Source organism: Sphingobium sp. FG58, assembly GCF_057809055.1.
This window is the reverse complement of the sequence record NZ_JBMDJF010000003.1, coordinates 279742-333431: the sequence shown is the minus strand read 5'-3', so window position 1 is coordinate 333431 and position 53690 is coordinate 279742. Positions and strand designations below refer to the sequence as shown.

The following is a 53690-nucleotide window of genomic DNA, read 5'->3' as shown; positions in this document are numbered from 1 at the left end:
CAGCCGCGCCCCGGCGGCGGAAACAGGTGCCGTGCGGGTCATCGCCGACATGCCGGTCACACCCGCCGTGCCGGTGCGCGACATGGTGGCGCAGGACGCCGACGACGCCCTGCGCGCAGCGCTCGGTGCATTGCGCAGCATGGCTGGCCGGGGGCGCTAACCCCCTACCAGTCCTCGATCGTCAGCGCGGACAGCTCCAGCCAGATTTCATCCTCGCCCTCCCGCGTGTCGTCGATCGTGATGTCGGCGACGAAATGGCCAGGCAGCTGCCATTCCGCGCTCTCTATGCCTTCGACAAAATCGCAGAGTCGCGTCGCGACCTTCGCGCCCGACAGGCGCAGCGCGATGACATGGCGACGCCCCTCGAACAGGGCGCTGGCCCAGGGGCGGCTGACCGCCCGCTCGATCGTCGTCGGCGCGCCAGCGCGCTTGAGTAGTTGCTCCAGCAGACGCGGCAACGGGTCGCGCTGGGTTTTTCCTATCGGTTTGTTTCGGACCAGATTTTCAGGCCGAAATCCATGATGCACGCTTGTCATTGGCTGATGCTCCTGCGATATGTGTTCATGAAATGTTCTATTCGTCTCCTCACGCGGTCCCCTGGCTCGCGCCCTTGGCGCAGGTCGAAAACCAGCCGTGGATCGCGCGTGCTGGCGCGACCGAAGGTGGTTGGCGGCATGTCATATTGGCGAAGGAATCGTTCGATCGCATGCAACAGCATCGGCTTCTTTCTCCCCTGTTGGTCCGACTCGCCCGCTGCAAGCCGATAGGTATATTCCTATCTCTTAGCCAATTTCCTACTTGTCTAGGAAAATTCCTATCATTATGGACTGGATATGGATGAATCGCAGAACGCCCGGATCGCGCTGGATCGGCTGATTGCCGAACGGGGGGAAAATTATGCCGATCTGTCCCGGCTGATCGGCCGCAACCCCGCCTATATCCAGCAGTTCATCAAACGCGGCACCCCGCGCAAACTGGATGAGGCGGACCGGCATGTGCTGGCCCGCTATTTTGGCGTGGCCGAACAGATGCTGGGGGGCAGCGCCGCGCCGGTGGCTATCCCCTCTCGCACGCGGGGGATGCCCGCGGTGGTGGCGGTGCCGCGCCTGGCGCTGGGCGCGTCGGCGGGCGGCGGCACGCTGGACGATGATGAGCGCGCCGCCGGGGTGATGGCGTTCGACGCCCATTGGCTGCGCCATCTGGGAGTGCGACCGCAGCGCGTCTCGATCATCCGGGTCGACGGCGAATCGATGGCCCCGACGCTCAGCGATGGCGACGACATCATGGTCGATCATGACGATGACGCGACCCGGCTGCGCGACGGCGTCTATGTATTGCGGCTCGACGGAGTCTTGATGGTCAAGCGGATCGCGATGGGCCCCTTGCGCGGGCGCTTCAGCGTCGTCAGCGACAATCTCCATTATCCCGACTGGACCGATATCGACCCGGCGCTGGTGGATATTGTCGGGCGGGTCGTCTGGACTGGCAGGCGTCTGGTCTAGCGGGGTAGGCCTTCCTATCTGTGCGTCGAAGGAGTCCCGGTTTGAACGATAATGGCGCGGTGATTCGCAAGGCTGTGGAGTGGCGCGGCGCAAGGCTGGCGCTGGCGACGGTGGTGTCGACCTGGGGGTCCGCCCCGCGCCCGCGCGGCAGCCATATGATCGTGCATCAGGACGGGCGCTTTGAAGGTAGCATTTCGGGCGGCTGCGTCGAAAGCGACGTGCTGCATCGCGCTGCCGAGGTGATCGCAGGGCGCGCCGCGCATGTCGCCACTTATGGCGTGGCCGATGGCGATGCGTGGGAAGTCGGCCTACCCTGCGGCGGGGAAATCGCCGTCCTTGTCCAGCCGGTGGGGGAGAGCGGCTTTGCGCCCGACCTGTTCGACCGGATCGAGGCGGCGAGTGCGCGGGGCCGGGCGCTGACGCTGGCAACCGACCTTGTCAGCGGGATCACCCGCGCACAGGCGGGCGAGGGCGATTTCCTCAACCGCTATGATCCGCCACGCCGCCTGCTTATCGTCGGCGCGGTGCAGATCGCCCAGTCGCTCGTCCCGCTGGCACAGGCGATCGGCGTGACCCCGGTGGTGATCGACCCGCGCGGTCGGTTCCTGACCGCGGAACGCTTCCCCGGCGTTGAACTGGACGATCGTTGGCCCGACGAAGCGATCGCCGCGCGCTTTCCCGGCGAATCGACGGCGGTGGTGACGCTCAGCCATGATATCAAGATTGACGATCCGGCGCTGGAGGCCGCACTGCGTGCGCCCACCGGCTATGTCGCCGCGCTTGGATCGCGCAAGAGCCATGCCGCGCGGCTGGAGCGGCTGGCCGCGCAGGGCTTCGGAGCGGATGATCTCGCGCGAATCGACGGTCCGGCAGGGCTGGATATCGGCGCGATCGGCGCGGCGGAAATCGCGCTGTCGATCACGGCGGGGATGGTGGCGGGGTTCAACGCCCGGCGCTGAAACAAACTGCCCCCTGCCGCAAGGGATGGGGCAGGGGACACATCCCTCACGCTGTCGGGCAAAAAGGACGCTGCCCCCTAGCAGGATGACCGCACAGATCAATCCTGTTTTGCACCCAGCCTGTAATTTTCTGTCCCAGATTGATATTTTACAGTAGTAATATTACTCGTTTCAGCAACATTTTCCGCCATTTTTGCCGCCATAGCGCGCTTCCTGCCGGTCGCGAAAAAATTGTGTCCGGTCCATGGCAGTCTGGTCGGGATGATGGGTCAGCATATGGCGCAGATAGGCGTCATAGTCGGGCATCCCGACCATCAGCCGCGCGGTCTGCCGCAGCATGGTCAGAAATCCGCTCATTCCGCCGGCACCAGTTGCGCCGGAATTTCCCGCGCTGTCGGCGCTGCGATTCGCCGTGCGGCGATGCAGGTGCGGATGGTAAAGACCAGCAGCGCCAGCACAACGGCCAGGAACAGCGCGACGAGTGCCGCGTCGACCCGGTCGTTGAAGATGATCCGCTCCATCTGCGCCATCGACTTTGCCGGGGCCAGCACCTCGCCCGCCTGCGCCGCCGCGCTGAATTTGGCGGCATGGGCCAGGAAACCGACCTTGGCATCAGCCGAAAACAGCTTCAGCCATCCCGCTGACAAAGTGCAGACCAGCAACCAGGCGGTCGGGATCATCGTGACCCAAGCATAGCGGTCGCGCTTCATGCGGAACAGCACCACCGTCCCCAGCATCAGCGCGATCGCCGCCAGCATCTGGTTGGAAATCCCGAACACCGGCCATAACGTATTCACCCCGCCCAGCGGATCGGTGACCCCCTGGTGCAGGAAAAAGCCCCAGGCCGCGACCGTCAGCGCCGTGGCGACGATGCCCGGCATATGGCCCTTGCTCTCCTTGAAGCTTGGCACCGCCAGCCCGATCAGATCCTGCAACATGAAGCGCCCGGCGCGCGTCCCTGCGTCCACGGCGGTCAGGATGAACAGCGCCTCGAACAGGATCGCGAAATGATACCAAAAAGCCTTCATCGCCGGGCCGCCGACGACATGGCTGAATATCTCCGCCATCGCGACCGCCAGCGTCGGCGCGCCGCCCGCGCGGCTGATGATGCTATGTTCGCCGACATCCTTCGCCGTCTGGGTGATGAGGTCGGGCGAGATCGGAAAGCCCATCGCAGTGACGGCTGCCGACGCGCTGGCCGCATCGGTGCCGATCAGTGCGGCGGGGCTGTTCATCGTGAAATAGATGCCGGGGTCCAGGATCGACGCACCGACCAGCGCCATGATCGCCACGAACGCCTCCATCAGCATCGCGCCATAGCCGATCACCGGGGCATGGGCCTCACTGGCGATCAGCTTGGGCGTGGTGCCGCTGGAAATCAGCGCATGGAAGCCCGACACCGCGCCGCAGGCGATGGTGATGAACAGGAAGGGAAACAGGCCGCCCGCCCATACCGGCCCGCCGCCATCCACAAACTGCGTCAGCGCAGGCATTTTCAGCGGCGGCGCCATGATGACGATGCCGACCGCCAGCGCCGCGATCGCCCCGATCTTGAGGAAGGTGGATAGATAATCGCGCGGCGCCAGTAGCAGCCACACCGGCAGCACGGACGCGACCGCACCATAGCCGATCAAGATCCAGCAGAGCGTCAGCGGCGTGAAGGTAAACACCGGTCCCCAGAAGGGCGACGCCGCCACCGCCTGCCCATAGACGATTGCGGCGAGCAAACCGACCAGCCCCAGCAATGACACTTCGCCAATCCGCCCCGGCCTGATCCAGCGGGTATAAGCCCCCATGACCATCGCCAGCGGCACGGTCGCGGCGACCGTGAACATGCCCCACGGACTCTCGGCCAGCGCCTTGACCACGATCAGCGCCAGCACCGCCAGGATGATGACCATGATCATGAACGCACCGAACAGGGCGATCGTCCCGGCCCATTGCCCCATTTCCATGCGGATCAGTTCGCCCAGCGACTTGCCGTCACGGCGCATGGAAATGAACAGGATCATGAAATCCTGCACCGCGCCCGCCAATACGACGCCGACGATGATCCACAATGTGCCGGGCAGATAGCCCATCTGTGCCGCCAGCACCGGCCCGACCAGCGGACCCGCGCCCGCAATCGCTGCGAAATGATGGCCGAACAGGACCGTGCGATCGGTCGCGACATAGTCCAGCCCATCGGCGCGGCGCAGCGCCGGGGTGGGCCGCGACGGATCGAGCCGCATCACTTGGCGCGCGATGAACAGCGCATAGTAGCGATAGGCGACCAGAAAGCAGCTGACCGCCGCGACGACGATCCACAGCGCATTGACCGCCTCGCCCCGCGACACCGCAACGACGCCCAGCGCCACTGCGCCGATGATCGCGACTGCTATCCAGGGAAGATGCCGGGTCATCATGCTCTCTCACACTCTTCAGTAGGAAAGGGCGCACAGTAGGGCGCTGAACCGGAAAGACAATCGCTGGCTAGTCCCGCCGGGTAAAGGGCCAGTCGATGACATGGGCCGCCCACAGCGCCCACCACATGATCACCGGCTGCAATGCTAGGCGCGGGCCATGATAGGACCAGCCCAGATGCACGCCGCCAATCGCTATATCATGGACAGCATGGTTGATATTGGCAGGCCACACGCACAGCGCATAGAGCGCCAGACCAAGGCCCGCTGCCTTGCGCAACCGCGGCACCATCAGCCCGACCGCCCCGGCGATCTCGGCCATCCCTGTCAGGAAAATCACCGTCGCAGGGTAGGGGACCCAGCCCGGCGTGATCGCGATGAAGCCGCCGGGCGACCGCAAATGCGCGACCCCCGCAACCAGATAGGCCAGCGCCAGCACCCACCGCGCGATCCTGCGGGCGCGGCTCTCGATCACCGCTTGCGCACAAATTCGGCGCGCAACACCAGCCCCTTGATCCCGTCAAACTTGCAGTCGATTTCCTGCGCGTCCCCGGTCAGCCGGATCGATTTGATCAGCGTTCCGCGCTTCAGCGTCTGGCCCGCGCCCTTGACCGTCAGGTCCTTGATCAACGTCACCTGATCGCCATCGGCCAGCACATTGCCAACCGAATCGCGCACTTCGACACTGTTCGGCTCACTGTCGGCCTGTGCCGCATCGGCGGCGCTGATCCACTCGCCGGTCGCTTCGTCATAGACATAATCGTCGTCGGCCATGGTCAATTCCTAAATGCAGTTCGATCGAGACTGTCCAGGCATCTCGCCGTTGTGAGCAGGGCTATCGAATATGAAACTGTCCCGTCCTTCATCGTCATCCTGAACTTGTTTCAGGATCCGTTTCTCGTCACGAACAGCCGCTTTTGGGGCATGATGGATGCTGAAACAAGTTCAGCATGACGTTTGTGGATAACGGAAAGCCATACGCAATAGCCCTGCCTCGCAGGAGAAAATTCTTCGCGTGGACCTTTTATCCGATCGTCACCGCTTCCAGCACCGCCGCGCGCAGTTCGGGCAGACCCATGCCCTTTTCGGCGGAGGTGGCGATGATGTCGGGATGGGCGGCGGGCCGCTTGCGGATGGCTAGTGCAGTCTGTTCGGTGACCGCCGCCAGTTCCGACGCCTTGATCTTGTCCGCCTTGGTCAGGATGATGCGATAGCTCACCGCTGCGCCGTCCAGCATGTCCAGCATGTCGGTATCGACCTCCTTGATGCCATGGCGGCTGTCGATCAGCACCAGCGCCCGCTTCAATGCCGCGCGCCCGCGCAGATAGTCGTTCACCAAGAACTTCCATTTGCGCACCACATCCTTGGGGGCCTTGGCATAGCCATAGCCGGGCATGTCGACCAGGCGAAAGCGCAGCGGCTCGCCCACGTCAAAGAAGTTCAGTTCCTGCGTCCGCCCCGGCGTGTTGGACGTGCGGGCCAGATTGTTGCGGTTGGTCAGCGCGTTGAGCAGCGATGATTTGCCGACATTGGACCGGCCCGCAAACGCCACTTCGTTCACCGCCATATCCGGCAGGAACTCCAGCGTCGGCGCGGATTTCAGGAAGGTGATCGGCCCGGAAAAGGTCTTGCGCGCTTCTTCCGTCAGGTCGGTATTGTCTTGTTCGGTCATATATATCTCCGTTCGCCCTGAGTAGCCGCTGAGCGCAGTCGAAGCGGCGTATCGAAGGGCCGAAGGCCGCGCGATGCTTCGATACGGGCCTTCGACTTCGCTCAGTCCCTACTCAGCACGAACGGGGACTTTAGATTTGGCCCTGTCTACTTCGCGACCGCCGTACTCAGCACGGGGTGGCGCCGATACAGCCACCATTGCTGCGCCATCGACAGGCAGTTGTTGGTGATCCAGTAGACCAGCAGGCCCGCCGCGAACGGCGCCATGATGAACATCATCATCCAGGGCATGATCGAGAAGATCTGCTGTTGCATCGGGTCCATCTGCGCGGGGTTCAGTTTGAACTGCAACCACATCGAAATGCCCAGCAGCACCGCCAGCACGCCGATCGCCAGGAAGGATGGCGGGGTGAAGGGCAGCAGGCCAAACAGGTTCAGGATATGCAGCGGATCGGGCGCGGACAGATCCTTGATCCACAGGATGAAGGGCTGGTGCCGCATTTCGATCGTCAGCATCAGCACCTTGTAGAGGGCGAAGAAGATCGGGATCTGGATGAAGATCGGCAGGCACCCGGCCAGCGGGTTGACCTTCTCCGTCTTGTACAGCGCCATCATCTCCTGCTGGAGCTTGGGCTTGTCGTCCTTATATTTTTCCTGCAGCGCCTTCATCTTGGGCTGCACCGCGCGCATCGCCGCCATGCTGGCGAACTGGCGCTGAGCGACCGGGAACATCAGGCCGCGCACCACGAAGGTCAGGCAGATGATCGCCACGCCGAAATTGCCCAGCGTCTCGAACAGCCAGTGCAGCAGCGCGAAAATCGGCTGCTCGAACCAGTAGAACCAGCCCCAGTCGATCGCGCGGTCGAACAGCTTGACGCCGTCACGCTCATAGGCCTGGAGCGTCTTGACCTCCTTGGCCCCGACGAACAGGCGCAGCGTTTGCGTGACTGCCTTGCCCGGCGCCAGCATCGTCGAATGGAGCGCGACATCGGCCTGATATTGGGTGCCAGCCCCTTTGCGGAACTGCGCCGCGACGTCGGCATCCTTGCCCGGCACCAGCGCCGACAACCAATATTTGTCGGTAAAGCCGATCCAGCCGCCCTTGGACTGGAAATCGCGGGTGGACGGACCTTCGTCCAGATCCTTGTAGTTCACATCATAATTGGCCGCATTGTTGAACACGCCCATCGGGCCGATATGGATGGTCCAGGTATCGGGGTCCTTGGGGATGCTGCTGCGGCTGATATAGCCATAGGGCTTCACACCCACCGCGCCGTTGCCGCTGTTCGACACTTTCTGCGCGGCGGAGATCATGTAATTTTCATCGACGCTCAGGCGAATCTCGAACGTCTGGCCAGCACCATTATTCCAGCTGAGCGTAACGGGACTCGTCGGGGTCAGTTCGCGGCCCTGCGCGGTCCAGACAGTATCCTTGTTGGGCGTTTTCAGCCCTTCGCCCTGCCAGCCGAAACCGGCGAAATAGGCGTCCTGCGTACCGGCAGGCGAATAGAGGCGCACCGCAGGCGAATCCTTGGCGATCGTCTCGCTATAGGTCGGCAGCACGATGTCATCGATGCGCGCGCCCTTCAGGTTGATCGACCCGTCCAGCTTGGGCGTGCGAATGGGGATGCGCGGGCTTTCCTTCAGCACCAGCGCGCGGTCGCGAATCGCGGTTACACTGTCGGCGGCCGGGTCCGCTGCGGGGTTGGCGACCGCTGTCGTCTTGCCACCTTCGATCTTCGTTGCGGGCGGATTGGCCGCCGGGAAGAAATAGGTCGAAACATAGGGCCAGCCGAACAGGATCGCCGCGGTCAGCAGCACCGCCAGAATAATATTCTTCTTGTCGTCCACGTTGTTCGGCTCCGCCGTCTTATATCTGTGTCAGGGGACCGGGTCATAGCCCGAACCGCCCCATGGGTGGCATCGCATTAGCCGCTTACCCGCCAGCCAGCTACCCTTGATCGCGCCATATTTGCGCACGGCCTGGATCGCATATTCCGAACAGGATGGGGCATAACGGCAGGAAGGGGGCAGGATGCGCGAAGGGCCGATCTGCCAGAAGCGCGCGATCAGGATCAGGATGCGGGCGATCATTTGCCGACTTTGCCCTTGCCCCGGCCATGACCGGCACGCGGCCCGTTGCGCGCTGGCGCATCGCCGGACAAGGGCGCGCGCGCAATCTTGCGCAGCGCCTTTTCCAGTTCGGTGCGCAGCAGGGCGAAATCGCGTTCCTTGCCACCGTCGCGGCCAATCAGCACATGATCGGCACCGGCATAGCCATGCAGCGGCAGCAATTCGCGTGCGAGAACGCGAAAGCGGCGCTTCATCCGGTTACGGATGACGGCGCCGCCAATCTTTTTCGTGACCGTGATGCCAAAGCGCATCGCCGGATCGCCATCGTCGCGTTCGCGCACCAGCAGGACGAATCCCGGCATGGGTGCGCGCTTGCCGCGATTGGCCGCCAGGAAATCGGCCCGCTTGCCCATGATGGCAGGCGCAGCCGAAGGCGGCCCTTCGATCAGGCGCTCAGGCTCTTGCGGCCGCGCGCACGACGGGCGCGGATGATGTTGCGGCCGCCGGGGGTCGCCATGCGGGCGCGATAACCGTGACGGCGCTTCCGAACCAGATTGCTCGGCTGAAAAGTGCGCTTCATCGTTCATTCCTCAAAAAACAACTAGAGAATCGGGCGTGACAAAAAAGGGCCGCCAAAGCAGCGGCCGCATGTTCAGGGGGCGTCCGATAGGCAAATGGGGGGGGGAAGTCAATGGTGGAGCGCGTCTCGTTCCGTCATGATAATTCCTCCCTTAAAGGGGAGGGGGACCGCCAGCGAAGCTGGTGGTGGAGGGGTGTCACCCTCTCGATGGCGCGACACCCCTCCGGCTGGCCTTCGGCCATCCACCTCCCCTTAAAGGGGAGGATGACTCATTTACTTCCCCCGCGCCGCCGCCACGCCGCCCTTTAGCGCGTCGAAGCCGACCGCGCCGTTCAGCACCTGGTCGCCGATCACGAAGGTCGGCGTGCCGCTCGCCTGCAATTTCTGGGCAAGCGCGATGTTGGACTGGATTTCGGCGTCATATTTGCTCGATGTGATCGCGGCTTCCGCGTCAGCCTTGCTGATCCCAGCCTTTGCCGCCGCCGCGACGATCGTATCGCGCGTCACCTTGCCCGCGCCATAGAGCGCCTTGTGATAGGCCATATATTGGCCCCGCTCGGCCGCCAACAGCGATACTTTGGCCGCGTCACTGCTTTCTTCAGACAGGATCGGCAGTTCGCGATACACGACCTTCACCTTCGTGTCCGACCCGACCAGCTTCGCAAGATCGGGCAGCGACGCGCGGCAATAGCCGCAGGCATAGTCGAAAAATTCGACCACGGTGACGTCGGCATTGGCCGCGCCTTCCCACGCCCCGGCATAGGGTTTTTCCAGCGCCGCGCGATTGTCGGAAATCGTCCCCGACATCCGCTTCGCCTGCAATTTCTCAATCGCCTGCGGGATGATTTCAGGATGTTCAAGAATATAGTCGCGGACGATTTTTTCGATCGCGCTCTTGTCCGTGGCAGTCACGCCAGCGGGAGCCTGCACGGCCAGTGCGGTCCCGGCGGCCGCCGCGATAAAGGCGAAAGCGCCAAGGGTCATCTGGATCATCCTGTTGGAAAGGGCCGTGCGGAATGTCGGCCGGTTTTGCTGCGTCATCTTATCGTTTCTTCCGCTGCTGCTCGATCGCGGCGCGCGATACCATGGCGATATCCTGCGCCCGCAGATAGTCAACTGTGCCGGGTTTCAGCCCCTGCATCGCCGCGTCGGCGCTGCGCAGCGCCATCGGATGTTCGCCGATCATGGCATAGCGTTCCGCCGTCGCCAGCGCCGCGCGGGGCGTGTCGCCGCGCCGTTCATAGACGACGCCCAACTGATACCAGGCGAAGGGATTTTCCCGGTCGCGCGCCACTGCCAGCCGCAACACCTGCTCGGCCTCGGCAAAATTCGCCTCATCCTCGGTCGCGATCAACGCATGGGCCAGCAGCACCGAAATCAGCGGCTGGTTGGTCAGCCGCACCGCCTCGCGCAGCGGCGCAACCGCATCCTTGGGGCGACCGCTTTCCAGCAATATCTGGCCCTTCAGTTCCAGAAAATAGGGATCGTCCGGGGCCGCCGCCAGCAGTGCATCAGCCTCATAGAGGGCGCGCTGCGGATAGGCGCTTTTATGCCAGGCATAGGCTCTGGCATAATGGGCCGGGATCGACTGGTCGCTTTCGGGATATTTTTGCAAGGTTTGCGTCGGTTCGGACACGAAGCCGACCAGCTTGGCCTTGATCCGCTCGAACCGCTGCTCCAGCCCCCGGTCGACCGGCTTGTCCCACGCGGGATCGACCGTATAGACCTCGCGCAGCACATTGATGCGTTCGCCGGACAGCGGATGGGTGCGGCCATAACTATTGTCCTGCGGGATCGCGAGGCGATATTCCTGATTTTGCAGCTTCTTGAAAAATTCCAGGCTGCCCCGGCCACTGAGGCCCGCCGCGCTCAGATAGCGCGCCCCCGCCAGATCGGCGGAGCTTTCCTGCCCGCGCGAAAAGGCCAGGAATTTGGTCATCGCCGCCTGCTGGCCCAGGCCCATAATGCCCATGCCCGCTTCCGCACCGCCAGCCGCGATGGCCGCGGCACCCAGCACCAGGCTGAGCAGCGTGACGCCGGTCGCCTCGCGAATCCCTTCGCCAAAACGGACGACATGGCCACCCTCTATATGCCCCAGTTCATGCGCCACCACGCCCTGCAACTGGTTCACATTGTCGGCCTGCGCGATCAGCCCGCTATGCACCCACACATATTGGCCGCCCGCGACGAAGGCGTTGATTTCGGGATCGTTGATCACCAGCACCTGGACATTGCGCGGGTCCATCCCCGCCGCCTTGACCAGTGGCCCGGACATGTCGGCCATGAAGGCTTCGGTCTCGGCATCGCGCAAGATGCTCTGCGCCAGCGCCGGGCGCGCCATCAGCATGAACGCGCCCAGCAGCAGGGCAAGCCATCGGAACAGTCGGACCATCACGCGCCGCCACTGCCATGCAGGCCATGAACCGCCGGTGAAGCGTCGGCCCGAACGAAAAACGCCCCTGCGCACCGGATATGACCGGACGAGCAGCGGCGTTTTTTCATGGGCTTACGCTCCGGCCTTATTGGCCAAAGGTGCGCTGCCACCAGCCGCGACGCGGCGAGCCGTCTTCATTGACGCCTTCGGCTTCGCTTTCCGCTGCCACTGTTTCGGCAGCCGGGGCTTCCTCGACAACGGCAGGAGCTTCGACGGCAGGTGCCGCTTCTGCTTCCACCGCGACGTCGGCCTTCTTGCGCCGGTTGCGCTTGGGCTTGGCAGGCGCTTCTTCTGCTACCGGCGCTTCGACGGTGACGGCTTCCGCCGCGGCGGCGTCAGCCTCGATCTGCGCCTTGGTGCGACGACCACGGCGGGGCTTGGTGGGTGCGGCCTCGGCCACGGTCTCGGCAGGGGCTTCGACTGCGACCTCAACCGGCGCTTCCTCGGCGATCGCTTCGGTCACGGGTGCTTCGGTCACCGGCGCGCTGTCGGCCTTGGGCTTGCGGGCGCGGGGACGACGGCGGGTCTTGGGGGCTTCCTCGGCGGGAGCCTCCTCAACAGTGGCATCCTCGACCACGGGCGCGTCCTCGATAACCGATTCAGCATCCACGGTTTCTGCACCCGCTTCGGCAGCATTTTCACCACCTTCGCGACGACGACGACCGCCACGGCGACCCCGACGGCCACGACGACGGGCAGCGCCCTCTTCCTCGGTTTCGGCGGTGGTTGCAGTGACTTCGGCCTCGCCTTCGCTGTCCTCCGCAGTGCCTTCTTCGGCATCCGTGGCTTCGGCACCAGCTTCGGCTTCTTCCCCGGCTTCACCCTCGACGCGATTGTCGTCGCGCTGGCCACCACGACGCCGACGACGGCGACGGCGTCGGCGATTGCCATCGCGATCCTCGCCCCGGTCGCCCTGTTCGCGGTCGCCACGCGGCTCACGCTCGGCAACGACCTCTTCCTCGTCCTCGGCCTGCGCCTCTTCTTCTTCCTCTTCCTCCTCGATCAGGTCGAGATCGTCGTCATCCTGATCCATCGGGGCGTAGGTCACGACACGTTCGGGACGCGGGCCGCTCGGCTCGACCGACATGCGCGCGCCTTCAACCTCGCCATCGGGCAGGACGACGATGCTGACGCCATAGCGCTGCTCGATTTCGTCCAGTTCGCGACGCTTGTTGTTGAGGACGTAGAAAGCCGCTTCCTGGCTGGCGCGCAGCGTGATGACGTTGCCGCGACCCCGCGCCGCTTCCTCTTCCAGCATCCGCAGCGCGGACAGGCCAGCCGAAGAAGCCGTGCGGACCAGACCTGTGCCTTCGCAATGCGGGCATTGGCGGGTCGATGCTTCCAGAACGCCGGTGCGCAGGCGCTGGCGGCTCATTTCCATCAGGCCAAAGCCCGAAATCCGGCCGACCTGGATGCGCGCGCGATCGTCCTTCAGCGCGTCCTTCATCGCCTTCTCGACCTTACGGATGTTGGAGTTCACCTCCATGTCGATAAAGTCGATGACGACAAGGCCCGCCATGTCGCGCAGGCGCAGCTGGCGTGCAATCTCGCGCGCCGCTTCCAGATTGGTCGCAACGGCGGTCTGCTCTATACCATGTTCGCGGGTCGAGCGGCCGGAGTTGATGTCGATCGACACCAAAGCCTCGGTCGGGTTGATGACCAGATAGCCGCCTGATTTCAGCTGCACCACCGGGTTGTACATGGCGGCCAGTTGATCCTCGACGCCCGCGCGCTGGAACAGCGACACCGCGTCGGCATAGCCCTTCACCTTGCGCGCGTGGCTGGGCATCAGCAGGCGCATAAAGTCCTTGGCGGCCTTGTAGCCATGCTCGCCCTCGACGATGACTTCCTCGATATCCTTATTGTAGATATCGCGGATCGCCCGCTTGATGAGGTCGCTGTCATTATGGATCAGCGCAGGCGCTGCCGACTTCATCGTATTTTCGCGAATCTCGTCCCACAGCCGGGCGAGATAGTCGAAGTCGCGCTTGATCTCGACCTTGGTGCGTTGCAGGCCGGCGGTACGCACGATGCAGCCCATGGACGAAGGCAGCGCCATGTCGGCGATGATCGACTTCAACCGCTTGCGGTCCGCCGCATTGCTGATCTTGCGGGAAATGCCGCCGCCATGCGACGTGTTTGGCATCAGCACGCAGTAACGACCGGCCAGCGACAAATAGCTGGTCAGCGCCGCGCCCTTGTTGCCGCGTTCTTCCTTGACGACCTGGACCAGCAGCACCTGGCGGCGCTTGATGACGTCCTGGATTTTGTAACGACGGCGCAGCGCCATGCGCTTGCGGCGCAGTTCGTCGGCGGCATCATCGCCACCCCGGCCACGGCCACGCCCGCGACCATTGCCGCGCCCGCCATTGCCTTCGGTCTCGCCGCCTTCGGGCTGCTCGCCGCCATCCTGCTCGTCATGGCCATCTTCATCATCATGATGATGGGTCGCCTCGACGGTCTCGACGCTGCCTTCGCCGTCCTCGTCATCCTCATCGTCGAAATCGGCGCGCAGCGCGGCCTCTTCCTCGGCATGGGCGCGTTCTTCGCGCAACAGCGCTTCGCGGTCCTCACGCGGGATCTGATAATAGTCGGGATGGATTTCGCTGAAAGCGAGGAAGCCGTGGCGGTTGCCGCCATAGTCGACGAAGGCGGCCTGCAACGAGGGTTCGACCCGCGTTACCTTGGCCAGATAGATATTGCCCTTGAGCTGCTTGTGCTCAGCGGACTCGAAGTCGAATTCCTCGATCCGGTTACCCTTGACGACCGCGACACGGGTTTCTTCCCGGTGGCGCGCATCGATCAGCATACGCATTGTCATGTAATGGTCTCCGGCGTGGACGGGCTGCGGCACTGGGCCGCGCCGCCACGCGATAGTGAAGGGACGACCACGCGCGCGCCGAAAGGGGCGCGGGTTGCGGCGTCGTCCAGGTTTGAAGGAAATGTTGCGTGTCTGCTGCGTCGGCAGGGCCGGACAAATCGCCGGGCCGGACCATCCACGCCGCATCGCCCGTTACCGGGGCAAGCGTGGAATGGAATTCATGCCTCATGCAGCGTCAACCTGTTACTGGCATCCTTTGGCGCGCAGAGTGCGCGCCGATGCCTCTCTTGATGCCCCGCATCGCCGCCATGAAACAGGCAAGTCTTGCGGGAATGTGAATGGGTAGCAGTCAAAGACCCACGGGGCAACGGCTGCCTGAAATATTATGCTTCGACTTTTGTGGACCGCACCAGCCCGCCCAATCAGGATATACTGTGGGAGGCCGGGTGGGGGAGTGGGCTGGTGCGGCACGAATGGGCGAAGCCCATTCCCACAACCACTCGTACTGAAAATCATATTAACCCTCTCATTTTACGGAGCCACAACAGGCTGTGCTTAATCCGGGGTTTAGCGTGGGGACGCTGAACGGATAAGCGCATGACATTTGGCTGGACGGTCCGCATCGATGCGATGCACAAACGGCGCATGTTGCAGAGCCTTGCCCTTGCAAGCACCCTGACGATGGCAGCGCCCGGCAGCGCTGGCGGCATCTATGCCGTCGACGTGCGCGATGATCGCGTCATCGTCCGCTTCGATGATCGGGTCGATGGCGCGTCCGCCTTCCTGCTCGACACGCCACGCCGGATCGCTCTCGACATTAGTGGCGCGCAGGTCGGTCGCGGCCAGTTTGCCCCCGGCAATGGCGCGATCGCCGCCGTGCGACAGGGTCAGTTGAGCGAAGGCACGGCCCGCGTAGTCCTAGACCTTTCCAGCCCCGCGACGCTGGGCGACGCCCAGATCGCGCCCGACGGCAAATCGCTGAGTTTCTCGCTCAAGGGCGCAACCGACAGCGCGTTTCGCACGGCGGTGGGCCGGGGTCGCACCAGCTTTGACGCGCCAGCCAATATGAGCGCCCGGCCGCAAAAGCGGCTCCATTCCATCACCGTGCCGATCCCGTCGATGGCGCGCGGCGTCGCGCTGCCGCCCGTCGAAGGTGCGCGCGACGGCGCCCGCCCGCTGATCGTGATCGATGCAGGCCATGGCGGCCATGATCCAGGTGCGATCAACAAGGAAAATGGTAAGCGCGAAAAGGACGTCACCCTCGCCATTGCCCAGGCGATCCGCGACCAGTTGGTCAAGTCCGGCCGCGTCCGCGTGGCGCTGACCCGCGACGATGACAAATATCTCGTGTTGCAGGAACGCTATGGCATCGCCCGCAAGCTGGGGGCGGACCTGTTCATCTCGGTCCATGCCGACGCGGCGGAAAATGCCGAAGCCCATGGCGCGACCGTCTATACCTTGTCCGAAACCGCCTCCGACCGCGAAGCGGCACGGCTGGCCGCGCGCGAAAACAAGGCCGACATCATCAATGGCGTGAACCTTGGCGGCCAGTCGGGCGACGTCTCCTCGATCCTCATCGACCTGACCCAGCGCGAATCGATGAACATCTCGGCCAGTTTCGCCCGCCTGCTCCAGCGCGAAGCATCGCCCTATGTCCCGTTCCGCAGCGCCTATCACCGCTTCGCCTCGCTGATGGTGTTGAAAGCGCCCGACACGCCCTCGGTCCTGTTCGAAACCGGCTATATCAGCAATGCCGACGACGCCGCCTTCCTCGCCTCGCGCGAAGGCCAGCAAAAAATCGCCCGCGGCGTGGCCCGCGCGATCGAGGTCCACTTCGCCCGCAAGCTTGCCATGCACGGGGGGACGACGGGGGGCTGATTGCTACCGCCACTAGGAGATATTCATTCACCCTCAACCCCGTTCGGGCTGAGCCTGTCGAAGCCTTGTCCTTCTTCTCTCTTCGCAGGAAGTACAGCCCTTCGACAAGCTCAGGGCGAACGGCGTTGGGTTAGGCGCATACATTCTATGACATCACGATCGACCGTTCGTTGATCACAGCACTGGCCTTAGTCGCAATTTGACCTTAGAGCCTGATCCGTCATGGAAGAGGCCCGTTCCAATCCGCCCGCATCGTCCTTCGCCTATCGCCTGCGCCGCGACGCTGGCGGCGTGCTGGACCGTCTGCGCCCGCTCTGGCAGCGCCGCCTGTTCCGCTGGGCGGCAATCCTGCTGGGCGGCTTCCTGCTCTTTTGCGCGCTATTCTGGCTGATCTTCGCGCGCGGCCTGCCGGACGCGGCGACCTTGCTGGAATATGAGCCGCCGTTGCCCACCATCGTGCGCGATATCAATGGCCAGCCGGTCCACAGCTATGCCCGCGAACGGCGCGTCCAGCTGCAATTCAGCGATTACCCCCCGCAATTGATCCACGCCTATCTGGCGGCGGAGGACAAGACTTTCTTCGACCATCATGGCGTCGATTTCCCCGGTTTTGCAGGGGCCGTGGTCGATTATGCCAGCAAGCTCGGCTCCGGCCAGCGCGCGCGTGGCGGCTCTACCATCACGCAACAGGTCGCCAAGAATCTGCTGATCGGCGACGAATATTCGCCCACGCGCAAGGTGAAGGAGATGATCCTGGCCTGGCGCATGGAAAATGTGCTGACCAAGCAGCAGATCCTCGAACTCTATCTCAACCAGATATTCCTCGGTCGTAACGCATATGGGGTGCAGGCCGCCGCCCGCGCCTATTTCGACAAGGATGTGGCCGACCTCCAACTCCACGAAATGGCCTATCTGTCGATCCTGCCCAAGGGTCCGGCCAATTACCGCCCCGAAAGCCCGACCGGCCATGCCCGCGCGATCGACCGGCGCAACTGGGCGCTCGGCGAAATGGTCAAGAGCAACTGGATCACGCCCGCCCAGCGTGACGCGGCGATGGCCCAGCCGCTTGGCACAGTCGCGATGCACGGCTCCGGCTTTGATGCGCGGGCGGGCGGCTATTATATGGAAGAGGTGCGCCGTCGCCTGATCGCCCTGTTTGGGGAAAAGGCGAGCGATGGTCCCAACAGCATCTATGCCGGTGGCCTGTGGGTGCGCAGCCCCTATGATCCGGTGGTGCAGGAGAGTACCCAGAATGCCCTGCGCGGCGGGCTGCTGCGCTTTGACGCCGGGCGCGGCTGGTCCGGTCCGGTCGGCCATATCAATATCGACAAGGGCTGGGAGCGGGAACTGGCCGCCAGCTATATCGACGTCGATTATGCGGAATGGCGCGTCGCCGTGGTCGTCAGCCGCACATCGACCGACGCCCAGCTTGGCTTTTCCGACGGCAGCACCGGCACGCTCCCCGCCAGCGCCGCGCAGACCCCCTATCGCAAGACCGGCGGTCCTGCCTTCTCCGCGATGAAGCCCGGCGACCTGATCGTGGTCGCGCGCAACGGGGGAAGCTGGGCGCTGCGTTCCATCCCCGAAGTATCGGGCGGCATGGTGGTGGAGGAAGTCCATTCGGGCCGCATCCGCGCGATGCAGGGCGGTTTCGATTCGCGCCTCTCCAGCTACAACCGTGCCACCCAGGCGCTGCGCCAGCCCGGCTCCACCATCAAGCCGTTCGTCTATGCAGCCGCGCTCGATGGCGGCATGACCCCGGCCTCGATCATCGTCGATGGTCCCCTGTGCGTCTATCAGGGCGCGGGCCTTGGTCAGAAATGCTTTCGCAACTTCTCCGGCGGCAGCGCCGGGCCGCAGACGATGCGCTGGGGCGTCGAACAATCGCGCAACCTGATGACCGTGCGCGCCGCCAGCCAGACCGGCATGGAACGGGTCGTCCGCACCATCAAGACCATGGGCATCGGCGATTATCAGCCCTATCTCTCCTTCGCACTGGGCGCTGGCGAAACCACGGTCGAACGCATGGTCAACGCCTATGCGACGCTCGCCAATCAGGGGCGGCAATTCCCATCGCGGGTGATGGACTATGTCCAGGACCGGCGCGGCAAGGTGATCTGGCCCGAACGCTGGCGCGCCTGCGATGGCTGCAACGCGGCCAATTGGGACGGAAAGCCGATGCCGCGCTTCGGTTTTGAAGGCAAGCAGGTGATGAACCCGATGACCGCCTATCAGGTCGTCCACATCACCGAAGGCGTGGTCCAGCGCGGCACCGCCACGGTGCTGGCCGACCTCAACCGCCCGCTCTTCGGCAAGACCGGCACCACCAACGGCCCGACCAATGTGTGGTTCGTCGGCGGATCGCCCGATCTCGTCGCGGGCGTCTATATCGGTTACGACCAACCGCGCAGCCTTGGCGGCTGGGCGCAGGGCGGCCGCATCGCCGCACCGATCTGGAAGGCGGCGATGGCCCCCATATTGGAAACCATGCCAAAGACGCCCTTCGTTGCCCCCGCGGGCATCCGCATGGTCGCGATCGACCGGCGTTCGGGCAAGCGCGTCTATGGCGCCTGGCCGACCAGCGAACCCAAGGCTGCGGTCATCTGGGAAGCCTTCAAACCCGAATCCGAACCCCGCCGCACCATCCGCAAGGAAGAAGCCGAGGAACAGGCCAAAGTCGCCGCCACCCGCGCCGCCGCCCGGACGAGGGCGCGCACCGACAGCGACTTCCTGTCCGATCAGGGCGGGATTTATTGAAATCAACCCCACACCGTTCGGGGAGGATTGTGAAATTGCACGCGTGCGACCAATTGAGTTCCTCCCCCTCAAGGGCAGGGCTTTCGCATGTGACTTTTCGTTATCTCTCAACGTCATCCTGAACTTGTTTCAGGATCCATCATGCGCCAAAAGCCGCCGCTCGTGACGAGAAATGGACCCTGAAACAAGTTCAGGGTGACGAGTTAGGTGGGTACGGGTTCATCTGCGATAGCCCTCACCAGTCAGGGGAGGATTGATCTTCCCAAATCCGCCGCCCTCGGATAGGGGCGGTCGCTTGATGCGTTGACACGCCAGCCAATACCCGGAGACCACCCATGCGCGCCGAAGCGCTGCAATATATTGATCGCATCGACGCCGCGCTGGCCCTGCTGCGCCAGTCGCTCGACTGGGACCGCGCGCTGCGTCGCCTCGACGAGCTGAACGCGCGCGTCGAGGACCCCACGCTGTGGGACAATGCGAAGCTGGCGCAGGAGGTTATGCGGGAGCGGACCCGGCTGGACAGCGCCATCGGCGCGACCCGCGCGATCGCCTCGGAAAAGTCCGACACCGCCGAACTGATCGAAATGGCCGAGGCCGAGGGCGACGAGGAGATGGTGGCCGAAGCCATTGCGGGCCTGAAGGCGCTGGCCGACCGCGCGGACGAGGACAAGATCAAGGCGCTGCTGTCGGGCGAAGCCGATGGCAGCGATACCTATCTGGAAATCCACGCCGGGGCTGGCGGCACGGAGAGCCAGGACTGGGCCGAAATCCTCAGCCGCATGTATCGCCGCTGGGCCGAACGGCGCGGCTATAAGGTCGAACTGGTCGATTATCAGGCGGGCGATCAGGCGGGCATCAAGTCCGCCACTTTCCTGATCAAGGGCGAAAATGCCTATGGCTATGCCAAGACCGAAAGCGGCGTCCACCGCCTGGTCCGCATCAGCCCTTATGACAGCGCCGCGCGCCGTCATACCAGCTTCTCGTCGGTCTGGGTCTATCCCGTGATCGACGACGACATCGACATAGAGGTCAAGGAAAGCGACCTCAAGATCGACACCTATCGCGCGTCCGGCGCGGGCGGGCAGCACGTCAACACGACCGATTCGGCCGTCCGCATCACCCACGTCCCCTCCGGCATCATCGTCGCGTCACAGAATGACCGATCGCAGCACAAGAACCGCGCCACCGCAATGAACATGCTCAAGGCCCGGTTATACGAAGCGGAACTGGCCAAGCGCGAAGCCGTGACCGCAGGCGAATATGCGGCCAAGACGGAGATTGGCTGGGGCCATCAGATCCGTTCCTATGTGCTGCAACCTTATCAGCTGGTGAAGGATCTGCGCACCGGCGTCACATCGACAGCGCCCGACGATGTGCTGGACGGCGCGCTCGATCCGTTCATGGCCGCTGCCTTGAGCCAGAAGGTCACCGGCGAAAGCATCGATGTCGAGGATGTCGACTGATGCCATGGCGGGTGGCTCTGGCGGGCGTCCTTGCCTTGCTGGCCGCCTGCGATCGCCTGTCGCCCGGCAACGAAACGGAACGCGCGCCCGCCGCCGCGCCTTTCCCGCTCGCGCACCGTCCGGTCGCCCCGATCGTATCGACCCGCTGGTCGAGCGAGGAGGCGCGCGACCGGGTGAATGAGGCGGAGGACATCATGGACCGCGCCGGCATCCGTCCCGGCATGACCGTGGCGGACATTGGCGCGGGCGAGGGCTATTATACCGTCCGCCTCGCCACCCGCGTCGGCAAAAGCGGGCGAGTATTGGCCGAAGATATCATGCCCGAAGTGATCGAGGCGCTATCGCGCCGCATCACGCGCGAAAAACTGGACAATGTCAGCGTCAAGCTGGGTGCGCCGGAAGATCCGCGCCTGCCGGTCAACAGTTTCGACCGCATATTGATGGTCCATATGTATCATGAGATTGCCGAGCCATACGCTTTCCTCTGGCATCTCAGCCCCGCACTCAAAAAGGATGGCGAGCTGATCGTGGTCGATGCCAACCGTCCTACGGAACAGCATGGCACGCCGCCGCGCCTGCTGGCCTGCGAACTGGCGGCCATGGGCTTCCGGCTGGAAGAGGTCATCCCAAAACCGACCGCAGGCGGCTATCTCGCCCGCTTCCGCCGTATTGCCGCACGGCCAGACCCGGCCAGCATCGTCCCCTGCACCTTCCGCAGTGAAAATCAGGGTTAATACCGCCCTGATCCTTTCTGGTGATTGGCTGTTGTTCGCTGTTGCAATATGAAGATGTCGGGGAGATTCCAATCATGACCGACCATGCTTCGCTCGCCCCGCTTGGGCAAAAGCCCCGCATCGCCGCGCGGCACAAGATGTTCGAGCCGGTGGTGCTGCGCCTGCGCGGTACGCCGCTGCGCGCGCATATATTGGACCTGTCAATAACGGGCGCGCTTGCCCATTGTGATCATCCCCCGCAAGCGGGTGATCGCGTCAGGATAGAGGCGGAAGGGATTGTCGCCATGGCCCATGTCGTGTGGGTCCGGGCCAAACGCTTTGGCCTGCATTTCGACATAGCCCTGTCCGACGCCATAGTGCAGCAGGTCGTGCGCGGGGGTTAACCCTTGCGCCGCCAGCGCCGGAACAGCGATACGCCCAGAACCCCGCCGCCGACCACCGCCGCGATCGCCCCGCCAGCAGACGCCAGCGCCCATGCGCCCGCCGCCAGCAGCCCGGTCAGGAAATCGACGATGATGAGGGTGAGGTGGATCATCCGGGAAGGATGGGGCTATTGCCCCAATTCCTTCGCCTCCTGATATTTCAGCTCCAAAAAGCGGTTCTGCGTCGCCAGCTTGTCCAGATCGCCACTGGCCAAATTCTCGCTCATCCGTCCGATTTCCGCGTCGATGACGGCCAGCCCCTCGACCAGCTGCTTTTCCGGCACCCGGCCATTGCGTTCTTCGCGCCGCAATGGCTGCGGGATCGACTGATAGCCGGTCACCAGTTCGGGCAGATGGTCGGCCAGCAGCTTGCGCACCTCCAGCGCGGCAGGGTCTTGCGGTCCCAGCCGCTCCAGTTGCGGAGCCAATATCTCCAGCTTGACGCCGATACTGTCCACCAGCGTCACCGCCGGGGCGGGCAGCGCCTTGCGCTGATTCTCCAGCCAGATTTCGGTCTGGAGCGGCAGGGCGGTGAGCGGCGTTTCCGCCAGCGCCTCGGTCCGCACGCGGGTTTCCGTCGGCAGCAGGCCGATCAGCAGCAAAGCCGCGATCATCACGCCCAGCGCGATCATGATGCCGGTCGTCCCCAGCGGCACGACAAAGCCCGCGACCGCGCTGCCCAATATCACCGCCAGCACCGCCCAGAAGGCATATTTGACCTTGCGGATCAGCCCGGCATTACGCCGCTGCCGCGCCCGCGCGGTCAGGCTCTGCCCGCGCTCGCTATGACGCCGCAGCACCGCCTCGGCATCGGCCAGCACACGATCGGAACGGCTCATTGGACCCCGTCCTCGTTCGGGCTGAGCGAAGTCGAAGCCTTCCACTGAGCGGAGCGAAGTAGCCTCCCTATCGGTCGGCCGACCCCTTCGACTTCGCTCAGGGTGAACGGGAGATGTTTCATCCTCACCCCTCGATCGCGCTCAGCAAGGGATTGTCCGCCCGCGCTTCCTTCGACGCCTGCGCCTGCCCTTCGGCCCGCGCGATATAGCCCTTGGACTTTTCGACCTCGTTCGACAGCGTCGTCACCGTGGTTTTCATATTCTCCAGCGCTTTCAGCTTGAAGCTGTCGATATTGTCCATCGTGTCGTAGATATTCTGGAACGCGCGCTGCAATGTCTCGATCGGGATCGTGCTGGACGCGGCCTGCTCGTGAATCTGCGCGGTCTGGCTTTTCAGCAATTCGCCCGTCGAATCGATCATGTTCGCAGTGGTGGTGTTGAGCGCGGTGATCTGCTCCAGTACCAGCCTTTGCCCGACCAGCGCCTGCGCCACCGTCACCGCGGTGCGCAGCGCCGCGACCGTGGTGGTGGAGGCGCGGTCCACGCCCTTGACCAGTTCGACATTATTCTTCTTCACCAGATCGAGCGCCAGATAGCCCTGCACCGTCACTGCCATCTGGGTCAGCAAATCCTGCGTGCGCTGGCGAATGTAGAATAGCGCGCTCTCGCGGATCGCCTTCGCCTTGGTCGGGTCGGTCGAATCCAGCTCCAGCGCCTTGGCCTCCAGCCGCGCGTCCATGGTCTTGCTGATATGGATCATCTGTTCCAGGCGACCCATCGTCGCCCACATATTCTGCCGCTCGACATCGATCGCGGCATTATCCTTGATCAGCGTATCCTTGCCGCTGGCCAGCGATCCCAGGATGGAATTGATGTGGCTCTGCGCACTCTTATAGCCGTCGAAATAGTCGCGCATCTTGTTGCCGAACGGGATGATCCCGAACAGCTTTTTGCGGCTGGTCAGGCTGCCGCGCTTGCCGGGGTCCAGATCCTCGACCGTGCGGCGCAGTTCGGCCAGGTCCGCGCCGACCTTGCTGTCGCTGTCCATCGCCCGCACGGGCCGGTCGAGGAAGCGGTTGGAGTGGCCCGCTGCCTCGGCAATTTCCTTACGCCCCATATTGGTGAGCTGATCGACCCGAGCGCCAAATGCCGGCGAATTGGCGTCCTGCGCCACCAGATCGTCGATAAAGGCATCGACCTTCTCGTCCAGCTTGGACTTTTTGCCCTCGTCGATCGGCACCAGCCCGGCGGCCCTCTCGGCGCTGACGACCGGCACCGGGTCGGGGGGCGTCAGGCTGAACGGATCGCCGGAGGATGTTGCGGTCGTGGTGGGCGCGGTGCTGGCCATGCTATCTCCTTGCGGCTGTTATATGCGACTATAACACTGCATCTTCAATGCGGAACAGGCCCGAAATATGGCGCGGCCCCGCGCCCGATGCAAATGGATCGGGACATCGGGACGGAAAAGCCACGTCAGCGCTCGATCGCGCTTGTTTCGCACCTCGTCGCTCACGGCGTTGGCTGGACGCATTTGCTGCAGGAAAAAATCCTGCACGGCCATGATCGGTTAACGCGCTGATTTGGCACCATCTTGACGATCAAAACGTCAACATGACCGACAATATTCGTTCAGTTAATTATGGTTAACGGAAATACAGTTATCATTAAAATTGATGGCATAGAGTCATACTGCTAATATTCGAGTCGCCGAGATACTGGCGGTGGTCGCTCCATAAAAAATCCAAAATCGTCATAACAGACTGATCTTCGCGTATATTCGTCGGGGAGGATAGGATTTTGTCAGAATATGAAGATTTGAGAGAATGGTCCGCCATTCTTGAGAAGGATGTTCTTGTCCTCAACACAACGATGACATGCCCTTTGTCATGCGATTTCTGTTGTTACGGCTGTCATCCCGGTCGTAGCGAACGGATGCCGATCGACCAGGCGTTAAGCCTGATCGACCAGGCCGCGGCCATTGAGCATTTTTCCTCGGTCGGCTTCACCGGCGGCGAACCCATGGTGCATCGCGACGATTTTCTGGCGATGATCGACCGCTGCGCGCTGCACGGCTTGCCCTTCACCGTGGCGAGTTCTGGCTACTGGGGCGAAAGCGGGGAGGAAGCACGGGATTTGGCGGCGCGCATGGCGGCGTGCGGCCTGCGCCGGATGAACATCAGTTGCGACCCGTCCCACGCCGAATTCGTCACACCGGACGCGGTGACGCGGGCTGCCCATGCCTGCGCGGCACACGACATTCCCGTTTACATCGTCGGCACATTTGACACGCCCGGCGGCACGTTGCGCGAATTCGTACCGGAATTGGTCGATGTCCCCAATGTCCATCTGATCGACAAGATCGTGGCCAAGACCGGCCGGGCAACCAAATGGGATGTCGATTATGCCGCGCTGACGGGGCCGAAGGTCAAAACCTGCTACCGGCGCGTCCATCATGACATTGTCATATTCTGGGATGGCAAGACCTATCCCTGCTGCTCGACCTTCAACCGGGCGACGCCGGGTCTGGTCATGGGCAATGCATTTACCGAGCCATTGGCGCTGATCCGGGCGCGAATCGAGGCGTCGCTTTTGCTGCGCGTGATCAAGCGGGAGGGATTTCCGCAATTTTACGACATCATCGAACGGCTCGATCCGGCGCTCCATGCCGACATGCCGAAATTCGAGGATTATCCCGGTGCGTGCAGCACGTGCCATGCAGTGCTTCGCAAACCGCACATCGCCGCCCGCGTGCAGGCCGTGTTCGAAACCTACCGCACGCAGGAAATCATCAAAACAATGGACCGGGTCGAAGGGGTTTTGGGGAAGGAACGCGCTGCAGCCTTCTTCGGAAACATGCTCGAACACTGCAGCTGAACAGAGAGGAATATGGATATGGGTACGGCAAGAGCTACTCTGACGACCAAGTTGCAAGCCAGTCCTGCGGCGCGCGTGCGCTTCATGAACAGCTTTCTGGGCTTGCTCAAGGAACAGGGCGTCGACATTGACGATGCCGCTGCGATCAAGGATCTGGGCCTGCATCTTGATCTGACGGACGGCAAGGCGTGGTTCGACGGCAGCGTTGCGTCGACGAACATCATCACCATCAATCATTGATCCGGCGCGGGAGCGGGACGGCCGCCCGCTCCCCGCATCACTTCCCCAACCCCAAACCCCCAAGCCTTGCCGCGGCGCATCAATTCCTGTAGGGGCGCGCCCGAAGCCTCTGTGTGACCTCGTGTCGGCCAGGGGAGCCCATATCCCAAAGGCAAGACATGTCCCTGCGTAATATCGCGATCATCGCGCACGTCGATCACGGCAAAACCACCCTCGTCGATCAGCTTTTCCGCCAGTCCGGCACCTTCCGCGACAATCAGCGCGTCGAAGAGCGCGCGATGGACAGCAACGACCTCGAAAAAGAGCGCGGCATCACCATCCTGGCCAAGCCGACCTCGGTCGAGTGGGAAGGCACCCGCATCAACATCGTCGACACGCCCGGTCACGCCGACTTTGGTGGCGAAGTCGAACGCATCCTCTCCATGGTCGACGGTGTCGTCCTGCTGGTCGATTCGTCGGAAGGCGCGATGCCGCAGACCAAGTTCGTGACCGGCAAGGCGCTGGCGCTGGGCCTGCGTCCGATCGTCGTCGTCAACAAGGTCGACCGTCCCGACGAGCGTATCCAGGAAGTGCTGGACGAAGTGTTCGACCTGTTCGTGTCGCTCGACGCGACCGATGAGCAGCTCGACTTCCCCGTCCTCTACGCGTCGGGCCGCAACGGCTATGCCAATGAAGATCCCACGCTGCGTTCGGGTACGTTGAAGCCGCTGTTCCAGAAGATCGTCGATCATGTGCCGGCGCCCGCCGTGGAAGTCGACGGCGTGCCTTTCACCTTCCTGGTGACGCTGCTTGACCGTGACAATTTCCTCGGCCGCATCCTCACCGGTCGCGTGACCAGCGGTTCGGTGAAGGTCAACCAGGCGATCCACGCGCTCGACATGGATGGCAAGGTGATCGAAACCGGCCGCGCGTCCAAGATCATGGCATTTCATGGCCTCGATCGCGTCCCCGTGGATGAAGCCAAGGCTGGCGACATCATCTCGCTCGCCGGTCTGGCGGTCGCGACCGTCGCCAACACCATCTGCGACACGTCGGTCACCGTGCCGATCCAGGCCCAGCCGATCGATCCGCCAACCCTCTCGATGCGCTTTGCCGTCAACGATTCGCCGATGGCTGGTCGTGAAGGCACCAAGGTAACGAGCCGCATGATCCGCGATCGTCTGGCCCGCGAAGCCGAATCGAACGTGGCGGTTAAAGTGACTGAGAGCGCCGACAAGGACAGCTTCGAGGTCGCCGGTCGCGGCGAGCTTCAGCTCGGCGTCCTTATCGAAACCATGCGCCGCGAAGGCTTTGAACTCTCGATCAGCCGCCCGCGCGTGCTGTTCGGCGAAGATGAAGATGGCGGCAAGACCGAGCCCTATGAAACCGTCATGATCGACGTCGATGACGAATTTTCCGGCACGGTTGTCGAGAAGATGAACCTGCGTAAGGCGGAAATGACCGACATGCGCCCGTCGGGCGGCGGCAAGACCCGCATCACCTTCTCCGCCCCCTCGCGCGGCCTGATCGGCTATCATGGCGAATTCCTGTCCGACACGCGCGGCACCGGCATCATGAACCGCCTGTTCGAGAAATACGGCCCCCACAAGGGCAAGATCGAAGGCCGCAAGAATGGCGTCCTGATCTCCAACGGCGCGGGCGAAGCCAATGCCTATGCGCTGGGTCCGCTCGAAGAACGCGGTATCCTGATGGTCGGCGTGGGCGAAGCGCTCTATGAAGGCATGATCATCGGCGAAAATGCCAAGCCCGACGATCTGGAAGTCAACCCGATGAAGTCCAAGGCGCTGACCAACTTCCGCGCCAGCGGCAAGGACGACGCTGTCCGCCTGACCCCGCCGTGGAAGCTGACGCTGGAACAGGCCATCGCCTATATCGATGACGATGAACTGGTCGAAGTCACGCCCAAGACGATTCGCCTGCGCAAGCGCTACCTCGACCCGAACGAGCGCAAGCGCATGAGCCGCTCGAAAGCGGCCTAAAATAATTCCTCCCCAGGCTTGCCTGGGGAGGGGGACCGCCGACATAGTCGGTGGTGGAGGGGCAGGGGCGTCACAACGCTCCCGCCCTTTTCCCATTCCAAGGACAGACCCATGGCCGACCTCTATCTCAAAGCCCTTACCTCCGAGCGTCGCGCCCTGTGGGCCGAATGTCGGCTCAAAGGGTTGGCCAAGGACACGGTCCAGCGCCAGCGCATAGTCGAGATCGACGCTTTGCTCGCGGCGCATAAGGCAAAACAGGACGGCAAGCCCACTGCCTGACAGTCGTGGCCACTACCTACGTAACTAAGTTGCATATCAACACCCTGTCGTGTCACTTTAGGACGTGACGCAAACCGAATCGCAACCTTGCTGGTGTGATATGCGTTGGCTGGGCCTTTTGATGCCTTTGGTTCGTTCATAGGCAAAAGCGTCCAAGCAAGAGGAGCGATGGAGTGGCGGACACCCTGCCAGCCTTGAGCGAGGGAGAAAAGCAGTGCCTGCGGCTGGTGTCGCAGGGCTTCAATTCTAAAGAAATCGCACGGCAGCTCCATGTCTCGGAGCATACGGTGGATCAGCGCGTCCGCACCAGTTTGCGCAAGTTCGGCGTGCCGTCCCGCAAGGAAGCCGCGCGCCTGTTCGTTTCGTTCGAGCAACCACAGCCCCAAAGTGGCACATATCAGCCTTTGATACATCAAACGCAGCGGCTTGCCTCCGATGCCTGTCCTGCGTCATCCATCGCTCAGCCGGACAGGCCGGATGAGCAGACGGAACGCAAAACGCTCCTGCGCCGCATCCTCGCCTTCGGCCCGCCGCTAGGGGGATCGATCAATGAACTGAGTATCGATGGCCGCATATTGGCGATGATCCGCGCCGCCGTACTGACCGGCGTTGGTGTCGTCACTCTGCTGCTGCTCATTGCCGGGGCCTTCAAGGCGCTGGCCTGATCCTTCCTACATTGCCACGCTGACAACGCACCGCCTGCATGGCGTCGTGCGAAGGAGATGACTTGTGCTTAATCTTGATCCCGCAAAGACCCAGGCCGTCGCCGATCAGACCAAGCAGGCTTTTGCCGCGCTGGACGTCGCGCTCGTCGACACCGCGCAGCTGACCACCGCCTTCCTCACCGCTGCCCAGGATTCCGGCCTCACCGCCGCTGAAAGCCAGCGCATCATCCTGCGCATCCATGAAAGCGCGACCAAGATTATCGAGGGGCGCAGCGACATGATCCGCGCGACAGCGCTGCTGACCCGCTGTATCGAACAAAGCCAACATGCCGTCACGGCTTTTGGATGCCCGTTGGGGATGGACGCGCCCGTGCAGGACGATGTGCAGCGCCACCTGACCCTGGTCGCCTGACCAGGTGGAGCCGTCGGCATTGGGTAAACGTTTGATTTCTCCCCCCTCTCAACCGGTGATCAAATGCTGGCGGCTTCTTTTTGGCTTCTGATGCTTCTGACCTGCGCTTTCGCGCTGGCGTTTGGCGGGCGGGACGGGCGACGCTTCGTCGTCATCTCGGTGGCAGCGGTGCTGTTCACCATTCCCGCCCAACTCGCCGGATCGTGGCAGGCGACGCAATATTGGCTGATGACGGTCGATTTGTTCACCTTTGCCGCGATGCTGTGGCTGATGCTGCAAAGCCACCGTTACTGGCCGGTCTGGGTCTCCGCCTGCCAGCTGATGACGGTGCTGTCCCATGTGGCGACGCTGCTGCTCCAGAGTTTTTCCGACCGCATCTACGAAGGGCTGAACACGGTCTGGATCATTCCCCTGATGCTCTTCACCATCATTGGCATCGAACTTGATCGAAAGTCGCTCCATGACCGCGCATATCCCGCCTGAGAGCATTGTCCCCAGCCAGGAAGCGGCCGACCTCATCGTCGCGCTGCAACGCTGTCTCAGCAATGTGCATGCGCGGCAGGAGGATGCGGCGGTTCTGGATGGCGATGGCGGTGGCCAGCTCGCCACGCTCGCGCGCTACATCGAAGCGCGGCGGGCGCGTGCCACCTTGCTGGGCCAAAATCTGTTCAGCGACCCTGCCTGGGACATGCTCCTCCTCCTCTATCAGGCGGGGCTGGAGGGACGGGCGCTGACGCTGGAGCAACTGAGCGAAAAATCGCGCCTGTCGATGAGCGTCGTTGTTGGCCAGGTCGGTGTGTTGGAACGGCGCGGCCTCCTGGACGAACATCAAACCTCACCCAACAGCCGCCGCCGCCGCGCGATCTGCCTGTCGCCGCTGGCGGTCGATGCCATGTCCTCCTGGTTCTCTCTCGCCTTTGTGACAAACGTCTGAGACTTGCCGGTCAGCCCCGCGCGAACGCCGGGCGGGGCAGGCTGGCCAGCGTCACACTGCTCCCGGCCATCAAAGCGATGGTCAGCCACAGAAACGGGCCATAGCCCCCGGTTGCATCGAACAATGCCGACGCCCCCAGCGGCCCGGTGGCGGTGCCGACCGAAAGCGCCATCAACAGCCCGCCATAAAGCCCGCCAAAGGTCTTGAGGCCGAAATGCTGGGTGGTCAGATAGACGATCACATCCACTTCTGCGCCGAGGGTTAGCCCGACCATCGCCGCCGCTGCCGCCTGCGCCATCCAGCTGTCGCCGCCCGTCAGCAGCAACAGGCATCCGATCGCGGGCAGCAGGAACACGGTCGCCCCCACCATCGACGCGCGAAACCGGTCGAGCAGCAGCCCGGTCGCCAGTCGCCCGATGACGGAAAACAGCCCGACCAGCGCAGCCACGCCCGCCGCCGCCATCCGGTCCGCGCCCCGGTCGGTCAGGATCGGCACGAAATGCACCACCAGCGCGATGATCGTGAAGGTGAAGAGCAGGCTGGCCAGCAGCAGCCGGTGATAGATGGACGATCGCAACCCTTCGCCCAATGTCACCCCGGTCAGCGCCGGCCGCGCCTCCACCGCCGCCTTGCCGCGCCGGTCATGCGCGCCGCGAAAAAAGAGGAAGATCATCGGGAAGGCGATCACCACCCAGATCGCCGCCTGGAGCGGCGCGGCTGTTTGCCAGCCATATCGTCCGATCAGCCAGCTACCCAGCAATGGAAACAGCGCCGCGGCCAGCGATGCGCCGCACAGGGTCACGGCAAAGGCCAGCCCGCGCGATGCGGCAAAGCGGGTCGCCACCGCACTCGTCCACACCGTCGCCTGCACCGGCAGCGTCGCCAGCGCCAGCAGGCTCCACAGCATCAGCCATTGCGTCTTGTCGCCGCTCGCCGTCCCCAGCATCGCAAAGGCGCCACAGGTCAGCAGCACCCCCACCAGCCCGAACAGACGCGGCCCCAGCCGGTCGACCATCAGCCCGATCGGCACGGAGAACAGCGCCTGCACCAATGTCGCCAGCGTCAGCCCGATAGTGGTCTGCGTCCGGGACCAGCCGAAAGACTGGCTGATCGGCTCGATATAGGGGCCAAGCCCGTAAATATGGATGACGCTGGTGGCATAGCCCAGCCCCGCCGCAATCGGCAGCACCGGCGACCGCCGCCATTCCGCCCCGGCCGTCAAAGCCCCCGCCTGCGTCATCCCGCTCTCCTCATCCGATTCTGTCTTGCGCCCAGACTAGCGCGTCCGATCAGAAAAGCGAGAGTATCTCATTTATATCGTGACAATGACCGGGCATATCACGCATCCCTAAACTCAGACTCGCCATGCCCGCACGCCGCTCATATAGTCGCGCCCACCATCCTTCCCCGTGAAAGCCCTTCATGCATCTTCTCATCGGTCTTGCGGGCATCTTGCTCATCCTTGCCATCGCCATTGCCCTGTCGTCCGACCGCCGCGCCATCCGGTTGCGGGTCGTGGGCGCGGCCTTCCTGTTGCAGGCGGGCATTGCCCTGCTGGTTCTCTATGTTCCCGCCGGACGCGCGGTCATTGCGGGCATGTCGAAGGGGGTGGCCAATCTGCTCGGCTATGCGCAGGCGGGCACCAATTTCATCTTCGGCCCGCTCGCCAGTCCCGAAATCGGCGGAGCGAGCTTTGCCATCGCCGCGCTGCCGGTCATCATCTTCTTCGCCAGCCTGGTGTCGATCCTCTATTATCTGGGCGTCATGCAGTTCATCGTCCGCTGGGTCGGCGGGGCGATCGAGGCGGTGACGGGCGTGTCGAAGGTCGAAAGCCTGTGCGCCGCCGCCAACATCTTCGTGGGGCAAAGCGAAAGCCCGCTCGTCATCCGCCCCTATCTGGCGGGTCTCACCCCGCCGCAGCTGTTCACCGTGATGACCAGTGGCATGGCCGGGGTCGCGGGCACCATCCTTGCCGCCTATGCCTCGATGGGGATCAAGATCGACTATCTCCTCGCCGCCAGCTTCATGGCCGCGCCCGGCGGGCTGCTGATGGCCAAGATCATGATGCCCGACACGCGCCTGCCGGTGCAGGGCGAATTGCCGCTGGGTGACGATCCCGACATTCACCTGCCCGAAGCGCGGATCAGCGGGGCGGGGCCAGCCGCGCTGTTGCCCGAAGGCACGCCGGGCGAACCCATGCCGGTCGCCAGCCATGACGAGGAAAAGCCCGCCAACATCATCATGGCCGCCGCGCAAGGCGCGCAGACCGGCGTGAAGCTCGCCGTCGCGGTCGGCGCGATGGTGCTGGCCTTCGTCGCGCTGGTCGCGCTGGCGAACGGCATATTGGGCGGCATTGGCGGCGTATTCGGTTATCCCACGCTCAGCTTCCAGCAACTGCTGGGCTATGTCTTTTCGCCGGTCATGTATCTGCTCAACATCCCATGGGAGGAGGCGCAGGTCGCCGGCGGCCTGTTCGGCACCAAGGTCGTGCTGAACGAATTTGTCGCCTATATCAATCTGGGGCAGGTGCAGGGGACGCTATCCCCCGCCAGCATTGCCATCGTCACCTTCGCGCTGTGCGGGTTTGCCAATTTCAGCTCGATCGCGATCCAGATGGCGGTGACCGGCAACCTGGCCCCCAACCAGCGCCCGATGATCGCCAAGCTCGGCCTGAAAGCGCTGGTCGCGGGCAGCCTCGCCAACCTCATGAGCGCCGCGCTGGCCGGCCTGATGCTCAGCCTGCGCTGAAACATTGCGTGTTCCCGCGCAGGCGGGAACCCAGTCCCGCCGTCGAACTGGATTCCCGCCTGCGTGGGAACACACTGTCTCCAAACGCCGGTGGACCGTCCAGCACGGACCCGTAACGAAACTCTATCCCTCCCCAAGCAAATCCATTATGGTTAACCACATGGGGGCAAACAGACTTTTCGCGGCCGCGCTGGTGGTCACGCTGGGATCGGCTACGGCCATGGCGCAGGCGCCAAAGCCGGGGGCGCTGGAGACCTATAAGGACTGGACCATCGGCTGCGACAATCGCAACCGCTGCGAAGCCGTCGCGCTGCTCCCCGAAGGCGGCGACCTGCCCGACATTCCGCTGATGATCGGCATCGCCCGCGCCGCCGGACCCGATGCCCAGGCCGAAGTCTGGATCAGCCGCGAGGGCAAGGGCCAGGCCGACATCACCCTGTCCGTCGATGGCCGCAAGATCGCCAGCGCCATCGCCCGCGACGGCGAAGCCATAATCCGCGGGCCACAGGCATCGGCCCTCGCCATCGCCATGGCGCGCGGCTCCACCATGGAAGTGCGCGCTGGTGCCAAGCTCTATGGTCGCCCCTCGCTTGCCGGGGCAGGTGCGGCGCTGCGCTATATGGATGCGCGGCAGGGCCGGGCAGGAACCACCACCGCTTTGGTCGCGACCGGCGCGCTTGGCCCCACGGCTGTGAAACCCGCACCGGCAACCCCCGCCATCCGCCGCGCACTCGTCCCCGCCGGTCCCGCGCCCGCCGCCCTGTGGCGTGAGGAACTGACCGCGCTCGGCAAATTTACCGGCTGCACCGACGAAATGCGCAGCGACCAGACCCTGGACCTGCAACGCCTCTCCAAAACCGAAACGCTCATCCTCGTCCCCTGCGGGTCGGGTGCCTATAATTTCTCCTCCGTGCCGGTCATCGCCACCGGCGTGCCGGGCCGCCGCGCCTTCCGCTTCGCCGCCTTCGATTTCAAGCCCGGCTGGAGCGAGGAAGCGGGCCACCCGATGCTGGTCAATGTCGGCTGGACCCCGGAAAAATCGCGCCTCGACAGTTTCGCCAAGAGGCGCGGGCTGGGCGATTGCGGCGGCAGCGAGGCCTATGTCTGGGACGGTCAGCGCTTCCGCCTGATCGAAGCGACCAGCATGGGTGAATGTCGCGGCGCCTGGCACTGGATCACCACCTGGACCGCCCGCGTCGTCGAGTAAGCAGGCGACAATCCTTCCATTACCATCGGAATTTCCCAAACCCGTTCGCCCTGAGCTTGTCCGAAGGGCTGTCCTTCTTCTGCGCAAGGCAGGACAAGGCTTCGACAGGCTCAGCCCGAACGGGTTTGGGGGGAGAGGGGGATAGCCTCTCCTCACACCATCTGCACCGCCGCCGCAGCACGACAAATCCGGTCGCGTCCCGATTGCTTGGCCTCATAGAGCGCCGTGTCCGCCGCAGCGATTGCGCCATCCACCGCGTCCCCGGTCCAGCGGCATACCCCGGCGGAAAAGCCGATCGGGCGACCATGAATCCGGCCGATCGGTTCCTGCCGCATCTGGCTGGCGATCCGCGCCAGCGACCAGCAGGCTTCGTCCTCCGCCGCGCCATGGAAGAAGATCACAAACTCCTCGCCACCCCAGCGCGCGACCTTGTCGACGCGGCGCAACTGCGCGGACAGGCGATCGGCAAAGGCGGCCAGCACCCGGTCGCCCTCATCATGGCCCAGCTGATCGTTCACCTGCTTGAAATGGTCGATGTCGATGATGGCGACACAACCCCGGCGTTGGTCCTTGGACAGGGTATCGATCTGCGCCAGAAAGCCGCGCCGGTTGGCAATGCCGGTCAGCGGATCTTCATGCGCTGCGACCTGTAGGTCATCGATCTGCGCGCGCGCCGTGCTGGCGGCGCGATGCACCCCGGCATAAAGCGTCTGGATCACATCGCCCATTTCGGGCAGCGCGGTCTCCGCCTTGCGATTCAGCGTCTCCGCCAGCGCATGAATGGGATTGAGCAGCGCGCCGATGCCAATGAGGGCGATTGCCGTGCCGAAGAGCGTCATCAGCGTCAGCAGGACAAATTCGGTCAGCGCGATCCGCCCGGTCGCCAGCCCCCAACTGCTATAGCCCAGCAGCGGCAAATGGGTGGCAATGAAGCAGAGCGTGAAAAGACGCAGGCGCAGCGAGCGCGGGAAGATGAAAGATGTCGCGAGATAGAAATGCATGGACAGCCCCGTAATTGCGAATGAGCCGCAAAGTCGGGGGGCGAGCTAAATGGATTCCAAAGAAACAGGGTTAATTTGGCCAAGCGGGACGAGCCGTGCCATAGCTGAGTCAGATGGCGGCGCGATCAGCGCGACGCGCCCGGCACCCATTTGACATCGCCCGCGCCATTATCATTCACCCGCCGCGCCAGCACGAACAGCAGGTCGGACAGCCGGTTGAGATAGGCGAGAGCCTGCGGGTTGAGCGCGACCTCGACCGCCGCAGCGGTCGCGCTGCGTTCCGCCCGCCGCGTAATCGCACGGGCCAGATGGATGGCGGCAGCGGCAGGCGATCCACCGGGCAGGATGAAGCTGTCGAGCGGGGCCAGATCGGCATTCATCGCGTCGATCTGATCCTCCAGACGCTTGACCTGACTGGCTATGATCCGCAGCGCCCATGGCTCGTCCGCCCCATCGGGGATCGGCGTCGCCAGATCCGCGCCCAGATCGAACAGATCATTCTGGATCGTCGTCAGCCATCCCGCTTCGGGCCTATCGCCCATTGCGATGATCGCCAGGCCAATCGCGCTGTTCGCCTCGTCGACATCGCCCACCGCCTGCATCCGCGGCGCGTGCTTGGGCAGGCGCGATCCATCGACAAGACCGGTCGTCCCCGCGTCGCCGGTGCGGGTGTAGATCTTGTTCAGCTTGACCATGGGGGTCAGCTATTGCCCTTGGCAAGCAGCATGATGGCAACGATGATGATCGCACCGGCCTGAAACAGCACGCGGTTCAGCATCATCTTGTTCTGCTTGAGCCGCGAGGGGCCGGGACCGCTGCCTTCGGGCGCGTTCAGTTCTTCCTTGGTGACCTGAAGGAAGCTGATGATGCCACGGATCAGCGCAAACAAGGTTGCGGCCATGGCAAGGGCAAGGGCGATGACAAGGACGGTATTCATAAGATGGCTCTAGGCGCTTGCCAGCCTGATGCCAACCGGAAAGCGCCTGTCCCTTAGGTCAGCGACCAGGCGCGCCGGGTCCATGCCCTGCGCCCGCAAATCCGCCAGCGCGATCGACCCGCTCCGCTTGGCCAGCCGCCTGCCATCCGCGTCCACCAGCAAGGGATGATGGATATAGACAGGGGAGGGGAGGTCCAGCAGCGCCTGCAACAGCCGATGCACGTCCGTCGCGCCCAGCAGATCGTCGCCGCGCAACACATGGCTCACCCCCATCGCCGCATCGTCCAGCGTGCAGGACAGATGATAGCTGGCGGGCGCATCCTTGCGCGCCAGCACCACGTCGCCATGGGCGAGGGGATGGGCAGTGTGCCAAATCACACTCAATTCGTCATCCCCGCGCAGGCGGGGATCCATCTCCCAACTTTGCGTCCATTCGATACCGTCGGAGATGGATTCCCGCCTGCGCGGGAATGACGGGGAGGAATAGGACGTCGCCCGCCATTCCACCACCCCGACCCGCGCCACCGCCTGCCCCATATCGATCCGCCAGGCATGAGCCTCCCCCGCGTCAATCCGCCGCGCCCGCTCATCCGCGCTCAAGCCCCGGCACGTCCCCGGATACACCGCCCCCTCCGGCCCATGCGGCGCGCTGGCGCTGGCGGCAATATCGGCCCGCGTGCAGAAACAGGGATAAAGCAGCCCCATGCCCCGCAACCGCTCCAGCGCCGCGTCATACTGCGCCAGCCGCTGCGACTGGAACATGACCTCGCCGTCCCAGCCTATCCCCAGCCAGCGCAAATCCTCCATGATCCCAGCAACATGCTCCGCGCGGCTGCGGGTGCCGTCGATATCCTCGATCCGCAGCCGGAACGCGCCGCCCGCCGCCCGCGCCATGTCATGCGCCAGCAGCGCCGACCAGGCGTGGCCGACATGCAGCCGCCCGGTGGGGCTGGGGGCAAAGCGGGTCACCATATGCTGTGGTGCGACGGATGATGTCATACAGGCTCTTGACGGGCGATATTGGTTGATGCTGTCATGCGGATGTCATGTTGCTGATGGATCAGCAGCGTCGGCAAGGGGGTAGAGGCTTTCTATGTACCATCCCGACCTTATACGGCACCCGGAGAATTGTCCGGCACTGGTTTTGAACGCTGATTACACGCCGCTCAGCTATTATCCGCTGAGCCTGTGGCCGTGGCAGACCGCGATCAAGGCGGTTTTTCTCGACCGGGTCGACATCATCGCCTCCTATGCGCGGCAGGTGCATAGCCCCAGCCTGGACATGAAAATCCCCTCGGTCATCGCGCTCAAACATTATGTGAAGCCGTCCGAGCATCCCGCCTTCACGCGCTTCAACCTGTTCCTGCGCGACAAGTTCAGCTGCCAATATTGCGGCAGCACCAGCGACCTGACCTTCGACCATGTCGTCCCGCGCCGCGCCGGTGGCCGCACCACATGGGAAAATGTCGCGACCGCCTGTTCACCCTGCAACCTCAAAAAGGGCGGGCGCACCCCCAAGCAGGCGGGGATGCAGCTCCACGTCCAGCCGATCCGCCCGACCAGCTGGCATTTGCAGGAGCATGGCCGCGCCTTCCCGCCCGGCTATCTGCACGAAAGCTGGCATGACTGGCTCTATTGGGACGTCGAGTTGCTGGCGTGAGGCTGGCGCTGGCGCTGCTGCTTCTGACGCCCGCACCCTTGGCCGCGCAGGAGGATCATTCCGGCCTCACCCGCGCCAAATATGTCCGCAACTGCCTGATGTGCCATAGCGCGGCCGCGCCGGAGGGGGTGTCGCCCGCCATATTGACCGGCCTCTATCCCAAACCCGGCCTTCAGCCCGCCGCCGCCATGCCCGGTGTCACCTGCTGGCGCCGCTGCACCCGCTGCTTCGCGCCCGATCGCCCACCGCCACAATCGCGCTAGGCATTGCAGAGAAAACATGTTCCGGCGCAGGCGGGAACCCAGTCCCAGCGCCGAACTGGGCCCCCGCCTGCGCGGCAGCACACAAGCGAACCTCAGCCTACCGGCAACCAGTCCAGATCCATATCCTTGTGCCGGTTGGTATAATGGCCGATCTCCTCCAGCCGCGCCATCTGGTGCAGCGTGATGCGGCCGTTGGAACGGCTGATCAGCCCCTCCTGCTCCATCTGGCGGATCATGCGGTTCACATGCACCGATGTCAGGCCGATCGAATCGCCAATCTCTTCTTGCGTCAGCTTCAGGTCGAAACTGTCGATGACGCCGTCGTCGGTCACCCGCAGCCGGTCGAACATGTCGAGCAGGAAGGACGCCACCCGCGCCTTGGCCGATGTGCGGCCCAGCGACGCCAGCCGGTCGGTCATCGCCACCCGCTCCGCATTGGACAGCAGGAACAGCAAAGCCGCAACCCGCGGATATTCCTCCAGCAAACGGCGCAGCGCGTGCTTGTCGAACGGACACACCACCACATCGGTCAGCGCGACCAGCGATTCGGGGGCCTTGCTGTAAATGGTGCTGGCCGACCCGATAAAGTCGCCGGGGAAATAGACGCGCAAGATCTGGCGGCTGCCATCGGGCAGGATGACAAAGCTCATCACCCGGCCTTCGCGCAGCACGAACAATTCGGTCACGGTATCATTGACCCGCTGGATCATTGCGCCACGCTTCACCTTGCGCGGATTTTCCTCCAGCCGGGCAAGGGCCGCCTTTTCCGCGTCGGACAGCGGCACATGCTTGGCCAGCCTTTCTGCGAAACAACTCGTTACCACCAATAAACCTCTTAAAAATTCTCGTTACGATGGCAAAACGCCCCACGCGCCTTTTGGCTGCATTTTGGTTGGCCGCACTAAACTCGATCAAGATCGCAGCATTTGTTTCGGCTGTTACAATCCGGCGCGACAAATCGCCCGCTGCCCGCCTTGCACGGCGCGCGTTTGCCGCTATTAACCCTGACCAATGGACCGCATCATCATCCGCGGCGGCAAAGCGCTCAATGGCCGCCTTCCCATCTCCGGCGCGAAAAATGCAGCGTTGACGCTGCTGCCCTGCGCCTTGCTGACTGACGAGCCGGTCACGCTGCGCAACCTGCCGCGCCTCGCCGACGTCGACAGTTTCGGTCATCTGCTCAACCAGCTGGGCGTATCGACCATGATCGAGGGGGCAAGGCCGGAGGATTTCGGCCGGGTCATGACGATGCGGGCCGGGCGCGTCACCTCGACCGAAGCCCCCTATGACATCGTGCGCAAGATGCGCGCCTCGATCCTGGTGCTTGGTCCCTTGCTGGCCCGCGCGGGTGAAGCGCGGGTGTCGCTGCCCGGCGGCTGCGCCATCGGCAACCGCCCGATCGACCTGCATTTGAAGGCGCTCGAAGCCTTTGGCGCGATTATCGAGATTGCCGCAGGCTATGTCCGCGCCAGCCTGCCCGATGGGGGCCTGCCCGGTGGGATCTACACCTTCCCGGTGGTGTCGGTCGGCGCGACCGAAAATGCGCTGATGGCCGCGGTTCTGGCCAAGGGCACCTGCATCCTGGAAAATGCCGCGCGCGAACCCGAAATCGTCGATCTGTGCAAATTGTTGCAGGCTATGGGTGCGGACATTGAAGGCGTCGGCACCGACAAGCTCATCATCCACGGCCGTGAACGCCTCCACGGCGCGACCTATCGCGTCATGCCCGACCGGATCGAGGCGGGCAGCTATGCCTGCGCTGCGGCCATCACCGGCGGGTCGCTCGACCTGATCGGCGCCAATGGCGAAGATATGCACGCGATCATCGCCGCGCTGCGCGACGCAGGGGTTCAGGTGGACGTCCACAAGGATGGCATCCGCGTGTCGTCTGATGGCAAATTGAAGCCGCTGACCCTCTCGACCGCGCCTTTCCCGGCCTTCCCGACCGACATGCAGGCACAATTCATGGCGATGCTGACCATGGCGGACGGCGCATCGGTGCTCACTGAAACAATCTTTGAAAATCGCTACATGCATGTGCCTGAACTGGCGCGCATGGGCGCGGACATCGCCGTCAACGGCCGCACCGCCGTCGTGCGCGGCGTCGACAAGCTGGTCGGCGCGCCGGTGATGGCGACCGACCTGCGCGCCTCGATGAGCCTCATCCTGGCGGGCCTGGCTGCCGAAGGCGAAACCCAGGTCAATCGCGTCTATCATCTCGATCGCGGTTACGAACGGCTGGAGGAAAAACTCTCCGCCGTCGGTGCCGATATCGAGCGGGCCAGTGATGGCTGACGGAATCGGTCTGGAAACGGATCGCAGGGCGCTTCTGGCGCTCTATGATCTGGATGCCGGTGGTTTTCGTCATCTGGACGAGATTACCGCCTTCGCCTCCACCCTGTGCGATGCGCCCATTGCCCTTGTCAGCATCGTCGAAGAGGCGCGCCAGCGCTTCCTTGCCCGCACTGGCCTTGATGCTGAAGAAACCCCGCGTGACGTGTCCTTCTGCGCGCTGGCGATGCTGGGCGGCGATATTTTCGTCGTGCCGGATGCGTGCAACGATCCGCGCTTTGCCGACAACCCCCTGGTCACCGGCCCGCCGCATATCCGCTTCTACGCCGGCGCGCCGCTGGTCGATGGCGCGGGCGTGCCGCTGGGCGCGCTGTGCGTCATCGATACGCAGCCGCGCGCCGACCTGACCCCGATGCAGCGGCAGGGGCTGACCCTGCTGGCGCGGCAGGTGATGGTCGAACTGGAGGGGCGTCGCCGCGATCGCGACGTCATCGCCCGCCAACGTCAGGACGCCGCCGCCATTGCCGACAGCGATCGCATGTTCCGCACGCTGGCCGACACCATGCCGCAAATGGTCTGGTCGACCCTGCCCGACGGCTATCATGATTATTATAACGCGCGCTGGTATGAATATACCGGCGTCCCGGCCGGATCGACCGATGGCGAGGGGTGGAACAACATGTTCCATCCCGACGATCAGGACCGCGCCTGGGGCCGCTGGCGTCGTTCGCTGGAAACCGGCGAGCCGTATGAAATCGAATATCGCCTGCGCCACCATAGCGGCGATTATCGCTGGACGCTGGGCCGCGCTCTGCCGATCCGCGACGGAGCCGGCAATATCCTGCGCTGGATCGGCACCTGCACCGAAATCCACGAACAGAAATTGATGATGGAAGAGCGCGAGATGATCGCGCATGAACTCTCCCACCGGATCAAGAATATTTTTTCGGTGATCGCAGGCCTCATCGGCCTGTCGGCGCGCCAGCACCCGGAAATCAGCGACGTCGCGGACGATCTGCGCGACCGCATCCTGGCGCTGGGCCGCGCCCATGATTTCGTGCGGCCCCACAGCGCGGAATCCGCAGCCCAGGTCGGGCATGGCCAGGGTGAGGGTCAGGGGCTGCTCTGGGGCATATTGGAACAGATTTTCGCCCCCTACAAAGCGCAGGACGGTTCGCGCATCGCGCTGTCGGGGGACAATGTCGCGATCGACGATCGCTCGGCGACGCCGCTGGCCTTGCTGTTCCACGAGCTTGCGACCAACGCGGCCAAATATGGCGCACTATCGACGCCGGAGGGCAGGATTGCCCTTCATATCACGCGCGAAGGACCAGACGTCCGCATCGATTGGCGTGAACAGGGCGGACCGGTGGTTCAACCGACCCATTCCGATGGCTTTGGCAGCCGTCTCATTACGCTCAGCGTAGAGCGGCAGCTGGGTGGACGGATCGTGAGGGACTGGTCCGCCGACGGACTGAAACTCAGCCTCTGGATTCCAGTCCGCTCGATGAGCCGTGCGGCAGGAAAGGAATAAAGCCCGCAATATCGGCGGCGTGCAATTCAGGTTCATCCTCCGCCGCCAGTTGCAGCGCGGCGGAAATGCTCTGCGCGCGAAACGGCTTGGTGATGACGCCCAGCGCCGCGACCGAAGCCGCGCCAATCTGCGAAGGGTTAGCGGTGACATAGATGACGCGGATGCCGTAGCGGCTGGCGAGTTCCATGCCGATCGTCGGCCCGGTCGGCCCGTCGCGCAGGTTCAGGTCGACCAGCGCAATGTCGCAGGATTCCGCGCAGGCCAGCGCAGCCTCTCGGTCAGCGGCAATCGCGCTGACGTCGAATCCCGTCTCCTCGACAATCTGTTCAATTTCCAGAGCGACGAAAATCTCGTCCTCGACTATCAATACTTTCTTGCTCATCCTTGGCCTGCTTGGTTCAGAGCAATGAAATGCCCGGTTGGCCGACCGGTTCCCGTGATCGCATAAGAATCCTTGGTCGATAGACCAAAATGCAGGGTCAATCCTGTACGCTGCTCCACACAGTCTCGAAATTCGTGGCGTCCTTCATCAACAGGACGGACGCGGGATAGCCGCCTTCGCTGGCCTTGCGCGCCGTGTCCGTCGCGCTCTCGACCGCTGCCGCCTGGGTATCGAACGGGCCATAATAGCTGTTGTTCAGATTGATCTTCCACACGCCCTCATGGGCCAGGACGATGTAGCGGGCGTGGGGCAGTGTAGCGGACATGGTTATAGAACCTCTGTGTTATAATGGTGCCACGCCATGATGGCCACGGCGCCGCGATGCGGACGCCAGGCTTCGGCCAACTGGCGGGTCGTTTTTTCGCTCGGCCGTTCGGGCAGGCCCAATATCCGGCCGACCTCGATCTGCACGGCCAGATCGCCCGCCGGCCAGATGTCGGGCCGCCCTTCGGCGAACAGCAGGTAGATTTCCGCCGACCAGCGGCCAATCCCCTTGATCTGGATGAGCTGCGCAATCGCCTCTTCATCATCGGCGGGCAGGGCGTTCAGGTCCAGCGCCCCGCTCAACACCATTTCGGCCAGGCTGCGGGCATAGCCCTGTTTCTGGCGCGACAGGCCGCACGCGCGCAGCGCGTCATGGTCGCGGCTCAGCAGCGCGTCGGGCGCGCAGCCCGCGCCCAGTTCCGCCTCCAGCTTGCGCCACACCGCCGCCGCCGCCGCGACGCTGACCTGCTGACCCACGATCGTGCGCAGCAGCGTCTCATAGCCCGGCTCCCGCAGGCGCGGCTCAGGATAGCCGACACGGGTCAGCGCTGCGCCAAATCCCGGCTCGATCGCGGCGATGGCGTCCAGGCTAGTGCGTATTGTTTCTGCGGTCGTGACCATAAGTTGTTTTCCGTCCGCCCTTGATTTCCCGACGTCTGTCCGTCAGAGCGGCGAAGAAAATTCTAGGGGACTGGATAGATGCCGAAACTGATCGTGGTCAACCGTGCGGGCGAAGAACAGGCTGTCGATGGCGACAATGGCCTGTCGGTGATGGAAGTCATCCGCGACAACGGCTTTGACGAGCTGCTCGCCCTGTGCGGCGGCTGCTGCTCCTGCGCCACCTGCCATATCTATGTCGACCCGGCCTTTGCCGATTCGCTTCCCGCGATGACCGAGGACGAAAACGACCTGCTCGACAGCTCCGACCATCGCAACGACACCAGCCGTCTGTCCTGCCAGGTCGTGCTGAACGACGCGCTGGACGGCCTGCGCGTCACCATCGCGCCGGAAGATTGATGCTATTTTGATTTAGGCCGCACCGGCCCACACCCGGCCTCCCACAGTATATCCTGAACGGGAGGCCGGGTGGGTTCAAACGAGGCGCGTGACTCGTTTGAAGGGCCGGTGCGGCTCCGTTCAGCGAAGCTGAACCAAAATTCAACGCTGCAACCGCAGCGTGGCGGCGGGCGCCTCACTCGTCAGCGGCGTGACCCGCCAGACGATACGCTTGCCATTGGCGACAGGCTGCGCGCCTTCCTCCTGATTCTGGCTGATAATCTCCGCATCGGTCGTCAGCGTGAAGCTGCCGTTCAGCGCCTTGGCAGCGTCCTCGCCCGGCCCGCCCGCGCCCAGCGTCGGCCCCTGGCTCTTGTCGAACCCATTGGCAAAGCCCGGCGCTTTCACCCGCACCCGGTCGTCCCCGCGCAATTCCACCGAGACGAAGGGCAGCACGATCTGCGCGTCGATGTTGAAGGGAAACAGGAAGGCATGGGTCAGCCGTCCGTTGATCGCATAGTCGATCTCGAATATGCGCTTTCCCAAGTAACGTACTGATCTAAAGCCTTTTTCTTTCGTAAAAGCATCAGCGATCGCGCGCATTTGCACGTCGTTACCATTGTCGGCTTCAGTGTCGAACTTCTCCGCGGCAATCTGCAACAGCTGCGCCGGCGCCGCCTCGCCATCCTCGCTTGCCGGTTCAGGGGTGCCCATCGCCCCCTTGCCGCTGTCCGATGCGATGATCTCGCCCTTATAGGCAAAGCTGAAACTGCGGTCGGCCCGAATGTCGAGCGAGGACTCGAACTTGCCCGGCGTCACCAGGCAAGCCGACAGCGCCATCACCCCCGGCAGGGCCAGCACCCAACGCAACAGACATTTCATGGCGACGTCCCCCGACTAGCCGCCCGGTCGGCTGCCTACCGGCTGGCGGCGGCGTACAGGGCGATGGCCGCGGCGTTGGACACGTTCAGGCTCTCCATCCGCGGACTGATCGGCAGTTTAGCCAAAATGTCGCAATGCGCCATGCTGTTGTGACGCAGCCCTTCGCCTTCGGCCCCCAGCACCAGAGCGACCCGCGATTCGCCGATCGCGTCGCCCAGATTGGTATCGGCCTCGCCATCCAGCCCGATCCGCCAGTAACCGGCCTCGGCAATCTCGTCCAAAGCCCGCGACAGGTTGACCACCCGCACCCATGGCATGATCTCCAGCGCGCCCGACGCCGCGCGCGCCAGCACCCCTGATTCGGGCGGGGCGTGCCGGTCCTGCGTGACGATGCACAGCGCGTCGAACGCGGCGGCGGACCGCAGGATCGCACCGACATTATGCGGGTCGGTCACCTGATCCAGCACCAGGATCGGCCGCTTGTCGTCGCGCCCTTCGTCCAGCACATCGCCCAGCCAGACATCGTCCAGCGGCTCGACTTCGGCGACGATGCCCTGATGCGGCGCGTCGGACGGGACCATCCGGCCCATATCGGCCACATCGGCATAGACGATCGGCAGCACCGGCGGCAGTTCCAGCGCACCCAGCGCTTCGCGGGTGCCCCATATCTTGCGCACGATGCGGTTGGGATTGGCCAGCGCCGCAATGACGGCGTGGCGACCATAGAAGCGCGGGAACGCGCCCTTGGGCTTGGCGGGACGATGACCTCTTTTCATGGAAGCGCTCTTTTCACATCCGACCATTGACAGGCAAGCCTCCTTTCGCCATTGAGCCGCCTCCAGCGCGGGAAAGAAGCTTTTTCCTGACCGCGGTAATGGACAGGTGGCCGAGTGGTTAAAGGCAGCAGACTGTAAATCTGCCGGGCTACGCCCTACGTTGGTTCGAACCCAACCCTGTCCACCACCCCCTTTTCGGGTGGTGCGGATCAAGTCGCTCCCCGCTATCTCTGATATTTCCAGTTCCGCCCCTTGCCCTGCGCGATCCATTCGACCGCTTGGGCCATGCGCTTGTCGCGGGTCGAATCGCTCTTCGCGTCATTGATCCATTCACAATAGTCGCGGACCTTGCCGGGCGAAAAGGCGGCCCACACCGCCGCCGCAGCCGGGTCAGCAGCAATCGCCTCTGCAAAAGCCGGATGGACCGGCAGCGGCGCGCGCGGCTCCTTTGAACCAGCGCGCGGCCGATCCCCCGCATCGATCAACGCCATCGCTTGGCGCAGCAGCGCGGCGATTTCCGCGTCGGGCGGCAGGTCGCTCAGGCGGGCGATCCTGCCGAACTGCCCCATCGCCCCCTGCCGGGCATCATCGCGCACAACCTTGTCATGCCAGAAGGCCAGCGCGGCATGACCTTTGAACGCGGCCATGCTGCACAGATTCTGGTCCTTATAGGTGAAGAAGGGCATCCCCCATTTTATCGCCTCGCCCGCCTCCGGCGCGGCATTATGGACCAGCGCGCGGATATGGATCAGGATCGGCCGGGCAAAATCCGCCTGCCGCGCAATATAGGCGTCGATGCGGGGATCGCCCGACATCGCGTCAGTCCCGCCGGTGCCGCACGGTCAGCAGATAATTGATCGCCTTGTTCGCCGACAGGGTGAAGCCGCGGCCCGGATCGAAGCTCAGCCCGCTACTGTCGGTCACGTCCAGCCCGGCCTGTTCCAGCAAGGCGGTCAGTTCTTCCGGCGTAATGAACTTGCCCCAGTCATGCGTCCCCTTGGGAATGCCGCCGATACTCTCGCCGATCGTGATCATCGCCAGGCGGGAGAGGGGGGTGCGGTTTGGCGTGGACAGGATCATGAGGCCGTCGGGAGCGAGTTTTGCCGCCAGCGCGCGGATGAAAGCGGCGGGATCGGCAACATGCTCGATCACCTCCATTGACGTGACCAGATCATATCCGTTGTCCGCCACGTTCTCCACCGGCGTCGCGCGATAGTCGATCGTCAGCCCTTGGCGGTCGGCATGGGCGCGCGCCGCCGCGATATTCTCCGGCGCGGCGTCCAGCCCCGTCACGCTTGCGCCCAGCCGTGCCAGCGGTTCGGCCAGCAACCCGGCACCGCACCCCACATCCAGCGCTCGCTTGCCGCCAAGCGGCTCGAAATCATGCGATTTGCCCGGCCAATGCGCGTCAATCGCCGCGCGAATATAGGCCAGCCGCACCGGGTTCAGCTTGTGCAGCATCGCGCTGGAGCCATTGGGGTCCCACCAGTCGGCCGCCATCGTGCCGAAATGGGCGGCCTCCTTCGGGTCGATCGTTGCTGTCGGGTTGCTTGCCATATCCGTATCCGCTGCTAAAGAAGCGCCGTTTCGCCCTTCTGGGACATTTTCTTTCTCACCAACAGGCAGGTTCGACAAGCAAATGGCGCGCATCGTGATGAAATTCGGCGGCACCTCCATGGCGGGGATGGAGCGAATTCGCAACGTGGCCGCGCGGGTCAAACATGTGGTGAGCCAGGGCCATGAAGTCGCCGTCGTCGTATCCGCCATGGCGGGCGAGACGGACCGGCTCGTCGGCTTCTGCAAGGAAGCCTCCGCTCTCTATGATCCGGCCGAATATGACGTGGTCGTGGCTGCCGGTGAGCAGATCACCAGCGGCCTGCTGGCGATGACCCTGAAGGCCATGGACGTGGACGCGCGCAGCTGGCTCGGCTGGCAGCTCCCCATCAAGACCGTCGAAGCCCATGCCAAGGCGCGGGTCAGCAGCATCGATACTGACGCGCTGCTCGCCGCGCTGGGCGCGGGTCAGGTCGCCGTGATTCCCGGTTTTCAGGGCATGATGGCTGATGGCCGCGTCTCCACGCTGGGCCGGGGCGGGTCGGATACCTCCGCCGTCGCCGTCGCCGCCGCGATCAAGGCCGATCGCTGCGACATCTATACCGACGTCGATGGCGTCTATACCACCGACCCGCGCATCGTAGCGCGCGCGCGCAAGCTCGACCTTGTCACCTATGAGGAAATGCTCGAACTCGCCTCGGTCGGGGCCAAGGTGCTGCAAACCCGCTCGGTCGGCCTCGCCATGAAGGAAGGCGTGGTCGTGCAGGTCTTGTCCTCCTTCGATGATCCCACCCAGACCGACCTGCCCGGCACGCTGATCGTCAGCGACGAGGAACTGGAAGCCAAGCTCAAGGAAAGCAAGATGGAACGTCAGCTCATCACCGGCATCGCCCATGACAAGAATGAGGCGAAGATCATCGTGACCCGCGTACCCGACAAGCCAGGCGCGGTCGCCAGCATCTTCACGCCGCTGGCGGACGCGGCGATCAACGTCGACATGATCATCCAGAATGACAGCAAGGATAATGAAGAGACCGACGTCACCTTCACCGTCCCGCGCGCGGACCTCGCCCGCAGCGTCGACATATTGGAAGCGAACAAGGACGCGATCGGCTTCCGCCGCATCATCACCGACACCGAAGTCGCCAAGATCAGCGTCGTGGGTGTGGGTATGCGCAGCCACGCCGGTGTCGCCGCGACCATGTTCAAGACGCTGGCCGACCGCGGCATCAATATCGAGGCGATCTCCACCAGCGAGATCAAGGTTTCGGTCCTGATCGACGAGGACGAAACCGAACTGGCCGTCCGCGTCCTGCACACCGCCTATGGTCTGGACGCGCCTGCAGCCTAGCCGCTCCGCTCTTTACTTCAATCGTCATCCCCGCGAAGGCGGGGATCCATCTCCCGGCCTCTCGACTGGCGGTGGCTTTTGCGCTTCTTGAGGTTCGACACATGACCAACGCCAAACTCACTGCCCTCATGGCCCGCGGCACGCAATTTCTCGGCTGCGAAACCGCGATCCTGTGCGGGGCGATGAGCTGGGTGTCGGAACGGCATCTGGTGGCGGCCATGTCTAACGCGGGCGGCTTTGGCGTCATAGCCTGCGGCGCGATGACGCCAGCCCTGCTCGACGCGGAAATCGCAGCGACCAAGGCGCTGACGGCCAAGCCCTTCGGCGTCAACCTCATCACCATGCACCCGCAACTGTTCGACCTGATCGACGTGTGCGCCAGTCATGACGTGACCCACATCGTGCTGGCCGGTGGCCTGCCGCCCAAGGGCAGTATCGAGGCGATCAAGGCCAAGGGCGCGAAACTGATCTGCTTCGCGCCCGCTCTGGCGCTGGCCAAGAAGCTGGCCCGCTCCGGCGTCGATGCGCTGATCGTCGAGGGCCATGAAGCAGGCGGCCATATCGGCCCGGTCGCCACCAGCGTGCTGGCGCAGGAAATCCTCCCCGAAATGAGCGAGCAACTGCCCGTGTTCGTCGCGGGCGGCATTGGCCGGGGCGAAGCGATCGCCGCCTATCTGGAAATGGGCGCGGCGGGCGTGCAGCTTGGCACCCGCTTTGCCTGCGCCACCGAAAGCATCGCCCACCCCGCCTTCAAAAAGGCCTTTTTCCGCGCCTCGGCCCGCGACGCCATCGCCAGCGTTCAGATCGACCCGCGCCTGCCAGTCATTCCCGTGCGCGCGCTCAAAAATGCGGGAATGGAAAATTTCACCGCCAAGCAGCGCGAAGTCGCCAATCTGCTCGACGCCGGTTCCGTCGACATGGGCGAGGCGCAGTTGCAGATCGAACATTTCTGGGCCGGTGCGCTGCGCCGCGCTGTGATCGACGGCGATGTCGATGGCGGGTCGCTGATGGCGGGCCAGTCGGTCGGCATGGTGACCAGGGAAGAACCGGTCGCCGACATCATCGCGCAACTGATGGCGGAGGCCGCGGTAGCGCTAGAGCGACGGGCTGCCTGAATCCTTGCGATGAACGGTTAATCAGGCATATTTCCTCCGACCAGAATGCCCGGCATGACGGTGCGCAGCCCATCGGAGAAATTGATGATCGTCCTGCGCCGTTTTTATGGCCGTTTTTCGCTTGTGTCGCTGGCCGTGCTGGCGGCCTGTTCGACCCCGGTAAAGAAGCCGGAGCCAACCCCGCCGCCGCCGCTGGTCGAAACGGTCAGGCCGCGCCCGCCCATGGGCGCGGTCGAAGATATGAGCATCCCGGAAATAGCGGATGGCAAATATCTGACCCCCAATCGGAAGGTCACGTCGAACACCGCTTTATGGCATGTCCGCATGGCGCTGAACGTTGCGGCCTTGTCCTGCCGCAGCACCGCCGATCTGGCGCGGCTGCAATATAACCGTCTGCTCCATGTCCACGGCCCTGTGCTGACGCAGGCCAATGAAGCGGTCGATCGCAACTATAAGGTCGCCTATGGCACCGCCGGCTTCGGCGCGCGCGAGAGGCTGAACACAACAGTCTATAATTTCTTTTCGCTGCCGCCCGTCACCAAAAGCTTCTGCCCCGTTGCCGAAGCCGTCGGGGCAAAACTGCTGACGATGCCGTCCAGCGCCCTGCTGGACTATGCCCCGACCGCGCTGGCGGATCTGGAAAAGCCGTTTCAGGATTTCTACGCCGCCTATGCCGATTATCTGCGGCGGCTGGCCGAATGGCAGTCGCGCTTCGGCGGTACTGTGACGGTATGGGCGGCTCCCACGCCGCTGCCACCCCCGCCCGTCCCGCCCGGCGAAGCACCGCGATCGGGCTTTGCGCCCAGCGTGACCAGCGCGATCCAGCAGAACCTGCCGCCGCCGCCCGATGCGGCGGCCCCATCACAGGCTGCCCGTCCGCCCGCCGTCGCGCCGACCCTGCCCGCCGCGCCGGGACCAAAGCTGATGGTCCAGCCACTGCCGACCAATACCGAATAAGCCACGCGCCGTTGCGCATTGGCGGGCGCGGCGGCATCATCGCTGGCGAGTCGCTTGGCGGCTCTGCCCGTCATGCCAACGCATGGCGGAGCCAAGGAGGAGAGAGACGATGGCCTATATGGACGGTTTCGTGATCCCGGTGCCCAAGGGCAACAAGCAGGCCTATATCGATATCGCGGCGAAAATGGCCCCGATCTTCATCGAATATGGCGCGACCCGCGTGGTCGAATGTTGGGGCGACGATATCAAACCAGGCAAGGTCAACGACTTCCGCACCGCCGTGATCGCCGAAGAGCAGGAAGAGGTCGTCTTTTCCTGGATCGAATGGCCCGACAAGGAAACCCGCGACGCAGGCTCTGCCAAGATGATGGCCGACGAGCGAATGAAGCCGGAGGAGGGGCAGGACATGCCGTTCAGCGGCGCCCGCCTCGTCTATGGCGGCTTCACCGTGCTGGTCGACCAAAAGGCCTGAGCTACCCGACGGGAGAGCGATGATGACTGACCGCAACGGGCAATTTTTCTGGGTCGAGCTGATGACCAGCGACCCCCAGGGCGCGCTCGCCTTCTACACCGATGTCGTGGGCTGGGACACGATGCCGTTCGGCGAGGATGGCGGTTATACGCTGGTCGTCGGCAGCGCCGGGCCGCTGGGCGGGGTGATGGCGATCCCGGACGAAGCGAAGGAATGCGGCATGACCCCTTGGTGGGGCGGCTATATCGCGTCGGCCGATGTCGATGCGGACGCCGCGCGGCTGGTCGCGGCCGGTGGCAGCATCCAGCGCCCGGCGGAGGATATAGACGGCGTCGGCCGCTTCGCCGTGATGGGCGATCCGGGCGGCGCCACTTTCATGCTGCTCAAAGGCTCCAGTCCCGACGGCATGGAAGCCCCGCCGCCCATGGCGATGGGCCATGTCGGCTGGCATGAACTCTACAGCGGCAATTTCGAGGCCGACATGGCCTTCTACACCGGTCAGTTCGGCTGGACCACGGGCGACGCCATGGATATGGGCGCAATGGGCATCTACCAGCTCGTGTCGCAGACCGGCGGCGGCGATTTTCCCAGCATGTCGGGCGGTATCATGCCGGTCCCCAAGGAAATGGCCGCGCCGCTCTGGCTCTTCTACTTCGTCGTTGGGGACATCGATGCGGCAGCGGCGCGGGTGATCGCAGGCGGCGGCACGATCCTCCACGGCCCGTCGGAAGTACCCGGCGGCAGCTGGATCGTCCAGCTGCTTGATCCGCAGGGCGCGATGTTCGCGCTGGTCGGCACCCGCGCCGTGGCAGGAGAGGCTGCATGAGCATCATCGCCCCATGCCTGTGGTTCGACGGGCAAGCGGAGGAGGCGGCGCATTTCTACGTCTCCGTCTTTGGCGGGTCGGTCGATCATATCAGTTACTATCCGCAGGAAAATCTCTCCCCCTCGCCAGCGGCGGGGGGCAGCGTCCTGCTGGTCGAGTTTACGCTGTTCGGGCAGCTCTATCAGGGGCTGAACGGCGGCCCGCAATTCCCCTTTACCGAAGCGGTCTCGCTATCGGTGGCGTGCAAGGATCAGGCGGAACTGGATCGTTACTATGACGCGCTGACCGCAGATGGCGGATCGCCGGGGCCGTGCGGCTGGCTCAAGGATAAATATGGCCTGTCCTGGCAACTGGTTACGCAGGGGATACTCGACAATTACCATAGCGGCGACCAGTCCGGGATCGACCGCATGATCAAGGTGATGATGACGATGCAGAAACTCGACACCGCCGCCATGCAGGCGGCTTTCGACGGCGAAACGGCATGAGCGAGGGCGCACATGACCTGTCCGTCACCTGCACGATCGCCGCCCCGCGCGCGACATGCTGGCGCGTGTGGACCGATCGCAAGAACGAATGGTTCTGCCCCAAACCCTGGCGCGCGGAAGTGATCGAGGAAGACCTCCGCCCCGGCGGCCGCAGCGCGGTGCAGATGTTCGGCCCCGATGGCGAGGAAACAGGCCCGATGGAGGGCGTTTTTCTGGAGGTCGTGCCGGGCGAGAGGATCGTCACCACCGACGCCTATGCCGCTGGCTGGGTTCCGCAAACTCCCTTCATGACCGCTATCTGGACCTTCGTCGAAGAGGGCGACGCCACCCGCTTCACCGCCACCGCCCGCCATTGGGACGCAGAGGCCAAGGCCCGGCATCTGGAGATGGGCTTCCACCCCGGCTGGGACCAGATGATGGCGCAATTCAAGGCGCTGTGCGAGGTTGCTGCGGGGTAGTCAGAAGCAACTTTCCCTTCTCCCTTGGGGGAGAAGGATAGGAAGCCTTGGCGGCGTGCCGCCTAGGCGAAGTTGGATGAGGGGGTTGGACGCTGATGTGGCGTGCATCCCCGATCCCGCTACACCCGCATGCCTCCCATCAACCCTTGCCCACCACACTGTCCCATAGCGGGGCAGGGCGGCGTTAACCCCGTTCCCGCCTTGGTCGCTACGCCGCGCGCGCCTATCCTTGCCGCCATGCGTATCCTGTCCACCAGCCTCCTCGTCTCCATCGCCATCGCCTCGACCGCGCTGGCACAGGGCAATCCCGCACCCTTCACCCTTGCCGAATCGGGTCGCGCCTTTGGCTCGCTGGCCGATGCGCTGGGCGCGATCGGCGACGGACGCGGAACGGTGGTGGTCGCCCCCGGCACCTATCATCAATGCGCCGTGCAGCAGGGCGGCGACGTCACCATTCGCGCCGCGACCCCCGGCACCGTCATCTTCGACGGCGTCCCGTGCGAGGGCAAGGGCGCGTTCGTGCTGCGCGGGCGGGCGAGCGTAGTGGACGGCATCATCTTTCAGAATATCCGCGTCCCCGACGGCAATGGCGCGGGCATCCGCCTGGAAAGCGGCACTCTGACCGTCCGCAACAGCCTGTTCCGCAACAGCGAGGAAGGCATATTGACCGGCGACTATGACGGCGGGCAGGTCAGCATCGACAAATCGACCTTCCGCCATCTCGGCCGGTGCGACCGCGATCTTGATTGCGCCCATGGCATCTATATCGGGCGGCTGGCGGCGCTCACCGTCACCAACAGCCGCTTTGACTTGGGCGATGGTGGCCATTATCTCAAAAGCCGCACCGCGCGCGTCACCATCACCGGCAACAGCTTCGATGACAGCGGCGGCAAGCTCACCAATTACATGATCGACCTGTCCAACGGCGCGAGCGGCATCATCAGCGGCAATGAAATGGTGCAGGGCAAGGACAAGGATAACTGGTCTGCCTTCATCACCATCGCCCCCGAAGGTCGCGAACATTCGAGCGCAGGCCTTGTGATCGAAGGCAACAGAGCTGGCTTCGTGCCGGGGGTGGAGCGCAATTCCACCTTCGTCGCCAACTTCACCGACGACGCGGTACGGATCGGCGCGAACGACCTCGCGCCAAGCATGAAGGTGAAGGACCGGCGGTAAAGAGACGTTCCCAACCTCCGTTCGGGCTGAGCCTGTCGAAGCCTTGTCCTTCTTGCGCAGGAGGACGACCCTTCGACAAGCTCAGGGTGAACGGGATATAGGGTTGTGTTGAGGATTGGGGCATCGGATACAGCCATCATGCGAACCACCTATGACAGCGCCACCGTCCGCCTCTATCATCTGGGCGACGATGGCGGCGCGACGACCCTGATGTACGGTCCCCTGAGCGAGGCGCTGCGCGTGGCCGATCAGCAGACGCAGGAAATGCAGGACGGCCTCTATCTGGCGACCGACAATGACGTCGTGGCCTATCTCGACCTGATCGACACCTAACCGTCCGCGAAACCAAACGGCGCGCGCGTCCGGCGAAAAT

The 53690-nt window shown here is 63.8% G+C and carries 63 protein-coding genes and 1 tRNA gene (2 of these 64 only partly in view); 34 read left to right on the top strand and 30 right to left on the bottom strand.

Features of this window, described 5'->3' with window-relative positions; translation table 11 throughout:
• Window positions 1–160, top strand: the 3' end of a protein-coding gene (locus ACODR8_RS06410) for a hypothetical protein (RefSeq protein ID WP_489006494.1). Its footprint begins 704 nt before the window's first position; only the last 160 of its 864 coding nucleotides appear in the window; the start codon falls outside the window, past its left edge; its stop codon occupies window positions 158–160.
• Window positions 161–164: 4 nt separating this feature from the next.
• Here the strand turns inward: ACODR8_RS06410 and ACODR8_RS06405 are convergent, their stop codons facing one another.
• The gene (locus tag ACODR8_RS06405; protein WP_489006443.1) at window positions 165–536 is read right to left on the bottom strand and encodes a hypothetical protein; all 372 of its coding nucleotides are present in this window, start codon (window positions 534–536) and stop codon (window positions 165–167) included.
• Between the two features lie 297 nt (window positions 537–833).
• Between ACODR8_RS06405 and ACODR8_RS06400 the strand changes: the two genes are divergently transcribed.
• Window positions 834–1502: a S24 family peptidase gene (locus ACODR8_RS06400; protein WP_489006442.1), complete on the top strand. Its 669-nt coding sequence runs from the start codon at window positions 834–836 to the stop codon at window positions 1500–1502.
• Between the two features lie 41 nt (window positions 1503–1543).
• The gene (locus tag ACODR8_RS06395; RefSeq protein ID WP_489006441.1) at window positions 1544–2461 is read left to right on the top strand and encodes an XdhC family protein; all 918 of its coding nucleotides are present in this window, start codon (window positions 1544–1546) and stop codon (window positions 2459–2461) included.
• Between the two features lie 171 nt (window positions 2462–2632).
• Here ACODR8_RS06395 and ACODR8_RS06390 read toward each other — a convergent pair whose 3' ends face one another.
• The 12 genes from ACODR8_RS06390 to ACODR8_RS06335 form a co-directional block, all read right to left on the bottom strand.
• Window positions 2633–2818: a YbdD/YjiX family protein gene (locus tag ACODR8_RS06390; RefSeq protein ID WP_489006440.1), complete on the bottom strand. Its 186-nt coding sequence runs from the start codon at window positions 2816–2818 to the stop codon at window positions 2633–2635.
• A complete protein-coding gene (locus ACODR8_RS06385) occupies window positions 2815–4863 on the bottom strand; it encodes a carbon starvation CstA family protein (RefSeq protein WP_489006493.1) in 2049 nt (682 codons plus the stop codon). Before ACODR8_RS06385 ends, ACODR8_RS06390 begins: the two co-directional genes overlap by 4 nt.
• A 70-nt stretch (window positions 4864–4933) precedes the next feature.
• Complete coding sequence (locus tag ACODR8_RS06380; RefSeq protein ID WP_489006439.1) at window positions 4934–5338, bottom strand: DoxX family protein; 405 nt, start codon at window positions 5336–5338, stop codon at window positions 4934–4936.
• On the bottom strand, window positions 5335–5637 hold the full coding sequence (locus ACODR8_RS06375) for an alkylphosphonate utilization protein (protein WP_489006438.1): 303 nt from the start codon (window positions 5635–5637) through the stop codon (window positions 5335–5337). Before ACODR8_RS06375 ends, ACODR8_RS06380 begins: the two co-directional genes overlap by 4 nt.
• 250 nt (window positions 5638–5887) lie before the next feature.
• Entirely contained in the window at window positions 5888–6535 is a 648-nt protein-coding gene (yihA, locus tag ACODR8_RS06370) for a ribosome biogenesis GTP-binding protein YihA/YsxC (protein WP_489006437.1), read from the bottom strand.
• 146 nt (window positions 6536–6681) lie between these two features.
• Window positions 6682–8385, bottom strand: coding sequence for a membrane protein insertase YidC (yidC, locus tag ACODR8_RS06365; protein WP_489006436.1), 1704 nt, complete (start codon window positions 8383–8385; stop codon window positions 6682–6684).
• Window positions 8386–8415: 30 nt separating this feature from the next.
• On the bottom strand, window positions 8416–8628 hold the full coding sequence (yidD, locus tag ACODR8_RS06360) for a membrane protein insertion efficiency factor YidD (protein WP_006959078.1): 213 nt from the start codon (window positions 8626–8628) through the stop codon (window positions 8416–8418).
• On the bottom strand, window positions 8625–9020 hold the full coding sequence (gene rnpA / locus ACODR8_RS06355) for a ribonuclease P protein component (protein ID WP_489006435.1): 396 nt from the start codon (window positions 9018–9020) through the stop codon (window positions 8625–8627). The genes yidD and rnpA overlap by 4 nt, the downstream gene beginning before the upstream one ends.
• Window positions 9021–9052: 32 nt before the next feature.
• Window positions 9053–9187 carry a 50S ribosomal protein L34 gene (gene rpmH, locus ACODR8_RS06350; RefSeq protein WP_006959075.1) on the bottom strand — a complete coding sequence of 45 codons (135 nt, stop codon included), beginning with the start codon at window positions 9185–9187 and terminating at the stop codon, window positions 9053–9055.
• Between the two features lie 273 nt (window positions 9188–9460).
• Window positions 9461–10228, bottom strand: coding sequence for a DsbA family protein (locus ACODR8_RS06345; protein ID WP_489006434.1), 768 nt, complete (start codon window positions 10226–10228; stop codon window positions 9461–9463).
• 1 nt (window position 10229) lies between these two features.
• Complete coding sequence (locus tag ACODR8_RS06340) at window positions 10230–11579, bottom strand: M48 family metalloprotease (protein ID WP_489006433.1); 1350 nt, start codon at window positions 11577–11579, stop codon at window positions 10230–10232.
• A 127-nt stretch (window positions 11580–11706) separates the two neighbouring features.
• Window positions 11707–14442 (bottom strand): Rne/Rng family ribonuclease, encoded by a 2736-nt coding sequence (locus tag ACODR8_RS06335; protein ID WP_489006432.1) that lies wholly within the window; start codon window positions 14440–14442, stop codon window positions 11707–11709.
• Between the two features lie 597 nt (window positions 14443–15039).
• Here ACODR8_RS06335 and ACODR8_RS06330 point away from each other — a divergent pair.
• The 5 genes from ACODR8_RS06330 to ACODR8_RS06310 all read left to right on the top strand — a co-directional run bounded on the left by ACODR8_RS06330 (window position 15040) and on the right by ACODR8_RS06310 (window position 21657).
• Window positions 15040–16320 carry an N-acetylmuramoyl-L-alanine amidase gene (locus ACODR8_RS06330; RefSeq protein WP_489006431.1) on the top strand — a complete coding sequence of 427 codons (1281 nt, stop codon included), beginning with the start codon at window positions 15040–15042 and terminating at the stop codon, window positions 16318–16320.
• Between the two features lie 222 nt (window positions 16321–16542).
• Window positions 16543–19077 carry a penicillin-binding protein 1A gene (locus tag ACODR8_RS06325; protein ID WP_489006430.1) on the top strand — a complete coding sequence of 845 codons (2535 nt, stop codon included), beginning with the start codon at window positions 16543–16545 and terminating at the stop codon, window positions 19075–19077.
• Window positions 19078–19412: 335 nt separating this feature from the next.
• Window positions 19413–20540, top strand: coding sequence for a peptide chain release factor 2 (gene prfB / locus ACODR8_RS06320; RefSeq protein ID WP_489006429.1), 1128 nt, complete (start codon window positions 19413–19415; stop codon window positions 20538–20540).
• Window positions 20540–21274, top strand: coding sequence for a class I SAM-dependent methyltransferase (locus ACODR8_RS06315; protein ID WP_489006428.1), 735 nt, complete (start codon window positions 20540–20542; stop codon window positions 21272–21274). The genes prfB and ACODR8_RS06315 overlap by 1 nt, the downstream gene beginning before the upstream one ends.
• Before the next feature lie 74 nt (window positions 21275–21348).
• On the top strand, window positions 21349–21657 hold the full coding sequence (locus tag ACODR8_RS06310; RefSeq protein WP_489006427.1) for a PilZ domain-containing protein: 309 nt from the start codon (window positions 21349–21351) through the stop codon (window positions 21655–21657).
• On the opposite strand, the gene ACODR8_RS06305 is transcribed toward ACODR8_RS06310, so the two are convergent.
• From ACODR8_RS06305 to ACODR8_RS06295, 3 genes are all read right to left on the bottom strand, one after another.
• Entirely contained in the window at window positions 21654–21809 is a 156-nt protein-coding gene (locus ACODR8_RS06305) for a hypothetical protein (RefSeq protein WP_006951571.1), read from the bottom strand. The genes ACODR8_RS06310 and ACODR8_RS06305 overlap by 4 nt on opposite strands.
• Window positions 21810–21824: 15 nt before the next feature.
• Window positions 21825–22535, bottom strand: coding sequence for a hypothetical protein (locus ACODR8_RS06300; protein WP_489006426.1), 711 nt, complete (start codon window positions 22533–22535; stop codon window positions 21825–21827).
• A gap of 124 nt (window positions 22536–22659) precedes the next feature.
• Complete coding sequence (locus ACODR8_RS06295; RefSeq protein WP_217675383.1) at window positions 22660–23883, bottom strand: toxic anion resistance protein; 1224 nt, start codon at window positions 23881–23883, stop codon at window positions 22660–22662.
• 93 nt (window positions 23884–23976) lie between these two features.
• Here ACODR8_RS06295 and ACODR8_RS06290 point away from each other — a divergent pair, with 93 nt between their 5' ends.
• From ACODR8_RS06290 to ACODR8_RS06250, 9 genes are all read left to right on the top strand, one after another.
• Complete coding sequence (locus tag ACODR8_RS06290; protein WP_489006425.1) at window positions 23977–24114, top strand: hypothetical protein; 138 nt, start codon at window positions 23977–23979, stop codon at window positions 24112–24114.
• A gap of 290 nt (window positions 24115–24404) precedes the next feature.
• Window positions 24405–25409, top strand: a complete 1005-nt coding sequence (locus ACODR8_RS06285) for a radical SAM/SPASM domain-containing protein (RefSeq protein WP_489006424.1) — start codon at window positions 24405–24407, stop codon at window positions 25407–25409.
• Window positions 25410–25427: 18 nt separating this feature from the next.
• On the top strand, window positions 25428–25649 hold the full coding sequence (locus ACODR8_RS06280) for a hypothetical protein (RefSeq protein WP_037488795.1): 222 nt from the start codon (window positions 25428–25430) through the stop codon (window positions 25647–25649).
• A 158-nt stretch (window positions 25650–25807) separates the two neighbouring features.
• Window positions 25808–27628, top strand: a complete 1821-nt coding sequence (gene typA / locus ACODR8_RS06275; protein ID WP_006951577.1) for a translational GTPase TypA — start codon at window positions 25808–25810, stop codon at window positions 27626–27628.
• Between the two features lie 111 nt (window positions 27629–27739).
• Window positions 27740–27907 (top strand): hypothetical protein, encoded by a 168-nt coding sequence (locus ACODR8_RS06270; RefSeq protein ID WP_294132965.1) that lies wholly within the window; start codon window positions 27740–27742, stop codon window positions 27905–27907.
• A 173-nt stretch (window positions 27908–28080) separates the two neighbouring features.
• The gene (locus ACODR8_RS06265) at window positions 28081–28572 is read left to right on the top strand and encodes a response regulator transcription factor (protein WP_489006423.1); all 492 of its coding nucleotides are present in this window, start codon (window positions 28081–28083) and stop codon (window positions 28570–28572) included.
• Window positions 28573–28636: 64 nt separating this feature from the next.
• On the top strand, window positions 28637–28984 hold the full coding sequence (locus tag ACODR8_RS06260; RefSeq protein ID WP_119744786.1) for a hypothetical protein: 348 nt from the start codon (window positions 28637–28639) through the stop codon (window positions 28982–28984).
• Window positions 28985–29074: 90 nt separating this feature from the next.
• Window positions 29075–29467 (top strand): hypothetical protein, encoded by a 393-nt coding sequence (locus ACODR8_RS06255; RefSeq protein ID WP_489006422.1) that lies wholly within the window; start codon window positions 29075–29077, stop codon window positions 29465–29467.
• Complete coding sequence (locus ACODR8_RS06250; RefSeq protein ID WP_489006421.1) at window positions 29445–29918, top strand: ArsR family transcriptional regulator; 474 nt, start codon at window positions 29445–29447, stop codon at window positions 29916–29918. The genes ACODR8_RS06255 and ACODR8_RS06250 overlap by 23 nt, the downstream gene beginning before the upstream one ends.
• A gap of 10 nt (window positions 29919–29928) precedes the next feature.
• Here ACODR8_RS06250 and ACODR8_RS06245 read toward each other — a convergent pair whose 3' ends face one another.
• Complete coding sequence (locus ACODR8_RS06245; protein ID WP_489006420.1) at window positions 29929–31158, bottom strand: MFS transporter; 1230 nt, start codon at window positions 31156–31158, stop codon at window positions 29929–29931.
• A 182-nt stretch (window positions 31159–31340) separates the two neighbouring features.
• Here ACODR8_RS06245 and ACODR8_RS06240 point away from each other — a divergent pair, with 182 nt between their 5' ends.
• Together ACODR8_RS06240 and ACODR8_RS06235 are read left to right on the top strand one after the other, a co-directional pair.
• Window positions 31341–32666 carry a NupC/NupG family nucleoside CNT transporter gene (locus tag ACODR8_RS06240; protein ID WP_489006419.1) on the top strand — a complete coding sequence of 442 codons (1326 nt, stop codon included), beginning with the start codon at window positions 31341–31343 and terminating at the stop codon, window positions 32664–32666.
• A 160-nt stretch (window positions 32667–32826) separates the two neighbouring features.
• On the top strand, window positions 32827–33873 hold the full coding sequence (locus tag ACODR8_RS06235) for a DUF1176 domain-containing protein (RefSeq protein ID WP_489006418.1): 1047 nt from the start codon (window positions 32827–32829) through the stop codon (window positions 33871–33873).
• 152 nt (window positions 33874–34025) lie between these two features.
• Here the strand turns inward: ACODR8_RS06235 and ACODR8_RS06230 are convergent, their stop codons facing one another.
• The 4 genes from ACODR8_RS06230 to gluQRS all read right to left on the bottom strand — a co-directional run bounded on the left by ACODR8_RS06230 (window position 34026) and on the right by gluQRS (window position 36810).
• On the bottom strand, window positions 34026–34874 hold the full coding sequence (locus ACODR8_RS06230) for a GGDEF domain-containing protein (protein ID WP_489006417.1): 849 nt from the start codon (window positions 34872–34874) through the stop codon (window positions 34026–34028).
• Window positions 34875–34999: 125 nt separating this feature from the next.
• Window positions 35000–35569, bottom strand: coding sequence for a cob(I)yrinic acid a,c-diamide adenosyltransferase (locus tag ACODR8_RS06225; protein ID WP_489006416.1), 570 nt, complete (start codon window positions 35567–35569; stop codon window positions 35000–35002).
• 5 nt (window positions 35570–35574) lie between these two features.
• Complete coding sequence (locus ACODR8_RS06220) at window positions 35575–35811, bottom strand: twin transmembrane helix small protein (protein WP_119744769.1); 237 nt, start codon at window positions 35809–35811, stop codon at window positions 35575–35577.
• A gap of 9 nt (window positions 35812–35820) precedes the next feature.
• Entirely contained in the window at window positions 35821–36810 is a 990-nt protein-coding gene (gene gluQRS, locus ACODR8_RS06215) for a tRNA glutamyl-Q(34) synthetase GluQRS (RefSeq protein WP_489006415.1), read from the bottom strand.
• 94 nt (window positions 36811–36904) lie between these two features.
• On the opposite strand from gluQRS, the gene ACODR8_RS06210 reads away from it, so the two are divergent.
• Both ACODR8_RS06210 and ACODR8_RS06205 read left to right on the top strand, forming a co-directional pair.
• Window positions 36905–37471: an HNH endonuclease gene (locus ACODR8_RS06210; protein ID WP_119744765.1), complete on the top strand. Its 567-nt coding sequence runs from the start codon at window positions 36905–36907 to the stop codon at window positions 37469–37471.
• Window positions 37468–37734 (top strand): hypothetical protein, encoded by a 267-nt coding sequence (locus ACODR8_RS06205; RefSeq protein ID WP_489006414.1) that lies wholly within the window; start codon window positions 37468–37470, stop codon window positions 37732–37734. The genes ACODR8_RS06210 and ACODR8_RS06205 overlap by 4 nt, the downstream gene beginning before the upstream one ends.
• A 92-nt stretch (window positions 37735–37826) precedes the next feature.
• Here the strand turns inward: ACODR8_RS06205 and ACODR8_RS06200 are convergent, their stop codons facing one another.
• The gene (locus ACODR8_RS06200) at window positions 37827–38561 is read right to left on the bottom strand and encodes a Crp/Fnr family transcriptional regulator (RefSeq protein ID WP_489006413.1); all 735 of its coding nucleotides are present in this window, start codon (window positions 38559–38561) and stop codon (window positions 37827–37829) included.
• Window positions 38562–38745: 184 nt separating this feature from the next.
• On the opposite strand from ACODR8_RS06200, the gene murA reads away from it, so the two are divergent.
• Complete coding sequence (gene murA / locus ACODR8_RS06195) at window positions 38746–40029, top strand: UDP-N-acetylglucosamine 1-carboxyvinyltransferase (protein WP_489006412.1); 1284 nt, start codon at window positions 38746–38748, stop codon at window positions 40027–40029.
• A complete protein-coding gene (locus tag ACODR8_RS06190) occupies window positions 40022–41560 on the top strand; it encodes a PAS domain-containing protein (RefSeq protein WP_489006411.1) in 1539 nt (512 codons plus the stop codon). The genes murA and ACODR8_RS06190 overlap by 8 nt, the downstream gene beginning before the upstream one ends.
• Here ACODR8_RS06190 and ACODR8_RS06185 read toward each other — a convergent pair.
• The 3 genes from ACODR8_RS06185 to ACODR8_RS06175 form a co-directional block, all read right to left on the bottom strand.
• On the bottom strand, window positions 41508–41942 hold the full coding sequence (locus ACODR8_RS06185; RefSeq protein ID WP_489006410.1) for a response regulator: 435 nt from the start codon (window positions 41940–41942) through the stop codon (window positions 41508–41510). The two genes, ACODR8_RS06190 and ACODR8_RS06185, sit on opposite strands and share 53 nt — an antisense overlap.
• Window positions 41943–42039: 97 nt before the next feature.
• Window positions 42040–42267, bottom strand: a complete 228-nt coding sequence (locus tag ACODR8_RS06180) for a DUF2188 domain-containing protein (RefSeq protein ID WP_489006409.1) — start codon at window positions 42265–42267, stop codon at window positions 42040–42042.
• A gap of 2 nt (window positions 42268–42269) precedes the next feature.
• The gene (locus tag ACODR8_RS06175) at window positions 42270–42887 is read right to left on the bottom strand and encodes a DNA-3-methyladenine glycosylase family protein (protein ID WP_489006408.1); all 618 of its coding nucleotides are present in this window, start codon (window positions 42885–42887) and stop codon (window positions 42270–42272) included.
• Window positions 42888–42965: 78 nt separating this feature from the next.
• Between ACODR8_RS06175 and ACODR8_RS06170 the strand changes: the two genes are divergently transcribed.
• A complete protein-coding gene (locus tag ACODR8_RS06170; protein ID WP_489006407.1) occupies window positions 42966–43283 on the top strand; it encodes a 2Fe-2S iron-sulfur cluster-binding protein in 318 nt (105 codons plus the stop codon).
• Between the two features lie 141 nt (window positions 43284–43424).
• On the opposite strand, the gene ACODR8_RS06165 is transcribed toward ACODR8_RS06170, so the two are convergent.
• Both ACODR8_RS06165 and ACODR8_RS06160 read right to left on the bottom strand, forming a co-directional pair.
• On the bottom strand, window positions 43425–44144 hold the full coding sequence (locus tag ACODR8_RS06165; RefSeq protein ID WP_489006406.1) for a hypothetical protein: 720 nt from the start codon (window positions 44142–44144) through the stop codon (window positions 43425–43427).
• A gap of 35 nt (window positions 44145–44179) precedes the next feature.
• Window positions 44180–44920: a TrmH family RNA methyltransferase gene (locus ACODR8_RS06160; protein ID WP_119744745.1), complete on the bottom strand. Its 741-nt coding sequence runs from the start codon at window positions 44918–44920 to the stop codon at window positions 44180–44182.
• A 100-nt stretch (window positions 44921–45020) separates the two neighbouring features.
• Between ACODR8_RS06160 and ACODR8_RS06155 the strand changes: the two genes are divergently transcribed.
• A tRNA-Tyr gene (locus ACODR8_RS06155) sits at window positions 45021–45107 on the top strand.
• Between the two features lie 37 nt (window positions 45108–45144).
• Here ACODR8_RS06155 and ACODR8_RS06150 read toward each other — a convergent pair.
• Window positions 45145–45735: a YdeI/OmpD-associated family protein gene (locus ACODR8_RS06150; RefSeq protein ID WP_489006405.1), complete on the bottom strand. Its 591-nt coding sequence runs from the start codon at window positions 45733–45735 to the stop codon at window positions 45145–45147.
• Window positions 45736–45739: 4 nt separating this feature from the next.
• Window positions 45740–46477 carry a bifunctional 2-polyprenyl-6-hydroxyphenol methylase/3-demethylubiquinol 3-O-methyltransferase UbiG gene (gene ubiG / locus ACODR8_RS06145; protein WP_489006404.1) on the bottom strand — a complete coding sequence of 246 codons (738 nt, stop codon included), beginning with the start codon at window positions 46475–46477 and terminating at the stop codon, window positions 45740–45742.
• An 82-nt stretch (window positions 46478–46559) separates the two neighbouring features.
• Here ubiG and ACODR8_RS06140 point away from each other — a divergent pair, with 82 nt between their 5' ends.
• From ACODR8_RS06140 to ACODR8_RS06100, 9 genes are all read left to right on the top strand, one after another.
• Window positions 46560–47825, top strand: coding sequence for an aspartate kinase (locus tag ACODR8_RS06140; RefSeq protein WP_489006403.1), 1266 nt, complete (start codon window positions 46560–46562; stop codon window positions 47823–47825).
• 101 nt (window positions 47826–47926) lie between these two features.
• Window positions 47927–48940 carry an NAD(P)H-dependent flavin oxidoreductase gene (locus tag ACODR8_RS06135; RefSeq protein ID WP_489006402.1) on the top strand — a complete coding sequence of 338 codons (1014 nt, stop codon included), beginning with the start codon at window positions 47927–47929 and terminating at the stop codon, window positions 48938–48940.
• 45 nt (window positions 48941–48985) lie between these two features.
• Window positions 48986–49897 (top strand): hypothetical protein, encoded by a 912-nt coding sequence (locus ACODR8_RS06130; RefSeq protein ID WP_489006401.1) that lies wholly within the window; start codon window positions 48986–48988, stop codon window positions 49895–49897.
• 109 nt (window positions 49898–50006) lie between these two features.
• Window positions 50007–50369 (top strand): DUF1428 domain-containing protein, encoded by a 363-nt coding sequence (locus ACODR8_RS06125; RefSeq protein WP_489006400.1) that lies wholly within the window; start codon window positions 50007–50009, stop codon window positions 50367–50369.
• A 22-nt stretch (window positions 50370–50391) separates the two neighbouring features.
• Window positions 50392–51195 carry a VOC family protein gene (locus ACODR8_RS06120; RefSeq protein WP_489006492.1) on the top strand — a complete coding sequence of 268 codons (804 nt, stop codon included), beginning with the start codon at window positions 50392–50394 and terminating at the stop codon, window positions 51193–51195.
• Window positions 51192–51683 (top strand): VOC family protein, encoded by a 492-nt coding sequence (locus ACODR8_RS06115; RefSeq protein ID WP_489006399.1) that lies wholly within the window; start codon window positions 51192–51194, stop codon window positions 51681–51683. Before ACODR8_RS06120 ends, ACODR8_RS06115 begins: the two co-directional genes overlap by 4 nt.
• Window positions 51680–52141 (top strand): SRPBCC domain-containing protein, encoded by a 462-nt coding sequence (locus ACODR8_RS06110; protein WP_489006398.1) that lies wholly within the window; start codon window positions 51680–51682, stop codon window positions 52139–52141. Before ACODR8_RS06115 ends, ACODR8_RS06110 begins: the two co-directional genes overlap by 4 nt.
• A gap of 237 nt (window positions 52142–52378) precedes the next feature.
• Complete coding sequence (locus tag ACODR8_RS06105; RefSeq protein WP_489006397.1) at window positions 52379–53317, top strand: right-handed parallel beta-helix repeat-containing protein; 939 nt, start codon at window positions 52379–52381, stop codon at window positions 53315–53317.
• Between the two features lie 138 nt (window positions 53318–53455).
• Entirely contained in the window at window positions 53456–53650 is a 195-nt protein-coding gene (locus tag ACODR8_RS06100) for a hypothetical protein (protein WP_294132873.1), read from the top strand.
• Here the strand turns inward: ACODR8_RS06100 and ACODR8_RS06095 are convergent.
• Window positions 53647–53690: the 3' end of a helix-turn-helix domain-containing protein gene (locus tag ACODR8_RS06095; protein WP_489006396.1), read on the bottom strand. 1345 nt of this gene lie beyond the right edge of the window; the window shows 44 of its 1389 coding nt (coding positions 1346–1389); its start codon lies off the right edge, out of view; the stop codon is at window positions 53647–53649. The genes ACODR8_RS06100 and ACODR8_RS06095 overlap by 4 nt on opposite strands.

What these genes read in the sequence shown, in the direction of transcription:
- ACODR8_RS06405 (WP_489006443.1), bottom strand. Translation starts at nt 536, where the DNA reads ATGACAAGCGTGCATCATGGATTTCGGCCTGAAAATCTGGTCCGAAAC.
- ACODR8_RS06400 (WP_489006442.1), top strand. Translation starts at nt 834, where the DNA reads ATGGATGAATCGCAGAACGCCCGGATCGCGCTGGATCGGCTGATTGCC.
- ACODR8_RS06390 (WP_489006440.1), bottom strand. Translation starts at nt 2,818, where the DNA reads ATGAGCGGATTTCTGACCATGCTGCGGCAGACCGCGCGGCTGATGGTC.
- ACODR8_RS06385 (WP_489006493.1), bottom strand. Translation starts at nt 4,863, where the DNA reads ATGACCCGGCATCTTCCCTGGATAGCAGTCGCGATCATCGGCGCAGTG.
- ACODR8_RS06375 (WP_489006438.1), bottom strand. Translation starts at nt 5,637, where the DNA reads ATGGCCGACGACGATTATGTCTATGACGAAGCGACCGGCGAGTGGATC.
- yihA (WP_489006437.1), bottom strand. Translation starts at nt 6,535, where the DNA reads ATGACCGAACAAGACAATACCGACCTGACGGAAGAAGCGCGCAAGACC.
- yidD (WP_006959078.1), bottom strand. Translation starts at nt 8,628, where the DNA reads ATGATCGCCCGCATCCTGATCCTGATCGCGCGCTTCTGGCAGATCGGC.
- rnpA (WP_489006435.1), bottom strand. Translation starts at nt 9,020, where the DNA reads ATGGGCAAGCGGGCCGATTTCCTGGCGGCCAATCGCGGCAAGCGCGCA.
- rpmH (WP_006959075.1), bottom strand. Translation starts at nt 9,187, where the DNA reads ATGAAGCGCACTTTTCAGCCGAGCAATCTGGTTCGGAAGCGCCGTCAC.
- ACODR8_RS06345 (WP_489006434.1), bottom strand. Translation starts at nt 10,228, where the DNA reads ATGACGCAGCAAAACCGGCCGACATTCCGCACGGCCCTTTCCAACAGG.
- ACODR8_RS06340 (WP_489006433.1), bottom strand. Translation starts at nt 11,579, where the DNA reads ATGGTCCGACTGTTCCGATGGCTTGCCCTGCTGCTGGGCGCGTTCATG.
- ACODR8_RS06335 (WP_489006432.1), bottom strand. Translation starts at nt 14,442, where the DNA reads ATGACAATGCGTATGCTGATCGATGCGCGCCACCGGGAAGAAACCCGT.
- ACODR8_RS06330 (WP_489006431.1), top strand. Translation starts at nt 15,040, where the DNA reads ATGACATTTGGCTGGACGGTCCGCATCGATGCGATGCACAAACGGCGC.
- ACODR8_RS06325 (WP_489006430.1), top strand. Translation starts at nt 16,543, where the DNA reads ATGGAAGAGGCCCGTTCCAATCCGCCCGCATCGTCCTTCGCCTATCGC.
- prfB (WP_489006429.1), top strand. Translation starts at nt 19,413, where the DNA reads ATGCGCGCCGAAGCGCTGCAATATATTGATCGCATCGACGCCGCGCTG.
- ACODR8_RS06315 (WP_489006428.1), top strand. Translation starts at nt 20,540, where the DNA reads ATGCCATGGCGGGTGGCTCTGGCGGGCGTCCTTGCCTTGCTGGCCGCC.
- ACODR8_RS06310 (WP_489006427.1), top strand. Translation starts at nt 21,349, where the DNA reads ATGACCGACCATGCTTCGCTCGCCCCGCTTGGGCAAAAGCCCCGCATC.
- ACODR8_RS06305 (WP_006951571.1), bottom strand. Translation starts at nt 21,809, where the DNA reads ATGATCCACCTCACCCTCATCATCGTCGATTTCCTGACCGGGCTGCTG.
- ACODR8_RS06300 (WP_489006426.1), bottom strand. Translation starts at nt 22,535, where the DNA reads ATGAGCCGTTCCGATCGTGTGCTGGCCGATGCCGAGGCGGTGCTGCGG.
- ACODR8_RS06295 (WP_217675383.1), bottom strand. Translation starts at nt 23,883, where the DNA reads ATGGCCAGCACCGCGCCCACCACGACCGCAACATCCTCCGGCGATCCG.
- ACODR8_RS06290 (WP_489006425.1), top strand. Translation starts at nt 23,977, where the DNA reads ATGGATCGGGACATCGGGACGGAAAAGCCACGTCAGCGCTCGATCGCG.
- ACODR8_RS06285 (WP_489006424.1), top strand. Translation starts at nt 24,405, where the DNA reads ATGACATGCCCTTTGTCATGCGATTTCTGTTGTTACGGCTGTCATCCC.
- ACODR8_RS06280 (WP_037488795.1), top strand. Translation starts at nt 25,428, where the DNA reads ATGGGTACGGCAAGAGCTACTCTGACGACCAAGTTGCAAGCCAGTCCT.
- typA (WP_006951577.1), top strand. Translation starts at nt 25,808, where the DNA reads ATGTCCCTGCGTAATATCGCGATCATCGCGCACGTCGATCACGGCAAA.
- ACODR8_RS06270 (WP_294132965.1), top strand. Translation starts at nt 27,740, where the DNA reads ATGGCCGACCTCTATCTCAAAGCCCTTACCTCCGAGCGTCGCGCCCTG.
- ACODR8_RS06255 (WP_489006422.1), top strand. Translation starts at nt 29,075, where the DNA reads ATGCTTCTGACCTGCGCTTTCGCGCTGGCGTTTGGCGGGCGGGACGGG.
- ACODR8_RS06250 (WP_489006421.1), top strand. Translation starts at nt 29,445, where the DNA reads ATGACCGCGCATATCCCGCCTGAGAGCATTGTCCCCAGCCAGGAAGCG.
- ACODR8_RS06245 (WP_489006420.1), bottom strand. Translation starts at nt 31,158, where the DNA reads ATGACGCAGGCGGGGGCTTTGACGGCCGGGGCGGAATGGCGGCGGTCG.
- ACODR8_RS06240 (WP_489006419.1), top strand. Translation starts at nt 31,341, where the DNA reads ATGCATCTTCTCATCGGTCTTGCGGGCATCTTGCTCATCCTTGCCATC.
- ACODR8_RS06235 (WP_489006418.1), top strand. Translation starts at nt 32,827, where the DNA reads ATGGGGGCAAACAGACTTTTCGCGGCCGCGCTGGTGGTCACGCTGGGA.
- ACODR8_RS06230 (WP_489006417.1), bottom strand. Translation starts at nt 34,874, where the DNA reads ATGCATTTCTATCTCGCGACATCTTTCATCTTCCCGCGCTCGCTGCGC.
- ACODR8_RS06225 (WP_489006416.1), bottom strand. Translation starts at nt 35,569, where the DNA reads ATGGTCAAGCTGAACAAGATCTACACCCGCACCGGCGACGCGGGGACG.
- ACODR8_RS06220 (WP_119744769.1), bottom strand. Translation starts at nt 35,811, where the DNA reads ATGAATACCGTCCTTGTCATCGCCCTTGCCCTTGCCATGGCCGCAACC.
- gluQRS (WP_489006415.1), bottom strand. Translation starts at nt 36,810, where the DNA reads ATGACATCATCCGTCGCACCACAGCATATGGTGACCCGCTTTGCCCCC.
- ACODR8_RS06210 (WP_119744765.1), top strand. Translation starts at nt 36,905, where the DNA reads ATGTACCATCCCGACCTTATACGGCACCCGGAGAATTGTCCGGCACTG.
- murA (WP_489006412.1), top strand. Translation starts at nt 38,746, where the DNA reads ATGGACCGCATCATCATCCGCGGCGGCAAAGCGCTCAATGGCCGCCTT.
- ACODR8_RS06190 (WP_489006411.1), top strand. Translation starts at nt 40,022, where the DNA reads ATGGCTGACGGAATCGGTCTGGAAACGGATCGCAGGGCGCTTCTGGCG.
- ACODR8_RS06185 (WP_489006410.1), bottom strand. Translation starts at nt 41,942, where the DNA reads ATGAGCAAGAAAGTATTGATAGTCGAGGACGAGATTTTCGTCGCTCTG.
- ACODR8_RS06180 (WP_489006409.1), bottom strand. Translation starts at nt 42,267, where the DNA reads ATGTCCGCTACACTGCCCCACGCCCGCTACATCGTCCTGGCCCATGAG.
- ACODR8_RS06175 (WP_489006408.1), bottom strand. Translation starts at nt 42,887, where the DNA reads ATGGTCACGACCGCAGAAACAATACGCACTAGCCTGGACGCCATCGCC.
- ACODR8_RS06170 (WP_489006407.1), top strand. Translation starts at nt 42,966, where the DNA reads ATGCCGAAACTGATCGTGGTCAACCGTGCGGGCGAAGAACAGGCTGTC.
- ACODR8_RS06165 (WP_489006406.1), bottom strand. Translation starts at nt 44,144, where the DNA reads ATGAAATGTCTGTTGCGTTGGGTGCTGGCCCTGCCGGGGGTGATGGCG.
- ACODR8_RS06160 (WP_119744745.1), bottom strand. Translation starts at nt 44,920, where the DNA reads ATGAAAAGAGGTCATCGTCCCGCCAAGCCCAAGGGCGCGTTCCCGCGC.
- ACODR8_RS06150 (WP_489006405.1), bottom strand. Translation starts at nt 45,735, where the DNA reads ATGTCGGGCGATCCCCGCATCGACGCCTATATTGCGCGGCAGGCGGAT.
- ubiG (WP_489006404.1), bottom strand. Translation starts at nt 46,477, where the DNA reads ATGGCAAGCAACCCGACAGCAACGATCGACCCGAAGGAGGCCGCCCAT.
- ACODR8_RS06140 (WP_489006403.1), top strand. Translation starts at nt 46,560, where the DNA reads ATGGCGCGCATCGTGATGAAATTCGGCGGCACCTCCATGGCGGGGATG.
- ACODR8_RS06135 (WP_489006402.1), top strand. Translation starts at nt 47,927, where the DNA reads ATGACCAACGCCAAACTCACTGCCCTCATGGCCCGCGGCACGCAATTT.
- ACODR8_RS06130 (WP_489006401.1), top strand. Translation starts at nt 48,986, where the DNA reads ATGCCCGGCATGACGGTGCGCAGCCCATCGGAGAAATTGATGATCGTC.
- ACODR8_RS06125 (WP_489006400.1), top strand. Translation starts at nt 50,007, where the DNA reads ATGGCCTATATGGACGGTTTCGTGATCCCGGTGCCCAAGGGCAACAAG.
- ACODR8_RS06120 (WP_489006492.1), top strand. Translation starts at nt 50,392, where the DNA reads ATGACTGACCGCAACGGGCAATTTTTCTGGGTCGAGCTGATGACCAGC.
- ACODR8_RS06115 (WP_489006399.1), top strand. Translation starts at nt 51,192, where the DNA reads ATGAGCATCATCGCCCCATGCCTGTGGTTCGACGGGCAAGCGGAGGAG.
- ACODR8_RS06110 (WP_489006398.1), top strand. Translation starts at nt 51,680, where the DNA reads ATGAGCGAGGGCGCACATGACCTGTCCGTCACCTGCACGATCGCCGCC.
- ACODR8_RS06105 (WP_489006397.1), top strand. Translation starts at nt 52,379, where the DNA reads ATGCGTATCCTGTCCACCAGCCTCCTCGTCTCCATCGCCATCGCCTCG.
- ACODR8_RS06100 (WP_294132873.1), top strand. Translation starts at nt 53,456, where the DNA reads ATGCGAACCACCTATGACAGCGCCACCGTCCGCCTCTATCATCTGGGC.